53 protein-coding genes and 1 pseudogene (1 of these 54 running past the window's edge) are annotated in these 57671 nt (G+C 50.5%); 21 read left to right on the top strand and 33 right to left on the bottom strand.

What is annotated here, in order from left to right; translation table 11 throughout:
* Nucleotides 1-284 precede the first annotated feature (284 nt).
* The 6 genes from cheW to flhD form a co-directional block, all read right to left on the bottom strand.
* Nucleotides 285-788, bottom strand: coding sequence for a chemotaxis protein CheW (gene cheW, locus AC07NP_RS16630; RefSeq protein WP_203360892.1), 504 nt, complete (start codon nt 786-788; stop codon nt 285-287).
* A 22-nt stretch (nt 789-810) separates the two neighbouring features.
* The gene (gene cheA, locus AC07NP_RS16635; protein ID WP_494661129.1) at nt 811-2841 is read right to left on the bottom strand and encodes a chemotaxis protein CheA; all 2031 of its coding nucleotides are present in this window, start codon (nt 2839-2841) and stop codon (nt 811-813) included.
* Between the two features lie 4 nt (nt 2842-2845).
* Nucleotides 2846-3775 carry a flagellar motor protein MotB gene (gene motB / locus AC07NP_RS16640; protein ID WP_494661130.1) on the bottom strand — a complete coding sequence of 310 codons (930 nt, stop codon included), beginning with the start codon at nt 3773-3775 and terminating at the stop codon, nt 2846-2848.
* Nucleotides 3772-4662: a flagellar motor stator protein MotA gene (motA, locus tag AC07NP_RS16645; protein ID WP_203360889.1), complete on the bottom strand. Its 891-nt coding sequence runs from the start codon at nt 4660-4662 to the stop codon at nt 3772-3774. The genes motB and motA overlap by 4 nt, the downstream gene beginning before the upstream one ends.
* Nucleotides 4663-4786: 124 nt before the next feature.
* Nucleotides 4787-5371 (bottom strand): flagellar transcriptional regulator FlhC, encoded by a 585-nt coding sequence (flhC, locus tag AC07NP_RS16650; protein ID WP_203361259.1) that lies wholly within the window; start codon nt 5369-5371, stop codon nt 4787-4789.
* Complete coding sequence (flhD, locus tag AC07NP_RS16655) at nt 5368-5718, bottom strand: flagellar transcriptional regulator FlhD (RefSeq protein ID WP_494661131.1); 351 nt, start codon at nt 5716-5718, stop codon at nt 5368-5370. The genes flhC and flhD overlap by 4 nt, the downstream gene beginning before the upstream one ends.
* A 793-nt stretch (nt 5719-6511) precedes the next feature.
* Between flhD and uspC the strand changes: the two genes are divergently transcribed.
* Nucleotides 6512-6940: a universal stress protein UspC gene (gene uspC, locus AC07NP_RS16660; RefSeq protein ID WP_494661132.1), complete on the top strand. Its 429-nt coding sequence runs from the start codon at nt 6512-6514 to the stop codon at nt 6938-6940.
* A gap of 17 nt (nt 6941-6957) precedes the next feature.
* On the opposite strand, the gene otsA is transcribed toward uspC, so the two are convergent.
* The 6 genes and pseudogenes from otsA to AC07NP_RS16690 form a co-directional block, all read right to left on the bottom strand.
* Entirely contained in the window at nt 6958-8376 is a 1419-nt protein-coding gene (gene otsA / locus AC07NP_RS16665) for an alpha,alpha-trehalose-phosphate synthase (RefSeq protein WP_494661133.1), read from the bottom strand.
* Complete coding sequence (otsB, locus tag AC07NP_RS16670; RefSeq protein ID WP_494661134.1) at nt 8351-9154, bottom strand: trehalose-phosphatase; 804 nt, start codon at nt 9152-9154, stop codon at nt 8351-8353. The genes otsA and otsB overlap by 26 nt, the downstream gene beginning before the upstream one ends.
* 164 nt (nt 9155-9318) lie before the next feature.
* Nucleotides 9319-10305, bottom strand: coding sequence for an arabinose ABC transporter permease AraH (gene araH, locus AC07NP_RS16675; protein WP_494661135.1), 987 nt, complete (start codon nt 10303-10305; stop codon nt 9319-9321).
* Nucleotides 10306-10319: 14 nt separating this feature from the next.
* Nucleotides 10320-11834, bottom strand: a complete 1515-nt coding sequence (gene araG, locus AC07NP_RS16680; protein ID WP_494661136.1) for an L-arabinose ABC transporter ATP-binding protein AraG — start codon at nt 11832-11834, stop codon at nt 10320-10322.
* A gap of 81 nt (nt 11835-11915) precedes the next feature.
* Nucleotides 11916-12905, bottom strand: coding sequence for an arabinose ABC transporter substrate-binding protein AraF (gene araF / locus AC07NP_RS16685; protein ID WP_494661137.1), 990 nt, complete (start codon nt 12903-12905; stop codon nt 11916-11918).
* A 376-nt stretch (nt 12906-13281) separates the two neighbouring features.
* Nucleotides 13282-13368, bottom strand: a pseudogene (locus AC07NP_RS16690) (DJ-1 family protein); the annotation flags it as partial.
* Nucleotides 13369-13913: 545 nt separating this feature from the next.
* On the opposite strand from AC07NP_RS16690, the gene AC07NP_RS16695 reads away from it, so the two are divergent.
* Nucleotides 13914-14417, top strand: a complete 504-nt coding sequence (locus AC07NP_RS16695) for a non-heme ferritin-like protein (RefSeq protein ID WP_203360882.1) — start codon at nt 13914-13916, stop codon at nt 14415-14417.
* Nucleotides 14418-14590: 173 nt separating this feature from the next.
* Here AC07NP_RS16695 and AC07NP_RS16700 read toward each other — a convergent pair whose 3' ends face one another.
* From AC07NP_RS16700 to AC07NP_RS16710, 3 genes are all read right to left on the bottom strand, one after another.
* Complete coding sequence (locus AC07NP_RS16700; protein WP_203360881.1) at nt 14591-14842, bottom strand: DUF2766 family protein; 252 nt, start codon at nt 14840-14842, stop codon at nt 14591-14593.
* Nucleotides 14843-14956: 114 nt separating this feature from the next.
* Complete coding sequence (gene azuC, locus AC07NP_RS16705; protein WP_004136622.1) at nt 14957-15040, bottom strand: stress response protein AzuC; 84 nt, start codon at nt 15038-15040, stop codon at nt 14957-14959.
* A 397-nt stretch (nt 15041-15437) separates the two neighbouring features.
* Nucleotides 15438-16076, bottom strand: coding sequence for an RpiB/LacA/LacB family sugar-phosphate isomerase (locus tag AC07NP_RS16710; protein ID WP_203360880.1), 639 nt, complete (start codon nt 16074-16076; stop codon nt 15438-15440).
* A 270-nt stretch (nt 16077-16346) separates the two neighbouring features.
* Between AC07NP_RS16710 and yecR the strand changes: the two genes are divergently transcribed.
* Both yecR and ftnA read left to right on the top strand, forming a co-directional pair.
* Nucleotides 16347-16682, top strand: coding sequence for a YecR family lipoprotein (gene yecR, locus AC07NP_RS16715; protein ID WP_494661138.1), 336 nt, complete (start codon nt 16347-16349; stop codon nt 16680-16682).
* A gap of 202 nt (nt 16683-16884) precedes the next feature.
* Entirely contained in the window at nt 16885-17382 is a 498-nt protein-coding gene (ftnA, locus tag AC07NP_RS16720; RefSeq protein WP_494661139.1) for a non-heme ferritin, read from the top strand.
* Between the two features lie 46 nt (nt 17383-17428).
* Here ftnA and AC07NP_RS16725 read toward each other — a convergent pair whose 3' ends face one another.
* The gene (locus AC07NP_RS16725; RefSeq protein WP_276294814.1) at nt 17429-17668 is read right to left on the bottom strand and encodes a YecH family metal-binding protein; all 240 of its coding nucleotides are present in this window, start codon (nt 17666-17668) and stop codon (nt 17429-17431) included.
* Between the two features lie 228 nt (nt 17669-17896).
* Here AC07NP_RS16725 and tyrP point away from each other — a divergent pair, with 228 nt between their 5' ends.
* Nucleotides 17897-19108 carry a tyrosine transporter TyrP gene (tyrP, locus tag AC07NP_RS16730; protein WP_494661140.1) on the top strand — a complete coding sequence of 404 codons (1212 nt, stop codon included), beginning with the start codon at nt 17897-17899 and terminating at the stop codon, nt 19106-19108.
* A 56-nt stretch (nt 19109-19164) separates the two neighbouring features.
* On the opposite strand, the gene AC07NP_RS16735 is transcribed toward tyrP, so the two are convergent.
* Entirely contained in the window at nt 19165-19830 is a 666-nt protein-coding gene (locus AC07NP_RS16735; protein WP_494661141.1) for a YecA/YgfB family protein, read from the bottom strand.
* Between the two features lie 511 nt (nt 19831-20341).
* Between AC07NP_RS16735 and AC07NP_RS16740 the strand changes: the two genes are divergently transcribed.
* The 5 genes from AC07NP_RS16740 to AC07NP_RS16760 all read left to right on the top strand — a co-directional run bounded on the left by AC07NP_RS16740 (nt 20342) and on the right by AC07NP_RS16760 (nt 25331).
* The gene (locus tag AC07NP_RS16740) at nt 20342-21415 is read left to right on the top strand and encodes a branched-chain amino acid ABC transporter substrate-binding protein (RefSeq protein WP_494661187.1); all 1074 of its coding nucleotides are present in this window, start codon (nt 20342-20344) and stop codon (nt 21413-21415) included.
* A 110-nt stretch (nt 21416-21525) separates the two neighbouring features.
* Nucleotides 21526-22440: an ABC transporter permease subunit gene (locus tag AC07NP_RS16745; RefSeq protein WP_192612538.1), complete on the top strand. Its 915-nt coding sequence runs from the start codon at nt 21526-21528 to the stop codon at nt 22438-22440.
* Nucleotides 22441-22459: 19 nt separating this feature from the next.
* Nucleotides 22460-23746 (top strand): high-affinity branched-chain amino acid ABC transporter permease LivM, encoded by a 1287-nt coding sequence (livM, locus tag AC07NP_RS16750; protein ID WP_494661188.1) that lies wholly within the window; start codon nt 22460-22462, stop codon nt 23744-23746.
* The gene (locus AC07NP_RS16755; RefSeq protein ID WP_203360874.1) at nt 23743-24618 is read left to right on the top strand and encodes an ABC transporter ATP-binding protein; all 876 of its coding nucleotides are present in this window, start codon (nt 23743-23745) and stop codon (nt 24616-24618) included. The genes livM and AC07NP_RS16755 overlap by 4 nt, the downstream gene beginning before the upstream one ends.
* Nucleotides 24615-25331, top strand: coding sequence for an ABC transporter ATP-binding protein (locus AC07NP_RS16760; protein ID WP_203360873.1), 717 nt, complete (start codon nt 24615-24617; stop codon nt 25329-25331). Before AC07NP_RS16755 ends, AC07NP_RS16760 begins: the two co-directional genes overlap by 4 nt.
* Before the next feature lie 175 nt (nt 25332-25506).
* Here the strand turns inward: AC07NP_RS16760 and AC07NP_RS16765 are convergent, their stop codons facing one another.
* Genes AC07NP_RS16765 through AC07NP_RS16775 form a run of 3 tightly spaced genes read right to left on the bottom strand, consistent with a single transcriptional unit; the run spans nt 25507 to nt 28617 of the window.
* A complete protein-coding gene (locus AC07NP_RS16765; RefSeq protein WP_494661142.1) occupies nt 25507-26568 on the bottom strand; it encodes a mannonate dehydratase in 1062 nt (353 codons plus the stop codon).
* A 28-nt stretch (nt 26569-26596) separates the two neighbouring features.
* Nucleotides 26597-27895: an MFS transporter gene (locus tag AC07NP_RS16770; protein ID WP_276294808.1), complete on the bottom strand. Its 1299-nt coding sequence runs from the start codon at nt 27893-27895 to the stop codon at nt 26597-26599.
* Between the two features lie 35 nt (nt 27896-27930).
* Nucleotides 27931-28617 carry an RraA family protein gene (locus tag AC07NP_RS16775; protein WP_203360870.1) on the bottom strand — a complete coding sequence of 229 codons (687 nt, stop codon included), beginning with the start codon at nt 28615-28617 and terminating at the stop codon, nt 27931-27933.
* Nucleotides 28618-28860: 243 nt separating this feature from the next.
* Here AC07NP_RS16775 and AC07NP_RS16780 point away from each other — a divergent pair, with 243 nt between their 5' ends.
* From AC07NP_RS16780 to AC07NP_RS16800, 5 genes are all read left to right on the top strand, one after another.
* Nucleotides 28861-29568, top strand: coding sequence for a FadR/GntR family transcriptional regulator (locus tag AC07NP_RS16780; RefSeq protein WP_238929214.1), 708 nt, complete (start codon nt 28861-28863; stop codon nt 29566-29568).
* A 231-nt stretch (nt 29569-29799) separates the two neighbouring features.
* Nucleotides 29800-30138 carry a hypothetical protein gene (locus AC07NP_RS16785; protein WP_203360869.1) on the top strand — a complete coding sequence of 113 codons (339 nt, stop codon included), beginning with the start codon at nt 29800-29802 and terminating at the stop codon, nt 30136-30138.
* The gene (locus AC07NP_RS16790; RefSeq protein WP_494661189.1) at nt 30138-30581 is read left to right on the top strand and encodes a DUF2231 domain-containing protein; all 444 of its coding nucleotides are present in this window, start codon (nt 30138-30140) and stop codon (nt 30579-30581) included. The genes AC07NP_RS16785 and AC07NP_RS16790 overlap by 1 nt, the downstream gene beginning before the upstream one ends.
* A gap of 102 nt (nt 30582-30683) precedes the next feature.
* Nucleotides 30684-31409, top strand: a complete 726-nt coding sequence (locus tag AC07NP_RS16795; RefSeq protein ID WP_494661143.1) for a ferredoxin--NADP reductase — start codon at nt 30684-30686, stop codon at nt 31407-31409.
* Between the two features lie 51 nt (nt 31410-31460).
* Nucleotides 31461-32180, top strand: a complete 720-nt coding sequence (locus tag AC07NP_RS16800; protein WP_494661144.1) for an RNA polymerase sigma factor — start codon at nt 31461-31463, stop codon at nt 32178-32180.
* Between the two features lie 33 nt (nt 32181-32213).
* On the opposite strand, the gene AC07NP_RS16805 is transcribed toward AC07NP_RS16800, so the two are convergent.
* Both AC07NP_RS16805 and AC07NP_RS16810 read right to left on the bottom strand, forming a co-directional pair.
* Entirely contained in the window at nt 32214-32699 is a 486-nt protein-coding gene (locus tag AC07NP_RS16805; protein ID WP_494661145.1) for an SRPBCC family protein, read from the bottom strand.
* A 15-nt stretch (nt 32700-32714) separates the two neighbouring features.
* Nucleotides 32715-33386: a LolA family protein gene (locus AC07NP_RS16810; RefSeq protein ID WP_494661190.1), complete on the bottom strand. Its 672-nt coding sequence runs from the start codon at nt 33384-33386 to the stop codon at nt 32715-32717.
* A gap of 174 nt (nt 33387-33560) precedes the next feature.
* Between AC07NP_RS16810 and AC07NP_RS16815 the strand changes: the two genes are divergently transcribed.
* Entirely contained in the window at nt 33561-33956 is a 396-nt protein-coding gene (locus AC07NP_RS16815) for a hypothetical protein (RefSeq protein ID WP_494661146.1), read from the top strand.
* 195 nt (nt 33957-34151) lie between these two features.
* On the opposite strand, the gene AC07NP_RS16820 is transcribed toward AC07NP_RS16815, so the two are convergent.
* From AC07NP_RS16820 to AC07NP_RS16840, 5 genes are all read right to left on the bottom strand, one after another.
* Nucleotides 34152-35462, bottom strand: a complete 1311-nt coding sequence (locus tag AC07NP_RS16820) for an MFS transporter (RefSeq protein ID WP_494661147.1) — start codon at nt 35460-35462, stop codon at nt 34152-34154.
* A 60-nt stretch (nt 35463-35522) separates the two neighbouring features.
* A complete protein-coding gene (locus AC07NP_RS16825; RefSeq protein ID WP_494661148.1) occupies nt 35523-36515 on the bottom strand; it encodes a transketolase family protein in 993 nt (330 codons plus the stop codon).
* Nucleotide 36516: 1 nt separating this feature from the next.
* Entirely contained in the window at nt 36517-37404 is an 888-nt protein-coding gene (locus AC07NP_RS16830; protein ID WP_494661149.1) for a transketolase, read from the bottom strand.
* A 30-nt stretch (nt 37405-37434) separates the two neighbouring features.
* Nucleotides 37435-38511: a glycerol dehydrogenase gene (locus tag AC07NP_RS16835; RefSeq protein ID WP_494661150.1), complete on the bottom strand. Its 1077-nt coding sequence runs from the start codon at nt 38509-38511 to the stop codon at nt 37435-37437.
* Nucleotides 38512-38588: 77 nt separating this feature from the next.
* Entirely contained in the window at nt 38589-39416 is an 828-nt protein-coding gene (locus tag AC07NP_RS16840; protein WP_494661151.1) for a shikimate dehydrogenase family protein, read from the bottom strand.
* Between the two features lie 135 nt (nt 39417-39551).
* On the opposite strand from AC07NP_RS16840, the gene AC07NP_RS16845 reads away from it, so the two are divergent.
* The gene (locus AC07NP_RS16845) at nt 39552-40244 is read left to right on the top strand and encodes a GntR family transcriptional regulator (RefSeq protein WP_494661152.1); all 693 of its coding nucleotides are present in this window, start codon (nt 39552-39554) and stop codon (nt 40242-40244) included.
* Nucleotides 40245-40570: 326 nt separating this feature from the next.
* Here AC07NP_RS16845 and AC07NP_RS16850 read toward each other — a convergent pair whose 3' ends face one another.
* Nucleotides 40571-41482, bottom strand: coding sequence for a LysR family transcriptional regulator (locus AC07NP_RS16850; protein WP_203360857.1), 912 nt, complete (start codon nt 41480-41482; stop codon nt 40571-40573).
* A gap of 114 nt (nt 41483-41596) precedes the next feature.
* Here AC07NP_RS16850 and AC07NP_RS16855 point away from each other — a divergent pair, with 114 nt between their 5' ends.
* The 4 genes from AC07NP_RS16855 to AC07NP_RS16870 all read left to right on the top strand — a co-directional run bounded on the left by AC07NP_RS16855 (nt 41597) and on the right by AC07NP_RS16870 (nt 49988).
* Nucleotides 41597-42745 carry a M20 family metallopeptidase gene (locus AC07NP_RS16855; RefSeq protein WP_494661153.1) on the top strand — a complete coding sequence of 383 codons (1149 nt, stop codon included), beginning with the start codon at nt 41597-41599 and terminating at the stop codon, nt 42743-42745.
* On the top strand, nt 42726-44123 hold the full coding sequence (locus AC07NP_RS16860) for a YfcC family protein (RefSeq protein ID WP_494661154.1): 1398 nt from the start codon (nt 42726-42728) through the stop codon (nt 44121-44123). Before AC07NP_RS16855 ends, AC07NP_RS16860 begins: the two co-directional genes overlap by 20 nt.
* 907 nt (nt 44124-45030) lie before the next feature.
* Nucleotides 45031-47937 carry a C1 family peptidase gene (locus AC07NP_RS16865; protein WP_494661155.1) on the top strand — a complete coding sequence of 969 codons (2907 nt, stop codon included), beginning with the start codon at nt 45031-45033 and terminating at the stop codon, nt 47935-47937.
* 704 nt (nt 47938-48641) lie between these two features.
* Nucleotides 48642-49988 (top strand): phospholipase D-like domain-containing protein, encoded by a 1347-nt coding sequence (locus AC07NP_RS16870; protein ID WP_494661156.1) that lies wholly within the window; start codon nt 48642-48644, stop codon nt 49986-49988.
* A gap of 232 nt (nt 49989-50220) precedes the next feature.
* On the opposite strand, the gene AC07NP_RS16875 is transcribed toward AC07NP_RS16870, so the two are convergent.
* The 5 genes in view from AC07NP_RS16875 to AC07NP_RS16895 are tightly spaced (at most 57 nt apart) and all read right to left on the bottom strand, a layout consistent with a single transcriptional unit that may run on beyond the window.
* On the bottom strand, nt 50221-52092 hold the full coding sequence (locus AC07NP_RS16875) for a DUF262 domain-containing protein (RefSeq protein ID WP_494661157.1): 1872 nt from the start codon (nt 52090-52092) through the stop codon (nt 50221-50223).
* 57 nt (nt 52093-52149) lie between these two features.
* Entirely contained in the window at nt 52150-52659 is a 510-nt protein-coding gene (locus tag AC07NP_RS16880; protein ID WP_494661158.1) for a hypothetical protein, read from the bottom strand.
* Between the two features lie 51 nt (nt 52660-52710).
* A complete protein-coding gene (locus AC07NP_RS16885) occupies nt 52711-53466 on the bottom strand; it encodes a M48 family metallopeptidase (RefSeq protein WP_494661159.1) in 756 nt (251 codons plus the stop codon).
* Nucleotides 53463-56747, bottom strand: a complete 3285-nt coding sequence (locus AC07NP_RS16890; RefSeq protein ID WP_494661160.1) for a type I restriction endonuclease subunit R — start codon at nt 56745-56747, stop codon at nt 53463-53465. Before AC07NP_RS16890 ends, AC07NP_RS16885 begins: the two co-directional genes overlap by 4 nt.
* 21 nt (nt 56748-56768) lie before the next feature.
* On the bottom strand, nt 56769-57671 hold the 3' portion of the coding sequence (locus AC07NP_RS16895) for a restriction endonuclease subunit S (protein WP_494661161.1). It continues 345 nt past the right edge of the window; only the last 903 of its 1248 coding nucleotides appear in the window; its start codon lies beyond the right edge, outside the window — the gene reads right to left on this strand; the stop codon is at nt 56769-56771.

The following is a 57671-nucleotide window of genomic DNA, read 5'->3' on the forward strand; positions in this document are numbered from 1 at the left end:
ACAACGGTGGGTTGACACCCACCGAGATGGAAAGACAAAGAACCTCTGGCTGTGTCCAAATTAAGTAGACCACTTCAACCCCGACCCGAAAGGCAGGCGGAATAAGGCGAATGTATCGCGAAGCGACGATTTTCCTTGCCGGGAGCCAGGGTTGCAAGGGAGGCGGCGGCGAGCCTCCCTTGCACGTTCACAGGTAGGGTGATTGCAGAGAAGCAGTGGACATAAGGTGAACGTCACCCTTCACCAGAGTGACAGGTTCTCGATAATTTCTTAACTGAGCAGCATTACGCCACGTGAGACGCCGCGATATCCAACAGCGCCATCTCCTCGCTATTCAACAATTTCTCGATATTCACCAGAATCAGCATACGGTCGTCCAGCGCCCCCAGCCCCGTCAGATATTCCGTCGACAAGGTCACGGCAAACTCCGGCGCCGGGCGAATTTGATCCGCCGTCAGCGATAACACATCAGACACGCCATCAACCACGATACCGACGACGCGTTGTCCCAGATTCAGGACAATCACCACCGTATTGTCGTTATATTCGACGTCGCCCTGGCTAAATTTCACACGCAGATCAACAATCGGCACAATAACGCCGCGCAGATTGGTCACCCCTTTGATAAACGATGGCGTGTTAGCGATGCGTGTCACCTGATCGTAGCCGCGAATTTCCTGCACTTTCAGAATGTCGATGCCGTACTCTTCGTCTCCCAGCGTAAAAACCAGGAACTCCTGGCCTGACGGCTCGCCGGCCAGTTTGGTTACGTTACTCATACCGGTCATATCTCTTTCCTTCCTCACTCAATCAGGCGGCGGTGATCGCCATACGTTGTTCGCGGTTTAAACCCTGTAGCGCAGAAACATCCACAATCAGTGCAACGCTGCCGTCGCCCAGAATGGTGGCGGCGGAAATGCCCGGCACTTTGCGGTAGTTGCTCTCCAGGTTTTTAACCACCACCTGGTGCTGGCCAATAAGCTGGTCGACCAGCAGCGCATAACGTCGTCCGGCGCTTTGCAGGATCACCACAATGCCCTGGGTCGCTTCTGTTTTCGCGCCAACCACATCGAACAGTTTCCACAGTTCCACCAGCGGTAAATATTCCCCGCGCACTTCCAGCACGCGTTCGCCGCCCGCCAGTGGATGCAAGTCTTCTTCGCGCGGCTGGAGCGACTCCATCACCGCATTCAGGGGTAAAATGAAGACTTCATTTGCCACACGAACCGACATGCCGTCGAGGATGGCCAGCGTCAGCGGCAGCAAAATGCGAATCGTGGTGCCGGAACCCTGTTTTGACTGGATCTCAACGTGGCCGCCCATCTCCTGGATGTTACGTTTCACCACGTCCATGCCGACACCCCGGCCAGACACGTCCGTCACCTGTTCCGCCGTCGAGAAACCCGGGGCAAAAATCAACATGCCGACTTCGTCATCGGTCATGTTTTCGTGGATCGCCATCCCTTGCGACATCGCTTTTGCCAGGATGCGTTCACGGTTAAGCCCCGCCCCATCGTCGGTCACTTCAATGCAGATATTCCCGCCCTGATGTTCCGCAGAAAGGATCAGATTCCCGACCGCACTTTTGCCGGATTCTGCGCGTTTTTCCGGTAACTCAATACCGTGGTCGAGACTGTTGCGCACCAGGTGCGTCAGGGGATCGATAATCCGTTCAATCAGGCTCTTGTCCAGTTCCGTCGAGCTACCGATCAGCGTCAGCTCAACCTGCTTGCCCAGCTTGCCTGCCAGATCGCGCACCAGGCGTGGGAAACGGCTGAAAACATACTCCATCGGCATCATACGAATCGACATGACCGACTCTTGCAGGTCGCGGGCGTTACGTTGTAACTGACCCATGCTGGTGATGAGATCGCCGTGATTCACCGGGTCAAGCTCGTTGGAGCGTTGCGCCAGCATCGACTGGGTAATCACCAGTTCGCCCACCAGGTTGATCAGTTGATCCACCTTCTCAACCGCCACGCGAATGCTGGTCGATTCACTGGCGCGTGCCGGTTTTTCACGTTCCGCACGTGCGGGCTGCGGATCGCGGGTCGCGCTCTTCACCGCAGAAACGACCGCCGGAGTCTGTGCTGGCGACACCTCGGCCACCGGTGACGCCTCATGGCTGGCAGGCGTGACAGGCACCTGCTCAAACGCAATCTGATCGGCTTCAATCACAAAGCAGAGCACCGCGATAATGTCATCTTCCGCAATGCCGCCATCCAGCGTCGCACTGAGGCTATCGGCCTCTTTGACAACATCCGTTAAGGTGGCCAGATTGCTCAGCTCTGCTTCCAGTAAATCGACTTCATTGGCTTTCAGACGAGACAGCACAATGCGCAATTGCGTCTCTTCGCCACTCTGCGGCGTCGCGGTCTCTTCCTGAATCGCCATACTGTCGACAACACTCAGTTTGGCGGCATTCACCACGGCAGGCGCTGTTTCGCCTTTGGCTTCCAGCGCTAACTGACGTAACGCATTGCAGATGTATTCGAAGCTTGCGGTATCCGGCTGTTCAGAGCTTTTATAGGCGTCGAGCTGTTCCTGCATAATATCTTTCGTTTCCAAAAACAGGTTGATAATGTCGGTATTGAGCTGCATCTCACCGCGCCGGGCTTCATCCAGCAGGTTTTCCATTAAATGGGTGGTTTCCTGCAAAACGGTAAAACCAAACGTGCCTGCGCCCCCTTTTATCGAATGCGCGGCACGAAAAATCGCATTCAGTTGCTCTGAATCCGGCGCCTCAGGCACTAAATCGAGCAGGTGCTGTTCCATGTCAGCCAACAACTCGTCAGCTTCATCAAAAAATGTCTGATAAAAATCGCTAATATCCATGCTCACGCTATCACCTCGGATTGGCTGGTGGCGATGTGGGAACGCTTGCCGACGGCACGGCCGCTGGCTGTTGTAAGACACTTACCGGCTCATTCTGGCTTTCAGCGTTTTCATGCAAAATGGCCTGCTCTGCCTGTCTATTGAGCACCAACAGGCTGATACGGCGGTTGATGGCGTCACCGGGACCGCGATCGCTCAGGCGCATTGTGGCCGCCATGCCGACCACCCGTAACACTTTCCCGTCATCCAGGCCGCCGCTAACCAACTCCCGGCGCGACGCATTGGCGCGGTCAGCAGACAGTTCCCAGTTGCTGTAGCCTTTTTCACCGTTGGCATAAGGGAAGTCATCGGTGTGACCGGAGAGGCTGACGCGATTTGGAATGCCGTTAAGCACTGGCGCGATGGCGCGCAGAATATCGCGCATATACGGCTCAACGTCGGCGCTACCGGTTTTAAACATTGGGCGATTCTGGCTGTCGATAATCTGAATGCGCAGCCCTTCCTGAACCAGATCAATCTTCAAATGCGGGCGTAACGCGCGCAGTTTAGGGTCCGATTCAATCAGCTGATCGAGATCGCCGCGCAACTTACTCAGACGGCTTTGCTCCATGCGTTTTTTCAGCTCATCAATGTTCGGCTGCTTGTTAACTTCCCCCTGTTGCTGGGTGTAGTCATCACCGCCGCCAGGAATGGCACTTTGACTGTTCGAGATTCGGTTGCCGCCCGTCACTGCCGTTGCCAGCGGGGTGCGAAAATATTCCGCAATCTGGATCAACTCTTTCGGGCTGGAGATGGAAATCAGCCACATGACCAGAAAAAACGCCATCATTGCGGTCATAAAGTCGGCATAGGCGATTTTCCACGAGCCATGCGCCCCACCGCCGTGTCCTTTATGTTTTCGTCGTTTTACGACGATGATGGGATGGGCCTGATTTTTCATGCTTCCTCGGTCGTCGTCTGCTGCGGGTTCGGGTTTCTCACCGCGCGCACATGCTCTTCCAGTTCAATAAAGGAAGGACGTTCACTGGAATAGAGCGTTTTACGGCCAAATTCGACGGCGATCGGCGGCGCATAACCGTTCAGGTTTGAGAGCAGAGTGACCTTCACGCACTGCATCATTTTGCTGGTTTCCGCACTCTTCTGGCGCAGGACGCTGGCCAGCGGTGAAATAAACCCATAAGCCAATAAGATCCCGAGGAATGTTCCCACCATTGCATGCGCAATCAGTGCGCCGAGTTCAGCGGCCGGACGGTCAGCGGAAGCCAGTGCATGCACCACCCCCATCACCGCCGCCACGATGCCAAACGCCGGTAATGAATCGCCGACTAATGCCAGACTGTTGGCCGGGACTTCTGACTCACTTTCGTGAGTCTCAATTTCTTCATCCATCAACGCTTCAATTTCGAAGGTATTCATATTGCCGCTGATGATCAGACGCAAATAATCTACAATAAAATCAAGCATTACCGCGTCGGCGAGAATGCGCGGATAGCTGGCGAAAATTTCACTTTCACCTGGATTTTCAATGTCCCGCTCCAGCGAGAACATCCCCTGCTGCCGCGACTTGGCCATCAGGCGATAGAGCAGCGCCAGTAAATCCATATACATTGCTTTCGTGTATTTCGAACGTCGAAACAGTAACGGGATCGCTTTCATCGTCCCTTTGATGGCTTTGCCGTTATTACCGACAATAAACGCCCCTATACCCGCGCCACCGATGATGACCAGTTCAGCTGGTTGATAGAGTGCCCCAAGGTGTCCGCCGGTCATCACATAACCGCCGAAAACTGTACCGATAACCACCAGGTATCCTAATAAGATAAGCACGACATCATCCTTCCGCTGTTGACTATGGCAGGATGCGCAGTCGGGGCATTAACGCGTACGCGAGACAAAAAAAAGCAGCGGTAATCGCTTACCGCTGCTGGAGTGTTTGTCCACACCGTATCGGTTAAACAGCCTGTTCGATCTGTTCATCCAGCAGTTGTGGAATAATATCGGCAGCATTACGGGAAAGTTTACGTCTTTTTACGGCGCGGGAAGGAGGCTGGCATAAACTGCAGGCAAAGCTGCCCGGAGGCTGGTGTGCGTGGGTGATAAAATTACCGTCACAGCAATTGCAGCGCGACAATTCAAGCAAACCACTTTCAACAAAACGCACGAGTGTCCAGGCGCGGGTTAGCGCGAGCAGCGGCCCCTCTTCCGGTTGCGGGCACTGCTCCAGGTAAAGTCGATACGCTTTGATCACGGCATCCACGCCGCTGCATAACCCTGTTTTGAGCAAGAACTGCCAGGCGTTACAAAACATGGAAGCATGAATATTCTGCTCCCATGTCATAAACCAGTCGGTGGAAAACGGAAGCATCCCTTTTGGCGGAGGACTGCCGCGTAATTCTTTGTACAGCTTGATGAGACGACCACGACTTAACTGTGTTTCGCTTTCCAGCATTTGCAAACGGGCGCCAAGCGTGATCAATTCCATGGCTAACTGGATATCGCGCGCTTCCTGAACAATGCTTTTTTCGCTCATCATCAGGCCCTTTTCTTACGCGCCGCATCGTCAGCCTGATTCACGTCGTTGAGCAGACGCGTCGACAGCATGATGCCGGTATGAATTTGCTGAAGATCGTCGACACGCGAATCCTGCGTCAGACGGGTGATCGTCTGGCAGCTGTCAAAGCGGAAATGACATACTAATTGATTTGTTTCGGCCAGCTTGACCATTTGCGGAAGCGTTAAAGTCCCCAGCGTGTTCGCCATCTCTTCACTGATACCCAGGCGGAACATCGCGGATGCTTTGTCCTGTACGATCAGACGCTGTGCGAGAAGAAAGTATGACAAATTGATGTCATAGATATGTTTCAGCAACTCGGATGTGTGCATTGTTCCCATCCAGAATAACCCATTTTATTTTTATGCGGTAAAACCGCACCCCGTGATGTTGCCGGGAATTCCCGGTAAAAAAAATCAAAAAGGTCAAATGCATAGCAGTGTTCAGGTACAAACGCGCACTGGAAAGCACTCCCTCCAGGGAACACTCGCCATTTACACGTTTTAATCAATTCTTACAAATACCTAAGATTTTTCCTAATTCGACGCAACTCTACTCGCCACCATCGACACATACAACGGAGCAGGGCTGCGAATTTGAAAAATATGTGATCTACGTCACAATATTACTCAAATACTTAACATAAACCCATCAGATAAGCTTTTATTTTGTGTGTTTATTCACCAATTAAACACACTTTGTATTCCAGAGCTCCGACCAGACGTTCAATAAATAGACAAACGCCACTTGTTTCGTAAAGTGAATGTCACTTTATGAAAATATAAAATAATTGGGTATGCTGTTTTATGAGGGGCAATATTTAATTCTAATAAAACAATAACTTAACTATTAAGATGAGTTAATTAATACCCCATAGTTACCATAGGTTATATGTTAATTTTTGTTACATTGCAATTAACATTTCATTTTCATACCCACAAAATTTAATTTAAATTACACAATAATGTCTTGCTGGTGATTTTTGTGACGATTTCAATCATAAGATTATCTAATGAATAATTATGATAACCCTCACACAATTGCCCTCTCAAAGCGTTGCAGTATTGGTTTAAACAGAGTAAAGCTGAACTACCACCTCATATTCTTGCAATTAAGGAGCGAGTTATGAGCTACACCCATATTCTTGTCGCCGTTGCCGTTACGCCAGAAAGCCGCCAACTTTTAGCCAAAGCCGTTTCCATCGCGCGCCCTGTCAATGCCCGCATTAGTCTGATTACTCTCGCCTCCGATCCGGAGATCTATAACCAGTTCGCTGCGCCGATGCTGGAGGATTTACGCGAGGTGATGCAGGAGGAGACACAGGATTTTCTTAATACACTCAGTCGTGACGCGGGTTATCCCATTGAGCAAACCTTTATCACTTATGGGGAGCTTAACGAACATATTCTGGATGTGTGCCGAAAACATGCGGTGGATTTGGTCATTTACGGAAATCATAACCACAGTTTCTTTTCGCGAGCCTCCTGCTCTGCGAAAAGTGTGATCAGCACCAGTCAGGTAGATGTTTTGCTGGTTCCGCTGGCGAAAGAATAAGCGCCGATGAGCGAATGTCAGGCCAGTTTAGGAAAGGTCGCGACTTTGTTCCGCTGCTGACTCTCGGCGTTGCGCGGCGCAACTTCCTTCAGGTCGTGAATAAAGCGATCCTGCCAGTTATGGATATCATTTTTGATTATCACCGCCAGCATTTCCGCATGGCGCGAAATACGCTCGGCAAGGGGCATGGTTAATGCGCGATCCAACGCGGCGGCGACTTCATCCCGATCATACGGATTAACGATTAACGCGGATGTCAGTTCGTTGGCGGCACCGGCAAACTGTGAAAGCACCAGCACGCCGGGGTTGGCGGGGTCCTGCGCGGCAACATATTCCTTCGCCACCAGGTTCATGCCATCCCGTAGTGGCGTCACCAGCCCCACATCAGAGTAACGAAATACTTTCATCAGCAGCTTGCGATCAAAATGTTGGTTCAGATAGTAGAGCGGCGTCCAGCCCAGTTGACCGTATTTGCTGTTGATCCGCCCTGCTTCCGTCTCCAGTTGGTGGCGAATATCCTGGTAAGCCTGTACATCACCACGCGACGTCGGCGCAATTTGCGTATAGCGGATGTTACCGTGATGCTGAGGATAGTGCTCCAGCAGCGCTTCATAGGCCTGAAAACGCTCGGGCAACCCTTTGGAATAGTCCAGTCGCTCGACAGAAAAAATGTTCTGCACATTCTTCAGTTCCGCCTTCAACTGCGCCAGTTTTGGCGGCAGCGCACCTTTCGCCTGCTGAGCAATCTCTTCCGGCGCAATGCCAATCGGATACACGTCGGTACAAAATGCTTTGCCCCACGCCGTATGACGTCGACTGCGTGTGGTGACTCGGGTCTGACTCGCCAGACAGTCCAGGAAAGCCAGTCGGTCGTTTTCGGTCTGGAATCCGAGTAAATCGAAATCACACATCTGCTCCAGCAGCGAATCGTGGGGTGGCAAGGCGTTAAAAATTTCAGGGGTCGGGAACGGAATATGCAGAAAAAAGCCAATACGGTTATTCACGCCACGCTGGCGCAATTCACTGGCAAACGGCAGCAAGTGATAGTCGTGAACCCAGATCATGTCGTCTTCGTTTAACAGCGGCAGCAGTTTGTCCGCCAGCAACGCATTGACCCGCAGATATCCCTCCCAGGCATTGCGCTGAAATTGCACTAAGTCCAGCCGGTAATGAAATGCCGGCCACAGAACAGCGTTAGAAAACTGGCAGTAATACTCTTCGTAATCCTGCTCGCTCAGATTAAAAGACGCCCAGGTCATATTCCCGCGCGTCACTTTTTTCAACGGCTTATCTTCGTCCCCCGTCTCCCCACTCCAGCCGAACCACAGCCCTCCAGTGGCTTTTAGAGCGCCCAGTACACCAACCGCCAGCCCGCCAGCACTGCCTTTATTATCGGGGGGAGCAATTCGATTAGATACTACGACTAAACGACTCATAGCCATCTCTCCTGTCACTCGCTGATTTTTGTTTTTGTTGTGGATTATGGATCTGTTCCAGCCAACGCCAGACGTCAGCCACGCTGGCTAAACGCCAGTTGGCCTGCGTCTCACCGCAACCGACTTTGATCGACATGCCACCCGCCCGATTCACCGCCGCGAACCCCGTTTCATCGGTCAGATCGTCACCTATAAACAAAGGAGTACGGCCTGCAAAGGGGGCCTCATGCATAAATGCGGCAATGGCTTCACCTTTGTCACTCCCCCGGGGTTTAATCTCCAGCACACATTTACCCGGTTGCAACGCTAACTGCGGCCAGCGGGCGGTAACGCGCTTCGCCAGCATCAGTAACGCCGCTTCATGCTGCGGCGCCTGTCGGTAATGCAGCGCGAATGCCATGTTTTTGCTTTCCAGTTCAGCGCCAGGCAGGTTTTCCAGCGCCGCAGATAACTGGTTGTAGACGTCACGTTTTAACGCCTGTGGAAGCGTCACGATGTGGGTTTGACCATGGATATCACGGCGCTCGGCCCCGTGTACTCCGGCAAGCGGAAAACGAAAAGGGGTTGTCAGCGCGTCAAGTTCAACCATCGAACGCCCTGAAATCAATGCCAGTGCTCCCGCATTCTGCATGGCCAGGCGGTGTAGCATCTTGAGAACGGCGTCCGGTATTGCCACCTGATCGGGGTGCGGTCTGATCTCAGCAAGGGTTCCATCAAGGTCAAAAAACCAGGCATGGTTTGCAGATAATTCAGGGGATACGGTTAACAAGTCTGTCACCCTGTTCTCCTCCTTATCATGGTTTTTGGGAGGCGAAAAGCGCCCCCATTAGCATGTAAGTATAGACAGTGTGACAATGCTCGCCATTTTGAAAGACAATCGCCAGCCTTATTAGGGGCTGACGATCAGGGGGGACTATACTGAAAAGTTGGCTGATAAAAACGTTACACAGTACGTTTCGCTTTTTGTTTGTAACGGTCGAAGATCACCGCGGCCAGCAGGATCAAGCCACGAACTACGTACTGCGCGAAAGGAGAAATATTCAGAAGGTTCATGGCATTTTCCACGGTCCCCAGAATCAACACCCCGGCCACCACATATGAGATTTTCCCGATGCCGCCTTTGAGGGAAACGCCCCCAAGTACACAGGCAGAAATCACAATCAGCTCGTAACCAATCGAGGTCATCGGCTGGCCACTGGTCATACGCGATGCCAGAATGATGCCCGCCGCAGCAGAAACCAACCCCGAGAGCACAAAGATGATGATTTTGGTGCGAACGACCGGAACCCCGGCCAGGCGCGCCGCCTCTTCATTACCGCCAATCGCCAGCGTATTACGGCCAAAGGTGGTTTTGTTCAGCAGCAGACCAAAGATTATCAGACAAGCGACCGTTAACCAGATCGGCGCAGGCAGCCCGAACCAGTTAGCATAGCCGAGGGTAAAGAAACGCTCGTCTTCAATACCGACCGCTTTCCCGTCAGAAATGATATAGGCCAGGCCGCGCACAATCTGCATCGTCGCAAGCGTGGTAATCAGGGCGTTGATCTTTAAGCGGGCAATCACGAAACCGTTCACCAGACCACACAGCACGCCGAGCAGCAGTCCTGCCGCCACGCCGATCCACAGGCTTTCGGTCATGTTGATGACCACAGCGGTCGTTACCCCGGCGCAGGCAATAACGGAGGCGACAGAGAGGTCGAAATCGCCAGATGCCAGACAGAACAACATCCCGCAGGCCACCATGCCTGACATGGAGATAGCCAGCCCCAGCCCCTTCATATTAATAAAGGAGGCAAAGTTTGGCACAAAAATAGCGCAGGCCAGGAACAGTACCGCGAACACAACCAACATTCCGTACTGATCCCAAATGCGACCAGGGTTAAACGGCGACTTAGGCGCGCCAGATCCCGATGTAGTTACAGAAGACATCATACTCTCCTTACTCAGGCGACTGCCTGGCTGACTTTTGGCATAGCAAGGCTCAAAGCCTGCCGTTCATCCGCCTGTTCGTGAAGCAATTCACCGGCGATCTCACCTTCCCTCATCACCACAATACGGTCGGCGACGCCCAAAACCTCCGGCAAATCACTGGAGGCAAACAACACAGCAACGCCCCGCGCCGCCAGGGCGTAGATAACGTTATAGATTTCGTGTTTTGCGCCCACATCTATGCCGCGTGTTGGTTCATCAAGCAAAATGACTTTCATCTCTTCCGACAGCCAGCGACCCAGAATCGCCTTTTGCTGATTCCCGCCGGAGAGGTTCATGATCAGTTGCTCCGCTCCCGGTGTTTTAATGTTCAGTGAATGAATATGGTGGTCAGCGTTGGTCTCTTCCCAACTGTTGTTGATAAGACACCCGCCCCGGACATGCTTACGACGCGCGCTGATGTTGATATTGTCGCGTACAGAATGCACCGGGATGATCCCCTCGGCTTTACGGTCTTCCGGGCAGAGCATCATGCCTGCCGCAATGGCATTGGCTGGCTTGCGGATATCAATCGGTTTTTCATCGATATACACCTGACCTTCAGTGATACGCGTGCCGCCGAACAACCCTTTCATCAACTCACTGCGTCCGGCGCCGACCAGGCCAAACAGCCCGACAATCTCGCCGCTGCGCACCGATAAACTGATCGGAGTCCTTACGCCAGGCGCTTTCACCTCATGCAGACGCAAACGCTCTGCGCCATAGGGCCTTGATTCCCAACCGTAAATATCGCCGAGATCGCGCCCCACCATCGCCTGTACTAACGCGTCGTGGTTCACCTGCTGCATGTCGGCAAATGTTTTGACATAGCGACCATCTTTGAACACGGTAATGGCGTCGCTCAGCGCGAAAATTTCTTCCATACGGTGCGAAACGTAGAGGATGATGCGACCTTCTTTACGCAGTTCACGAATGACGCGGAATAAGTTCTCAATCTCTCTGGCTGAAAGTGAGCTGGTCGGTTCATCAAAGGCGATAATTTTGGCATTTCGCGCCAGCGCTTTGGCGATCTCCACCATCTGCCACTGCCCGATCGAGAGATATTTCAGCGGGGTATCAGGATCAATGTCCATCCCCAGATGTTTTAGCTGCAACCCGGCCTCATAATTAAGCAGCGATCGGTTTACAATTCCGCCTTTATGCGGCAACTGACCAAGATAAATATTCTCCGCGACGGTCATTTCCGGCACGAGATGTAATTCCTGGTAAATAATAGCGACACCGGCGTTCAATGCGGCAGTGGTGTCAGCAAAGGTGACCTCTTGCCCAAGAATCGCTAAAGAACCCGTGGTAGGCGCGTAATTACCGCTGAGAATTTTTAAGAGTGTTGATTTCCCGGCGCCATTTTCACCCATCAGCGCATGCACCTGACCGGCATAACAGTCAAAACTGATATCCGTTAGCGCTTTGACGCCAGGAAAGGTTTTTCCAATGCCGCGAAATGAGAGATACGGGGTAGATTGTTGCATAACGTCTCCGTGAATCTGGGTCGTTAGTCGTTAATCAAACCCTCTGCCGCCGCAGCGACAGAGGGTGTTTTCTACTGCCGATTACTTACCGCCTAACCCTTTTTTGGCCAGTTCTTCTTTGAAGTTGTCACGCGTAATCAACACTACATCAGTCACTTCAGTGAATTTTGGTGGTTCCGCGCCTTTGGTCACCCAGTTGTAGAGCATTTCGCTGGATTTATAGCCATGTACGTCCGGGCTTGGCAGCAACGAACCGAAGAAGCCGGTCGCTTGCGCCTTCGACAGTTCACTGACCGCGTCCACGCCGTTGATACCGATACCGATCACATCGGCAGCTTTAAAGCCCTGGCCTTCCGTCGCACGCACGCCGCCCAGTACGGTGTTGTCGTTCATCCCGACAATCAGCCAGTGTTTCACTTCCGGATGCTGAACCAGCATGGAGTTCGCAGCATCAAATGCACCAGGGATGTCATTGGATTTCGTCGGCACCTGGTAGATCTGTTTTTCCGGGAAGCCAGCGGTTTTCAGCGCGTCCATTGAGCCACCGGTACGGCGACGCGCGGTATCCAGCTCGTTCGCCGTGATCGCCATTACCGCAGTCTCTTTCACATCCCAACCGCGTTTCTGCATCTCTTTGTACAGCTCTTCACCCTGACGCTCGCCAATTTTAGTCGCCGCCATCATGACCAGAGGAACGGTATCCATCGGCTTGCCTTTGGCGTTAACAAACTGGTCGTCCACCGCGATGACTTTCATGTCGTAACCGCGCGCCTTGGCAGCGATTGCCGAGCCGAGTTTCGGATCCGGTGTACAAATAACAAACCCTTTCGCGCCGCTGGCGGCCAGGCTGTCGATGGCATTCAGGGTCTTTTCGCCATCGGGGACGGCAATTTTAATCACTTCAAAACCCAAATCTTTTCCGGCTTTATCAGCAAATTTCCACTCCGTCTGGAACCAGGGTTCTTCTGGCTGTTTCACCAGAAAACCGAGCTTCATGGTTTCTGCAATAGCGGATTGTGACATAACGGCAGCCAGGCCAATGGCCGCCAGCGCTTTAGTGAATTTGTGCATGGTTAACTCCAGCTTTAGCGTTCTTTTATGTAGGGTAAAAACGAACGGTTTTTTGTAATTCAGACGAAAAACAAGGCATTACCATTTATATCGACGATTAATGCCAGTGCTGGAATAAGTTTTAGCGGGAAATTGATTCTCCATAGGAGAGCGGCATCACATCACAGAATTACAGTAATTGCGTGCATAAATTTAGCGGGAAATGACATAAGAAAATGAGAATTTGTCAGACAAATAAAAAGAGGTGTAGCAGATTAGTCCATAACCCCAGCCAGCCAATCCTTGTTCCCGAATACGGGTGTATTCGGGAACGTTTTATTTACCCGCGATAGTAAATATGGTCCGCATGATCACGAACCGGAGCGTCGTCACCAGGTTAACGGGCGCTGAGCGTCAGTGCAAAATCAAATATATGGCCTAACCCTTTGCCGCTAATCAGATTGCCATCTTTAACAACTGGCGCAGAGCAGATCGGGCAAATCAAACAGCCAGTGATGACAGAGTGATTGGCTTGACGTTTTCACGTTTCTAAAAATGATCTGGCACACACTTCAGCCCTGGTGGGAGACCTGCCAGTACAGCTTTATCTAATAACTGCCGAAACAGCCATAATGGATAATTATCATTGAACATATGATACCCGTTGGAACTATCTCACTCCGTCATTTAAAACAATGCTTCAAACATCTATCGATACTTTAATCAACGTTAAATCATGACGTTGCACTGACGAGACATAATTTCTAAAATTCCTGGTTCACAACCGATATTTAAGAAAAATATGTAAAAAACTTTAAACATTTCATTATAAGGATTTTCTTATATCCATACAGGCGGTATGCTTATTTCGATCATCAACGGAAATGACTACGTGATCACATAAAGGACCGGCAGAACGGATTTATTCTGCTAACAGTATCACTTGTGCGTAGATGTTAAGTGTGGCAGCAGCCTGCTGCGCTGATGCTGGTTACGCACAGCCCCTTTTCTGGAAATAAGGATATTGACATGGCTGCAGTAGAAATGGCTCACAAGCTCAACGCCCAGATGAATCTTGAGTTTTACGCATCCAATCTTTACCTTCGCCTGAGCGAGTGGTGTGCGGATAACAGTTTGACGGGTACAGCGATGTTTCTTCGCACTCAGGCGCAAAGCAACATCACCCAAATGATGCGCATGTTTAATTTTATGAAGAGCGCAGGCGCTAACCCCATTGTTAAAGCGATTGATATTCCCGGCGATGAGTTAACGTCACTTGAAGAATTATTTCAGAAAACCTTAGACGATTATCAACAGCGCTCCAGCACCCTGTCGAGTTTAACCCGCGAAGCAAAAGCGTTGAATGACGACCTCACGCTTGATTTTCTCCACGATCTGAAAAAAGAACAGCAGCAGGATGGCGTGCTATTACAAGCGATCTTCGATGAAGTTTGCAGCGCCAAACGCGCAGGTCTGTGCATGGCGCAAACAGACAAGCACTTACTCAACGTCGTTAACCACCAGCACCACTAATGGCGGTATAGCGTCGGATAACGCCATAACCCCCCAGTCTGGCCTGCAAGAATATCTACCGCAGGCCGGGCAACCGTCGCATTGCCGACTCCCCCAATGATTCAGAAACGATTACGCCCCCTGATGCAGGAGGCGTAATAAGCATGCTTCAAAAAGCTAATACATTGATTAAATTAGTGAGCTTCGCCCTGCGGCGTGAATTTCAGCTCGATCAAGGCGATAGCTTTCTGAATAGCGCGCATCGTCACGGGATCGGCTGCGGCAGGATGGCTTGAAAAATCGATGTTTTTCAGTTGGGTAGCCATTTTCTCGCGAACTTCGACGGGGGCGATCACGTCAAGAACGTCCAGAATTTGTTTGAGAACCAGTTGGCAGGCAACAACGTCAGAGACCAGTTCCTGATCGGCGTTCAGTGTTTGGGACATAGTGAGCTCCTTATAGAAAGGTCGTCATAGTACCTATTCAGGAGCAGAAACGATAGCAGCGTAAACGCAGCAAAAATACAGGTATAAAAAAACCTGCCGTAGCAGGTTTTTTTATCAGAACATACCGCCTGGCGGTACATCTTTGAATGTTTTGCAATAATTTTCGAACATGCTTTTCAGAATTTTGCGCAGTTTCATAGCATTGCTCCGTTTGATTGTTGTTCAGGTTTATTGTCTACGAGCAATATAATATAACATCCGTCACAAAAATCAATATTTATGTGACGCAGATCACACATAAAAATGTGCAAATTCTTTCAATTATTATGTTTTTAGCATAAAAATCATAATGTTATCTCATTGCATGTTTTGGTAAATTTTTATAGATTTTTTTGATAAGAACCATCATCGACAGCAAAAGATGGGGTCTGGCAGGGTGCTTGCTACGCAGAAGTTAAAGCCAGCAATAGAGGAAGTACGGAATCGAACAAAAACACATTACTGTCGCCCGGTCGCTCAACGCTGGCCGGGCTGACATGCGGCATCTTTCAGGCCGGTAAGCGTTGCGCTGTCCGGCCCTATGCCATCAAGAACCTTACGCCAGGATTTCGCGTACAAACGCTTCGATCGCTTTGTCCTGGCCATTTTCGAAAAGACACTGCTGGAAACGCGGACCCGACACAGCGGTTTTCACCAACTCAGGATCGATAGCACGCAACGTATCCAGATAGTTCTCTTTTACAACGGCCGCTTTCACCTGGTTCAGAATGCCCGCGTTGCGAACCTGCGGCTCTTTACGCTCCGGCGGGTAGCCTTCGCCGTTACGACCCGTGAACGCTTTTTCAAAGATGAAGCGAACGTTCAGCTCGGCACCCCAGCCAAAACCTTTCGCGAATGGCAGAGAAAGCGCATTACCGTTGTTGATCTGGGCAAACAGAAACGCATCAGCCGGATCGATACAGTATCCGCAAATCACGCCCGGATGGATATTCAGGGACATCAGCGCCCCTTGACCCGTGCCGCAGCCGGTCACGACAAAATCAACCGCTTTAGCATTGAGCAGAATACTGGCCATAATGCCCAGATGAATATAGGTCAGATGATGGTCATTCTCATCGCTCATGCCCACGTTAAAGACGGGAAATCCCTTCTCATCCGCAACGGCCTTGAGTTCGTTATGAATGATGGCATTTTTGCTTGCCTGGCTGTTTTCCATCATCAGTGCAATTTTCATACTGTATCTCCTGAATGCGTCGCGATAAATCCCGACGTGAGTCTGTGAAATTGACGCCACATTACTATGTGATGAATGTATTTTCAAATTTAATGAAAGATGGTTTTAAAAAACAAAAACAGGCTCACGTTTTATCTGCCTGTGGAGCATTTTTTGTACATTGCGCCCGGTCGTTGCCATTAAACATGGGTGATCCTCAGGCTATTCAAGCCATTGGACCGAGGGTGTATCAGGTAGGATAGCGTATCACCGAATTTTCAGAGCGATATCATGAAGAGCCTTTTTCTTGCCCTCTCGCTGTTAATGTTGGCGGGATGCACCATCACCCGCCAAGCAAACGTCAGCGAAGCCAACGCAACCAGTGGGATTGTTCGCCTCACCTGGAATCAGGCGATGCTGCAAACGGCAAGTACTGACGACTATGTCGCCAAAGGTACCGCCACGCGTGAATGTCAGCAAATGGGCTACGCGAACGCCGTCGGATTTGGCCAGCCTGTCCCCACCTGCAGTGTTTATGCGGGTTCTCTGTGTCTGAATACGAAAATAACCTTATCGTACCAGTGCCAGGGTGTGGCGATCCCCTCGACGACACCTGGCTATTATTAAACGTTGAGGTCAGTTTATTTATTAATGACTGGCCTTTTATTATTTCAGCGTGTCTTTATTTTTAATTTAAGAGCGTTAATGCGTTTTATTCCCATTCGCATTTTTAATAATTGATTTTATTATTTTACCTTTTGCAAATAATTAAATAACAAATTATAGTGGCGCCACATCGACATATCATTAACATGTGTGGAGCAGAACAATGCTGAAAACAGAAATGATCGAAAAACTGAATGAACAGATGAACCTCGAGTTATATTCGTCTCTGCTCTATCAGCAAATGAGTGCGTGGTGCAGCTATAACAGCTTTGAAGGTGCCGCCGCGTTCCTGCGCCGTCACGCTCAGGAAGAGATGACGCATATGCAGCGTCTGTTCGATTATCTGACCGATACCGGCAGCCTGCCGCGTATTAATACCGTCGCGTCTCCTTTCGCTGAATATGCGTCACTGGATGAACTGTTCCGTGTTACGTACGAACACGAGCAATTGATCACCCTGAAAATTAACGAACTGGCTCACGCGGCGATGACCAACCAGGATTATCCGACCTTTAACTTCCTGCAGTGGTACGTGGCTGAACAGCATGAAGAAGAGAAGTTATTTAAATCGGTCATTGATAAATTAACGCTGGCAGGTAAAAGCGGTGAAGGTCTTTACTTCATCGACAAAGAACTGTCGACGCTGGATACACAGAATTAATTTCGCTTCGGTGAAGCGGGTTTTCTGCCCACTTCACCGGACTCTTTTAATGACGGCAGATCTTGCTTTCGTGCGTCGTAAAACCGTCATCCTTCGCAATAAATTTCCCCTTCGCCGCCAGAAAAGCCACCAGCTCTGCCGCCGTCATCTCTGCTGCTGAACAGGTATGAAAACGTGCCTGCGCACCAAACCGCTTAACGATCGCTGCCTCAAGACTGGCGTGGGTGTATTGCTCGCCTGATGCAATCATCATGTTAAGCACGTCGTGGCCGTGAATAGAATCCATACATCCTCCTCAATAAAGCGCCTAGCCTAAGATGAAGCCGCATTATCTGCTTTGCGCTAACGCAGGTTTACATCCTTCGGCCACCGGCATGATGCGGGGCCAACCACACTTATAAAAACCGTAAACAAAACTTAACACTCATTGTAACGACGATTTGACGAAAATCGCGTAATGCCTTACCCTGCGCCGCAGATACCACTATTGATTATCTCTGGGACAGAGGAAAGCGTGAAGAATAGAACTCTGGGAAGTGTTTTTATCGTGGCGGGAACCACAATCGGTGCAGGTATGCTGGCCATGCCGCTGGCGGCAGCGGGTGTGGGTTTCAGCGTCACGCTGGCGTTATTGATTGGGCTGTGGGCGCTGATGTGTTACACCGCGCTGTTACTTCTCGAAGTGTATCAACATGTTCCGGCAGATACGGGGCTGGGTACACTGGCAAAACGGTATCTGGGACGCTACGGTCAGTGGGTGACCGGGTTTAGCATGATGTTTTTAATGTATGCCCTGACCGCAGCCTACATTAGCGGTGCCGGTGAGTTGCTCGCCTCCAGTATCAACGACTGGACTGGCAGCGAAATGTCGCCCGCCGCTGGCGTACTGCTGTTCACCTTTGTTGCCGGTGGCGTGGTTTGCGTTGGAACGTCGCTTGTCGATCTGTTCAACCGTTTTCTGTTCAGCGCCAAAATTATCTTCCTGGTGGTGATGCTGGCGTTGCTGATGCCGCACATCCACAAAATCAATCTTCTTACCCTGCCGTTGCAGCAAGGGCTGGCGTGGTCCGCCATTCCGGTGATTTTCACCTCGTTTGGTTTTCACGGTAGCGTGCCCAGCATTGTCAGCTATATGGACGGCAATATTCGTAAATTACGCTGGGTGTTTATCACCGGCAGCGCAATCCCGCTGATCGCCTATATTTTCTGGCAGCTTGCGACCCTCGGCAGCATCGACTCCTCAACGTTTATGGGGCTGCTGGCCGATCACGCCGGATTAAACGGTCTGCTTCAGGCGTTACGGGAAGTGGTCGCCTCACCTCACGTTGAGCTGGCGGTGCACCTGTTCGCCGATCTGGCGCTGGCGACCTCGTTCCTCGGCGTGGCGCTGGGATTATTTGATTACCTGGCGGATCTGTTCCAGCGTCGCAATACCGCTGCCGGACGCCTGCAAACTGGCGCAATTACCTTTTTGCCGCCGCTGGCGTTTGCCCTCTTCTATCCGCGCGGATTTGTTATGGCTCTGGGGTATGCCGGTGTAGCGCTGGCGGTACTGGCGTTGCTGATCCCTTCGTTGCTGACATGGCAAAGCCGAAAGCATAATCCTCAGGCGGGATATCGCGTTAAAGGCGGTTCACTGGCGTTAGGTCTGGTGTTTCTTTGCGGGATTGTGGTGATCGGAGTTCAGTTCTCTATCGCAGCGGGACTGCTGCCCGAACCAGGTTGAATGCAGAAGATGGCGCTTAAACTGCGGTTTAAGCGCCATCCGAGCTTAACGTACTATTAATGCAGACAGCACTGCTTATACTTTTTGCCGCTGCCGCAAGGACAGGGATCGTTACGGCCGGGTTTGGCGTCCACTTTTACTGGTACCTGCAACGGAGTTTCTTGCGGATGCGCCATCCACCAGGCGTGAAGATCCAGCGCCGCCATCCGGATAGCCTCTACGCTTTCTTCAAATGCCTCTGGCGTCATCTTCTCTACCACGGCAAAGTTCTCTTCCGTACCGTGCAACGCAATTGCCTCCAGCGCTGGTTTCAGCGAGTCTGGCAACGCTGACCAGTCAGAAAGCGCCACACCGCGCATATAGCCAAAGCACCACTCTTCGACAATCGTCAGCTCATGGCCTTCAATTTCGCGCAGGCCAAATAAAGGTTCAAACTGCTCCGGAAACTCGTTCAGCCTGTCGGCGGTATCAGCCATATGCTGGAACGCAAGATTCATAAAGCGCGTCATCTCTTTTTCCGATGACCAGCGCGGCACATATTGCGGCCCGCCCCATACTGCCACCAGCCACTGCTCCGGCTCAATCTCACGTGGAGAACTGAGTACCGCCGTCAGCAGACCATCCAGCTCTGACACATCCAGAATCGCGTGTTCGGTGTTGTACTTTGTCAGTACATCATCCAGCCACTCCAGTTCGCTTTCGTTCAATGGTCCCGTGTTCATAACGCTCATCCTCAGTGAAATACGCTTGCCAGGGCTCATCTTACAGGGTGGACGGGGATTTTTCTAAACAAAACGGGGAGATCAGAAGCCCTGCCTTCCTGAGCCTTGCGCATCGTTCAAGTGATCCTCTCCGCATTTTTGCACCGACAAGGTGCGCAGCCTGACTTTTCTGCAGCTATGTTTAAGATTCTGGACGGTTTGGATACCACGCATCCCAGTCTGCCACGTGAAGGCAACCACCTCCTTAGATAACGATTGACACTGACCTGATGAAATTGCGACGCCGTATTTCACATCGCATTGCTACGTCTGTCAGAAAACAATGTCGATATTTATCAACCTGGCGGAGTTTTTGCTTAAAAAAAGACAGCCGTACGCGGCCCGCTTGATAACGCAATAAATGACGAAGTTTATGATTTTCCCCGCGCCTCCCGGCGCCTGGTATTGAACAGTACTGAGGAATATCCAAATGTCTATTAAAATGATTAAGTTACCTCTGCAGATTGCCGTTATGGGTTGTTTAAGTACCGCATTTTATGCACAGGCAGATATCGCGATTGGCGTGGCCGGGCCATTTACCGGTCCCAATGCCACGTATGGGGCGCAATACTGGAAAGGGGCATCGCAGGCGGCGGCGGATATCAATGCGGCAGGCGGTATTAAAGGTGAGAAAATCGTGCTGGTGCAGGGCGACGATGCCTGTGAACCAAAGCAGGCTGTCGCGGTGGCAAACCGGCTGGTCGATGAATCCAAAGTCTCTGCCGTGGTCGGTCATTTCTGTTCGTCTTCCACTATGCCATCTTCCGAAGTTTATGATGAAGCGGGAGTATTGACGATAACCCCGGGGTCAACTAACCCACTGATTACCGAACGCGGAATGAAAGGCATGCTCCGCATGTGTGGTCGTGACGATCAGCAAGGCGTCACGGCGGCAAACTACATGCTGGACGTGCTGAAAGCGAAAAAGATCGCCATCATTCACGACAAAGATACCTACGGTCAGGGCTTAGCCGACGCGACGAAAGCCGCGCTGCAAAAACGGGGCACCAAAGAAGTTCTGTATGAGGGACTGTCGCGCGGTGAAAAAGATTTCAATGCCCTGGTGACCAAAATCGGCGCGCTGAAGCCAGACGTTGTCTACTTTGGCGGTTGCCATCCGGAAGCGGGTCCGTTGGTGCGTCAAATGCGGGAGCAAGGTGTACAGGCGAAATTCTTCTCCGGCGACTGTGTGGTGACGGAGGAGATGGTGACGGCTGCCGGTGGCGCGCAGTATACCAATGGCGTGTTGATGACCTTTGGTAAAGACCCTCGCACCATTGCGGAAGGCAAAGCGGTCATTGAGAAATTCCGCGCCAGCGGTTTTGAACCTGAAGGCTACACCCTGTACGCCTATGCCTCAATTCAGGCCCTTGCTGCTGCCTACGGCGCCGCAGGAAAAGACAACGCCAAAGCGGGCGAATGGCTGAAATCACACTCCGTTGACACGGTGATGGGCCCCAAATCCTGGGATGAGAAAGGCGATCTAAAAGTGTCTGATTACGTGGTTTACCAGTGGGATGACAAAGGTAAGTACCACCAACTCTAATACCGTCAGGTCGGTTCTGACTTCTCGCTCCCCTCTCGGGTGAGGCATTGCAACCCTGAAGGCAACCGGATTGTGCTAGCCGGTTGCCTTACCACTGGCGGGAATTTCAAATGGATGCTTTCTTCTTACAACAGATGATCAACGGTCTGACGTTGGGAGCGGTGTATGGCCTGATTGCCATCGGTTACACCATGGTCTACGGCATCATCGGCATGATCAATTTCGCGCATGGCGAAGTTTACATGATCTCCGCGTACCTCTGTGCCATTGGCCTGGGACTGCTCTCCTACTTTGGCATTCACTCTTTCCCCCTGCTGATTTTTGGCACCCTGATCTTCACCATCGTGATAACGGGGGTCTACGGCTGGGTCATCGAACGTATTGCCTATCGACCCCTGCGAAATTCAACCCGTCTGGCGCCACTCATCTCTGCCATCGGTATGTCACTCATTCTGCAAAACTATGTGCAAATCAGTCAGGGACCCAACCAGCAAGGCATCCCAACGCTGATGAGCGGCGTGCTGCGTTTCAATGTCGGCGACGGAATGGTGCAAATCACCTGGACCAAAATCTTTATTCTGCTGGCGGCGTTTGTCGGTATGGCGGTTCTGACCTGGGTTATCCAGTACACGCGACTGGGGCGGATTTGTCGCGCGACGCAGCAGGACAGACGTATGGCCTCAATTCTGGGCATTAACACTGACCGGGTTATCTCGCTGGTGTTTGTGATGGGCGCATCAATGGCGGGGCTGGCGGGCGTTCTGGTGACCATGAACTACGGTACGTTTGACTTTTATGCTGGCTTTATCATCGGCATCAAGGCGTTTACGGCTGCGGTACTGGGCGGGATCGGTTCACTTCCTGGCGCCATGCTTGGCGGTCTGCTGCTCGGTATTGCAGAGGCGCAATTCGCCGGGCTTGTGAATTCCGATTATAAGGACGTGTTCTCCTTTGCCTTATTGGTGGTGATCCTGATCTTCCGCCCGCAGGGGCTGTTGGGACGTCCAATGGTCGTGAAGGTGTGAGGGCAAAACGATGACAGAGATGACAGAGGCCGTCGTGAAATCAGAACTTGATCTTAAAAAATGCCTGCTCGACACCGTATTAGCCGGACTGTGCGCGCTGATTGTATTTGGCCCCATCGTGGGGATTGTTTTAAAAGGCTACAGTTTCACGCTTGCCCCCACCCGCGTGGCGTGGTTGGTTGCCGTGGTCATGGCTGGACGTTTTCTCGTCAGCCTGGCGCTGCAAACCCAGATCGGGCAGAAGTTTGCCAGCCGGTTTGAAGGCGCTGACGACGGGGTGTACGTCCGCCCGGTGGGTTACGTCTCCCGTATGCGCTGGATAATTCCAGGGTTGATGCTGCTGGCTATCGCCTTCCCCTTTGTGGCGACCAAGTATCTGCTGACGGTGTCGATTCTGGGGCTGATCTACGTGCTGTTGGGACTGGGACTGAACATTGTGGTCGGGCTCGCCGGATTACTGGATTTGGGTTACGTGGCCTTTTACGCCATCGGCGCGTATGGGCTGGCGCTGGGATATCAGTATCTGGGGCTCGGTTTTTGGGTCATGTTGCCCATTGGCGCCGTTATGGCGGCACTGGCTGGCGCGCTACTGGGGTTTCCGGTCTTGCGAATGCACGGGGATTATCTGGCGATTGTCACGCTGGGATTTGGTGAAATTATCCGTCTGATCCTGAACAACTGGCTGAGTTTTACCGGTGGGCCAAATGGGGTGTCAGTGCCTGCCCCCACGCTTTTTGGTCTGGAGTTTGGCCGACGGGCGAAAGACGGCGGCGTGCCGTTTCATGAGTTTTTCGGTCTGACGTACAACCCTAACCTGAAGTTTATTTTTATCTACACGGTCCTGGTTCTGGTGGTGTTGCTGGTGCTGTTCATCAAACATCGCTTAACCAAAATGCCCATTGGCCGCGCCTGGGAAGCCCTTCGCGAAGATGAAGTTGCCTGTCGCTCTCTGGGTTTAAACCATGTCTTAGTCAAACTGTCCGCCTTTATGATGGGAGCCTCGACGGCCGGGATTGCCGGTGTCTTTTTCGCAACCTATCAAGGGTTTGTTAATCCCACCTCGTTCACCTTCTTCGAGTCTGCGCTCATTCTTGCCATCGTCGTACTCGGTGGGATGGGCTCCACGCTCGGGGTGGTGCTGGCGGCCTTTGTTCTGACCGTTGCCCCCGAGTTACTCCGGGATTTTGCCGAATATCGGGTTCTGCTGTTTGGCGTCTTAATGGTGTTAATGATGATCTGGCGCCCCCGAGGACTGGTCCGCACCAGCCGCGCCGGTTTCGCTATTCGCAAAGGGGTCGCGCCATGACTGACAGCATTTTACGCGTTGAAAATCTGATGATGCACTTTGGCGGGATAAAAGCGCTCAACGATGTCAATCTGGAGGTTGCCCGAGGTTCAATCACGGCATTGATTGGTCCAAACGGTGCCGGTAAGACCACGGTGTTCAACTGCCTGACCGGATTTTATCAGGCCTCTGGCGGCGCGATTGTGTTTAATACCCGCGCCAAAACCACCGATGTGATTCAGGTATTAGGGCAAAAAATCCACGCCACTGATTTTTTCAATCCTGGCCGTCTGGCTTCACGCATCTACTACAAAATGTTCGGCGGTACGCATCTGGTCAACCGTGCAGGACTGGCGCGAACCTTCCAGAACATCCGCCTGTTTCGCGAAATGTCGGTGATCGAAAATCTGATGGTGGCCCAGCATAGGCAGGCGAACCGTAACCTGATTGCCGGAATTTTTAACACACCGGCGTATCAAAAAGCCGAAAATCAGGCGCTCGACCGCGCCTTTTACTGGCTGGAGGTGGTGAACCTTGTGGATTGTGCAAACCGCCTGGCCGGCACCCTCTCCTATGGCCAGCAGCGCAGACTGGAGATTGCTCGCGCCATGTGTACGGGCCCGGAGATGATTTGTCTCGACGAACCAGCAGCCGGACTCAACCCGGTGGAAACCGAGGCGCTCAGCAGCATTGTGCGCGTCTTGCGTGAACGGCATGGCGTAACCGTGTTGTTGATCGAACATGATATGAGCATGGTCATGGAGATTTCCGACCACGTTATCGTGCTCGATCATGGCGATGTGATTGCCCGGGGAGCACCCGCGGAGATCCAGCACAACGTCAGCGTGATTGCCGCCTATCTGGGGACAGATGAAGAGGAGCTTGCCGGATGAGTCAGCCATTGCTGGAGTTTCGCCATGTGGACGTTTTTTATGGCCCGATTCAGGCGCTGAAAGCGATTTCGCTAACGGTAAATGAAGGAGAAACCGTCTCGTTGATTGGCGCCAACGGTGCCGGAAAATCGACCCTGCTGATGTCCATTTTTGGGCAACCACGTATCGCGCGCGGGCAGATTTTTTACCGTAACGACGATATCAGCCACAAATCCACCCATTTTATTGCCACGAACGGGATAGCCCAGGTCCCGGAAGGACGGCGAATCTTCCCGGACATGACGGTCGAAGAGAATATCCTGATGGGGAGCATCCCTATCGGCAACCGATACCATAAAGAGGACAAAGAAAAGATGTATCACCTGTTTCCCATCCTTGAGGAGCGGCGCAATCAGCGCGCTATGACCCTCTCGGGAGGAGAGCAGCAGATGCTGGCTATTGCCCGCGCACTGATGAGTCGCCCTAAATTACTGCTGTTGGATGAACCGAGTCTGGGGTTAGCACCGCTGGTGGTGAAACAAATTTTCCAGACGCTGCGCGAGTTAACACGGGCCGGGATGACGCTTTTTTTAGTCGAACAAAACGCAAACCACGCGCTTAAACTTTCGGATCGCGCGTATGTGATGGTCAATGGCGAAATTCGCCTTAGCGGCAGCGGTCAGGAACTGTTGGTCGACCCCGAAGTGCGAAAAGCGTATCTGGGCGGTGCATAGAGATTTCGACGCGGAATAACCATCGTCGCTGTAAAAAATAGCCGCTGTAAAAAGCGGCTATTTTTTTATTAAAAAGGGTCTGACCGTACGACGTCTAAAAATTCATGTTTCCACGATCTTGTGTTGAATGTCAGTCATCCCCTCTTATCGACATTTTTTCTTTACGCAAAGGTCATCATAAAACTTGCATTAAGGCTTTCATGTATCCCATTGCGTAAGCCATTCCTGAATGCCATGGCGCAGGACAGGTCATTTGTGGCGAATGATCCGGAATTAATACACCATCAAAGTTATTTTCTTTCAGTATCCGTAATACCTTCGCCATATCAATGTCACCTTCGTCGATAAAGGTTTCGTGATAGTGAGGAACTTTCCCTTTTACGTTACGGAAATGCATATACGCAATCGCGTCCTGGCGAGAATACTGTTCTACCGCCTCGTAGACATCCCCCTCTGACATTTCAGCAATGGTGCCCAGACAAAATTCAAGCGCATTAGAGGAGCTGGGAACCATATCCAGCAAGTCTTGATAGAGATGCGGTTGGTTAACCAGTCTCGGTTGTCCACGCACGAATTCAAGCGGCGGATCATCTGGATGCGCGGCCAGCCTTACTCCAGCTTCTTCTGCCACCGGCACAATCTCTTTCAGGAATGCTTCCAGTCGTTGCCAGAGTTGTTCTTTGGTGACCGGCGGTCTTATACCCTCAGCATCTTCATCCACCACCATATTCCATGCCATGCTGGCAGGTAACGGACTTTCGGTTTGTTCGTTTACGCCGTTTAAGCCAACTGTTTTTGCCCCGCCGCGCGCCTTATTTTCCTGAATTCTTCCGGCGACGCCCGCCAGACTAAAGTTATAACCAAAAACAGGGATACCCGCAGCACCGACATTACGGATGATTTGTTTCACGGTCTCGATTTGTTCTGCTTTCCGGGGACCGTCAAATAAGATGTCATCCCAGTGGCAAGGGTCGAAATTTTCAATAGCAAAAAAGGTTAAATCGTATTTCGCCATTCTGGCGCGAATATCTAACAATTCTTCTGTTGTCCAGACATCTGCCTGCGCCGTACCCCAACCGCCGGTATCACCAACCGGCTGATCGCTACGGGAAAAACGCGCATTCTGATGAAAATAATCGACCATATGAACGACAATATGCGTCGCACCACATTGTCTGGCAAAGGCAAAATGCTCGTCATCCAGCATGTGGCGGTACAGTCCAAAGCCTAATTTCATGTTCTGAATCTCCGGTGGAAAGAAATTATCATTCTTGTCTGATTACATCGGCAACATTTTCGCGCTGCATCGGAATGGGTTTAACAAAGACAGCCACGGCCAGTGCGCCAAGTACGGCAATACCGCCCGCGATAAAGAACGCCGCGTTATAAGCCCCTGTCCATTGAATAATGTAACCCGTCACAATAGGTCCTAATATTCCGGCAATATTCGCCGTTGCATGAACCATACCTCCCACTGCCCCCATATTCTGGCGTGCGACGGTGTCTTGCAAAATAGCCCAATACGTTGTTGCGGATAAATAGAGGAAGAAAATGCCGCATGCCATCAGGGATACTGCCCCTGCGGCACTGGATACATTTCCAACGCACATTACAAAAATCGCCGAAGCCCCCAGGCATGTAACGAGCACTATTTTACGGGAAAACAGAGGACGCCCGGTTTTACGCAGTACGTAATCACACAGGAACCCGCCAGCCGCCATCCCGACAGAACCCAGCAGCCACGGAATAACACTCACAATACTCATGTCCTTTAGGCTGAGATGTTGTGAGTTTGACAAATAGCTTGGGAACCATGAGAGAAAGAAAAAGAGAATGTAGTTCAGGCCAAAAAATGCAAATGCCGTTGCCAGTATCGTAGGCTGCTTGATATAAAAAGAGAGCGGCATGGATACTTTTTCAGTCTCTTGATTATTGTCGCTTTGCTCCTGCTGTCCTTCCTGAATTAAGGCTAATTCCTCACGGCTGATGGTTTTGTGCTCTTCCGGCTTGTCCTTTGCGATTTTTATCCAAAACAGCAACCAAACGATACCTAAACAGGCAATGGCAACAAACGCCATTCGCCAGCCGATAATCAGCACCAGCGAACCCATGATAGGTCCTGCCAGCGCGCCGCCAAGCGGGTTACCGGCAGTGGCGACGCCGATGGCGCTGGCGACTTCACGGCGAGGGAACCAGTTACTGACGATTTTATTTAAGGTCGATGCAAACGGCCCTTCCCCGGCACCAAACAATACCCTGATGATGAGCATTGAGGTAAATCCGACAGCGACGCCAATCAACCCGCAGAAGAATGACCAAAAGGCCATACTGACTGCAAAGACCATTTTGGGCCCGAAACGGTCAGAAGCATAACCGCCAACAAAGTTAAAAAGCGCATAGCCGATAGAGAAACTACTAAAAATAATGCCTAATTCACCTGGCGTTAATTGCAAGTCGTTAGCAAACATAGGGGCTGCGATAGCAAAGGCAGAGCGATCCATGTAATTGATCGCCCCACCTAGCGAGAGTAGGAAAACAATACTCCAGCGTTTACTTTTGAGCATACTGATGTCCTCATATCATCAAGACTGAAGGGGATTTACATCACACCAAAGCGATTCCATGCTTCAACAGCACCCATGCCACCACGAATGGCATCGCGAACTTTGTTTTCCGTCACGCCTTTTTCTAACGCCAGACCAATAACCTCTTGTTCGACCCGCTTCGGGATCACCAGAACGCCCTCTTCATCTGCCACAATAAGATCGCCTGGCGTTATCATCACGCCATCAATCGTTACCGGAACCCCATAATCGAGAACTTTTCCGCGAACCTTCTGATCCTGAGAATAAGAACCCATGGAAAACACAGGGAAATTGAGCTCAAGGATCTCGTGCTTATCCCGTGAATAGCCATTAAGAACCGCCCCTGCCGCGTTAAGGTGAGCAGCACGAGTCGACATTAATCCCCCCCATAAGGCATACGTAGGGGACGAACCGCTGGCAATATACACCTCGTTTTCTTGCAGGCTGTCCAGCGCCTCAAACATCACACCAAACGCTTTATCGCCGAGAGGTCCGTTGGAATGCGAACCGGTAAACGTCGGGTAATCCGCTTCCAGCACTGGCATTGCTCGCCCGGCGATGCGCATCTGTTTTTCCAGTGGTTGCAGTCGTGGATTGAGGAATTGATTCTGTAAGCCAATGGCGTCCATAACATCACCCAGCAGAGCGGTACTGAGATTGTTCTTTATCTTTTCAAAAAATTGCCTTTCTTCTGAGTGCATAATTCATTCCTGTGTGGTTAAATTAAAACAACCTTACTATCTACCTGTAGGACAGGTTAGCCAGGATTAAATGATCAGAAAACACCCAAATCGCCATGATGTGACAGACTCAGCAAAAATTTACGCTGGCATGTTGTTGGTAATAATGAAGATGAGTCGATAACATATGCAGAATTTCAGCCCGAACATCCTGTCCTGGATGGATACGGAACGACCGCTTACGAAGAGAGGGAGAGTTGTCGCATGAACATGAGTAAACCCATCATTGAGAAAAGCACGCTCTCCGAACAGGTTCGTAACTACATCCTCAATGTCATTACCACGCAAAAACTTGAACCCGGCGCCAGAGTGCCCAGTGAAAAACAGTTGACCGAAACGCTGGGGGTCAGTCGGGGTGTGGTGCGGGAGGCATTCCAGGCGTTGTCGATTCTTGGCATTCTGGACATCAGCAGCGGTAAATATCCGCGCGTGCAATCACTGAACTCTGCGGCGCTGGAAACGATTTTCAACTATTCGGTCGTGACGCAACAAATTTCAGCACGCCAGATACTTTCACTGCGCAGTACCCTTGAAGTTCACTGTGTCGTGCTGGCGGCGCAAAATGGTACTGAAGACGATTTTTCTCGCTTACGCGTGGAGATGGATAAGATAAGTGAAGTCTTCGGCGATCATCAGTCATTTATTTATCATGATGCACGCTTTCACATGATTTTAGCCGAGGCATCCGGCAACCCTCTCTACGCCCTGCTCTTGCAGGCACTTCGGGTCCCTCTCGAAAAATCGATCTCCGCAGGTCTGCATGCTCACGATACCCATGACCGTCGTCAGCAAATTATCGATGCACATCAGGCCATTCTGGAAAAAGTGTGCCAAAGAGATGCTGAAGGCGCGGCCCAGGCAATGCAAAAACATTTCTCATCAGCAATTAACGCATTGATTATTGAAGAGTAATCCTGACTATCACGTTATGGCGTTCTGACAGCGCAGTTCAGCCCGCCATACACGTGCTCACCACATCCTGTTTTCGGGAACGTCACCGCATCTCACACCATCTAATGGTAAGAAGTGAAGCAAATCTGTCTGCCTGACAGATGAAAAAACGATCCGTCAATACCGGAGAGATTGCCTTACGCCCCGGGCAATGACGAGCAGCACTATCCTCAGCGTCTCTGGAGAAAACACATGCTCAATTACGCCATCCTCGTTTTTGCCATCGGCGCCCTCGGCGGGCTGGTGCTGGCCGCACATGTACTGCGCAACAAATTCGCCCCCTGGTTTCTGTCGCTTTTACATGCCGGGTTAGGCGCGACAGGGTTGATTTTGCTGATCCTGATGCTTGCTCAGGGCAATGCGCCACAGCAGGTATTGATCGCCTTCATCTTGCTGCTGGCGGCTGCGTTGGGCGGGTTCTTTCTGGCTTCGTTCCATTTGCGCAAAAAGTTACCCCCGAAAGCCATTGTGGCCGTTCATGCCAGCGTTGCCGTCGTCGGCTTTCTCACGCTGGTTAGCGTGTTCCTGTGATGTCCCGTCATCCGCTGCACCCGGCGCTGGTCCATTTTCCCATCGCCTGCTGGTCACTGGCCGTTGCCGCCGATGTTGTCGGGCTGTGGTTTGGTGAGACGGCCTGGCGTTGGTCTGGCGGACTGCTCGCCGTTGGCTGTTTTATGGCGTTAATCGCCATGATTGCGGGCATGTTCGAGCTGTCTCATGTGCCAGAAGGTGCGCCGATGCGGATGGTCTGGTGGCACATGGGCCTGATGTGCGTTGCTTTCGCGCTGTTTTGTACCCGTCTGGTGACGGGCCTTGAGAATATGCGCCTGCAGGCGCCGGACACGCTATCTTTACTGTTAGATGCCGCAGGATTTATTTGCCTGATGGCAGGAGGCTGGCTTGGCGGAACGCTCGTCTATCATCATGGCGTAGGGCGTTCCCGTGACCAGAATCCTCCCCCATCCGTAAAATAATAATGAGGTCATTATCCCTAAGTTCGACGCTGACGTGCTACGAGACGGTGTTTTATTCAAGGTAAGAAAACACCGGCCTCAGTTTAATACCGGAGTTTCATCATGGCCGAGTATAACGTTCATCTGACTGCATGCCGCCAGATTGCCAAAGGCACGATGGCTTTCCACTTCGAAAAACCCGTCGGGTTCAGCCACAAACCGGGGCAAGCCATCAATCTCATTTTGCCGGGACATGAAACTGACACCCGGTCATCGGATACCCGCCACACCTTTTCCATTGTCACTGCGCCCGAGGAGGACGAACTGGTGGTCGCGACTCGCATCGGCGAGAGCGTTTTTAAACGTGCGTTGTGTGCCTTGCCCATTGGGACTGAAGTTCAGATCAATGGCCCTTTTGGATCATTCACCTTACCCAAAAATACAGAACGCACGGCTGTTCTCATCGCCGGGGGGATCGGGATCACCCCCTTCATGAGCATGTTGCGCCACGCAGCCCAACAGCAGACGTCGCAGCAATTGATCCTGCTGTATAGCAATCATCACCCCGAAGATGCGGCCTTTCTGGAGGAATTACAGCAGCTGGAGCAGCAGAATCAGCGATTTCAGTTAATGGCGACCATGACGGATATGGCGCATTCGACCCAATCCTGGGATGGCGCAACGCAGATCATCGACAGTGACTGGATAAAACGAGTTGTGGCAGGGCTGGATAACCCGGCCTTCTACGTTTCCGGCCCGCCCGCCCTGGTTGAGGCAATGTGTCAAACGCTCACGATGACTGGTATCGATGAGGACAGCGTGCGCAGTGAAACGTTTTACGGTTACTAACACGGTATCCACTGTCGCTGTGAAAAACAGGTTCCGCACACAGGAGACGCTATGCAGAATACACAACCTCTGTCCTCTGGACTGCCCTCGGCCCATCTCCCCGATGCGGATCTCGTCTCACAAGCCGCGTTGGGGGATGCGTCGGCATTTACGGAAATCATGCGCCGCCATAACCGACTCCTGTTTCGGACCGCGCGCAGCATTTTGAAGAACGATGCGGAGGCCGAAGATGCGCTTCAGGAGGCCTATCTGAGCGCCTGGCGCGCACTGAAGGGTTTTCGTTCTGAGGCCACGCTTTCAACCTGGCTGGTGCGTATTGTGGTGAATGAATCATTGGGACGTCTGAGGCGAAAAACCGCTTCCGTTATTCCCCTGGATGCTGCCATGAATGCCATTGACTCTGACATCCAGGCATCGTTAAGCGATAATCCTGAACATCACCCGGACTATGCCGTGATGCAAACCCAAATGCGCCAACTTCTGGAAGCCCGTATCGACTTGCTGCCCGAGGCTTTTCGTACGGTCTTCATGCTCCGGGCGGTCGAGGAACTGAGCGTGGAACAGATTTCTCACGCGCTGGATATCCCCGAAGCGACGGTACGAACCCGTTTCTTTCGCGCCCGCAGTCTGCTCCGTGAGGGGCTGGCCAGCCAAATGGATATCGCACTGAACGACACCTTCGCGTTTGATGGCGCACGGTGCGATCGGATCGTTGCGGGTGTGCTGGACAGAGCAAAAGCCGAAGGGCTCTCAAACCCAAAAACAGAGTAACGTGATGTCAAATACGGGTAATACGAACGTGTATTACCCGTTGTTGACGCCATACATTTCGACATTTGTACCTAATTTACGGGCCAGGCCCTTTGCGCCATTACGCATCACGGTATGGTGATTCCAGCGAAAAACAGGTGCCGCCAGAGGCGCGAGATAATTCATCCACCGGGTATTGGTTCGTATATTCCAGTCATACCTGACTATCGTTTCCATCCCATTATCTGAAATTGACCACACTCCGCGCCCTTCAACTTCACCACTGGCTTCCCCTTCCAGCAGATAAAAAGGGGTGATGTTCAGGACATGGATGTCGAAGGTTATTCGATAAGGTAAAGCCCCCTTCCAGGTGTAACGATGCAACGCCCCGATCCCCTGGATATCCCCTTTTTCGATTTCAGTGATCTGCTCCAGGCTTGCCCACCACTCAGGCCAGTGGTCAGGATGAGAGAGCACTTCCCATACCTCCTGTACAGAGGCTTCAACCCGCCAGGTGGTGGTAAACTGGTATTCAGCCATAAACCTAAACTCCCATTACGGTGTGAAAAAATCAGCGGGGAACTGAATGTTGATCACCATGGCATCCATCAGGACGGTTTCCAGCAGGCTTCCCTGCCGGTCGTAGCTGATGACTTTGGCCGGGAGTCCATGAGATTTATCTAACCAAATCTCATACCGATTAACGCCGTCGACACTCACACCTTTTGGTCCCGTCACGGACAGATGTAATGTGGCGCGTCCCGCCAGCGTCTCTTCACCGACAGTCACGGTTGTCCCATCGTTCTGTAACCGGCGAATATTGCTCAGCAAGACGCCGATGTCGGATTGATCCACCCGATGACCGTGATCGTCTTGTATCAATGAATCTGTCGGGGAAAGGTTCAACACCGGAAATGTCCCCAACCCAAAGGGCCATAACTTCACTTTACGGCTGACCGGGCTATAGATCAGAAGCGCGCCGGGGTGTGGCCGGGTGAAATCCATCCTCACAAATCCCGGTTTGCGATAGCTATAGCGAATGATTTTGCTTTCATCCTGAGGTGACGAGGAGCGCAACAGCACCTGATAAGAGTGAATATGCTGAAACTGTTGCTGGGAGAGGCCGATCGGATTAGTCGTCTTTTCGCTTTGCGAAAAAGCCGATGCCACAGCGACATTTTCCGCCGCAGGCGTCATACCGCTAAAGAGGAGTAATGTCGCACACATTACCGCCAAAGAGATGAAGTCGCTAATGATCGTCTCCGGCCTTAAGAGGGTCAGCAAACAGGAACCATCACCTGCTGTCATTTGTCAGTATAGTGCTTATTTGGAACGCCCAAACGGGTGTCACGCCTGCAAAAAGCTATACTTTATTAACCACACTTTAAATGAGGATTAATCATGAAACTGCTACGGGCGTCTTCATCCATCGCCCTTGCGCTACTTCTGATGGCCTCCTCGTATGCCGCAGCCAGCGCCCTGCAGCACCAGGTCGACAGGGAGCGAGAATTACGCATCGCGGTGATTACCGGTAATAATCTAAACAGTTTCGGTGGAGACATCGGTTTTACGCTTAACGCACAAAACAGGAAGATCCGCCCCTTTGGTTCTCACCACGTCGTCATCGTTGATCCCGTCATCATTGATAGCTTTGGCATGCGCGGCGGAAATCCTGCCCGCGATGGCTTCATCGGCAACCCGGCACGTGATGGATTTATGAATAATCCTGCCCGAAACGGATTCAGGAATAATCCCGCCCGCGGAGGGTTCATGACAACTATGCCTATTCGCAGATAACCGCAACGTCGTGGTTTATTGTGTTTGTGAACACAGGAGCGGCGCAGGGAATATCAGCGTCTGATGACTATCTGGAAATGACTTTTTATCGGATTGCACAATATCATTATTTGAGTACTTTATGAGTGTCTCACTTGCCGGGGCATCGACAGTGCCCCGGCTCATGTTATCCACCAAAATCATACCTGCGACGGTTTATTCGATCTCTTCCATCGGGCGACCGGTGTTGTTTTTCCACATCAGAACCACGATGCAGGAAATAAGGCAGACGGCAATCAGATAGACGTTAAAGATCCACCCGATGCCACTTGAATACAACCATGTGCTGAGATAAGACGCGGTGCCACCAAAGATTGCGATACCCAGAGAGATGCAGATGCCAAACATCCGGGTCCGATACTGGGTCGGGATCTGTTCGGAAATCGCCGCCGGTTTGCTTCCGGTAATAAAGGCAATCAGCAGTAAACCACACGTCTGAGCGACAGCAAGCGTCCATGGCTCCGCCGACATGAGTTGCCAGAGCGGAAGCACCGTGGCTGCAATACCCACCAGCGAAATCAGGGTACACGTTTTACGTCCCCAGCGGTCAGACAACCAACCCGCAACGGGAAGGAACATGAGGTAAATGACCTGAGCAATACAGCTGACAACGAAGGCTTTATTCGCAGGCATCCCCTGAATACTGATGGCGTAAATAGCTGCCGATGAGACCCAGGTGTAGTAGGTTAAGGTCGCGCCAGCCTCGTACAGGAAAAGACGAAAACCGACTTTAAAGATTTTCGCTTTGCTCCATGGCGTAATCGTTGCCTGCTTTGATGCCGCACCGACATGTTCGCTTTCCATCATGTTACGACGGACCCACAATGCGAACAGTGCTAAAACACTGCCTGTCGCAAAGGGAATACGCCAACCCCATTCCTTCATCGCCTCATCCGGTAACCAGGATGTCAACAATGCGAGGTAGAGCGTCGCGATCAGCGCACCGCTACCGACGGCAAAAAAAACGCTGCTTGACCACAAACCACGGCGCGCGGGGGGAGCGATCTCAGCAATGTAGGCATAAGAGGTGGTCGTTTCGCCGCCATGCGCAAACCCCTGAACAAGTCGGGCTGCCAGTAGCGCCGCAGACGACCAGGCCCCCCACTGTTCATAAGAAGGAATTAATGCAATCGCAAGGCTCGCGCCCGCCATCAACATCATGGTGGTCAGGAGAACCCGGCGCCGGCCCAGTTTGTCAGCCAGATTGCCGAACACGATCCCCCCCAGAGGTCGGAACAAGAACCCCGCCGCAAACACCGCCAGGGTGCTGAGCAATGCCGACGTAGGGTTCGATTTATCGAACATCGCGGCGGCAATGTAGATGGATGCAACGGTGTAAACGGTCCAGTCGAACCATTCCAGCAGGTTGCCGACACCTGTTGCGAATAGCGACTTTTTCCGCAGGCTAAGGTGTGGTTTGGAAGCGATGTCTGACAGGCTCGATAATGTCTCAGTATTATTATTCATAGCGTTTTCCAGGATTATACGTGCGTTGGATAAATGCATGCTGAAGACCAGGACCTGGGATTACGCGGTCAGGAATTCCCGGGCAACATCCCGAATACCGGGGCCGTCGAGTTGGTAATGCGCGTACAGATGCGTGGGTGGCGCAATCAGACTGTATTCGTCATAGATACCATGGCGTCTGAGTTTCTTACCGACCCCCTCATCGCAGAGCACTTCTGCAACAGCGGCTCCTAAGCCGCCGAGAACGTTGTGCTCTTCAACGGTCATCAGCTTCTTGCTCCTGGCCGCGGCTTCCAGAATCGCGTCACGATCCAGAGGCTTAATACTCGCCATGTCGATAACCCCAACGGAATGCCCCATCGCGTTGAGTTCCCGTGCGGCTTCCAGTGCGCCATGAACAGTGATGCCGCAGGCAAATATCGTTAATTCTTCACCGATACTGTGGATAATTGCCTTACCGAACTGGAACGTAGTATCGCTGCTGTACACCACCGGATCCCGACCACGGCCAATGCGAAAGTAGATAGGCCGATCGTAATCCGCTGAGGCTCTGATAGCTGCTTCCAGTTGGGCGCCATCCGCAGGCGAGACAATCGACAGGTCGGCGATGGATCGCATCGTGCCAATATCCTCGGTCGCATGATGGGAAGTGCCGTAAAATCCAAGCGAGATACCGGTATGGTGGCCCACAAGACGCACCGGAAGCGCTGAATAGGCAATATCCATACGGATTTGCTCGCAACACAACAACCCGAGGAACGACGCAAACGTCGCCACCCAGGGAACCAGGCCGCAGCTTGCCATTCCCGCCGCCGCCGTCACCATGTTCTGCTCACTGATGCCGAAAGGGTAATACCGGTCAGGATACTCGCTCGCAAAACGGTTCAGGCCGTTCGAATACTGTAGGTCAGCAGAGCCTGCCACGACAGGATGGCCGTTTCTGACTAACTCCATTAATCCATTGGAAAGATGATCGAGTCCCGGATTGATCATGTTCAAACCACGGTACTGCCAGGAGTTCGGATTGAGAGGTGCGGTATTCGTCGTGGTCATTTCAGATCTCCTTAGATTCAATTTCAGCAATAGCGCGGGCAGCATCATCAGGGGCGAGATAGCCCAAATGCCATCCCGGTTCAGTTTCCATGTACGAAACGCCTTTCCCCTTCACCGTCCTGGCAATGATGCACACCGGTTGTTGACGTTTGCGGTCACATTTCACTTTACGCAGTACCGTGGTGAGGGCAGCGAGATCGTGACCATCAACCACATGCACTTCCCAGCCAAAGGCGCGCCACTTCTCATCCAGAGGTTCAACACCCAGAACATCATCCACTTTGCCGTCGAGCTGATAGCCGTTCCGGTCAATGATGGCGATCAGGCGATTGGCTTTGTGATGCGCTGCGCCCAGCGCCGCCTCCCACACCTGACCTTCCTGCATTTCGCCGTCGCCGAGCAGTGCGAAAACATCGAACTCCTCGTCCATATTGCGCTGTGCCAGACATATGCCCAGAGCGCCAGACAGCGCGTGACCAATAGAGCCGGAGGAGAAATCAATGCCTGGAACTTTACGCATGTCCGGGTGATCGCCCAATGGGCTGCCCAGCCGCGTATAGTCGTCAAGCCATTCGGTCGGGATGATGCCGAGATCCGCTAGAATGGGAAACTGCCCTACTGCCGCATGCCCCTTACCCATTAAAAATCGGTCACGTCCTCGCCATTTAGGTTCATCCGGACGGATCGTCATGACGTCGTAATAGAGCGCAGAGAAAATTTCGGCCGCTGAGAAAACAGAGGTGTAATGCCCCGTTTTTGCAATCTCAATCAGTCGAATTGTTTCGAGTCGAACAAAACGCGCCCGGTTGCGAAGAAAGGCCAGCTTTTCCGGGGTCGGTATATAATCAGTGGCTTGCCACTCTTCAAACCGGGATTGGGGTAGCGACATACAATATCCTCTTCGTGCGTTTGGCCAGGATTAGGTGTTTTCGAGGCATTGCATTGCCTCGGTCAGGTTGGTGCGATTTAGCGCGGGGCTAAAATTTCGGGCATGGGGTGCGCCGAGTGTCGGTGCCACGATCTGCTCAAGCAGTTCGGGAGTGACCGCGTTCACGCCAAGGTCAGCCAGACGAACGGGCAGTCCGAGTTGGGCATAAAAGGCGCGTAAATCGGCGATGAAAGCCTCGCTCCGATTTTCCGCCGTGAGTTGCACCATCAGTCCATAGGCAACCTGCAATCCGTGTGGTTGGCTGTTGGCATTGGCTATCGCAGAAAGACCACGGGTCATCGCGTGCGCCAAAGACAAACCGCCGCTCTCAAAGCCCAGACCGCTCATCAGAATGACGGCTTCGATAACACGTTCAAAGGCGGCGTCAGGCGTACCACTTCCCGCGACAGACAGTGCGGCGGCGGCATCTTCGCGCAGGATGTCGTAGCAACAACGCGCCAGCGCCAGCGCTGACAGTGCCGGACGCGCACCAAACATATTGATGCCATCCGCCTTCTGGCACTGTTCTGCTTCAAACCGTTTAGTCAGCGCATCAGCGATCCCGGCAATCAGGAACGAACGTGGCGCTTGCGCAAGCAACTGAGTATCCACCAGCACATACGCCGCACTACGAGGCAGATGCCCCACCTCGCTGAGTCGATGGTTTTCGTCGTAGATGACATAGTTTTTTGAACAGGGTGCATCATTCGACGCAACCGTCGGGATGGTGACCAGTGGCAATCCGAATGTGTGCGCCATGGCTTTTCCAGCATCAATGCACTTGCCACCGCCCATCCCTATCAGGCCATCTATCCGGTGAACGCTGGCTTCTGCGCGAAGCGCCACCAGTGCTGCATGGGTAACTTCGCCATCAAATCGAAGCCACTGCACCTCAACGTTGGCGCGGCGACAACTGGCCACCAGCCGTTCTCCGGCTATTTTCCAGACGGCACTGTCGGTAATCACCGCCAGCCGATTACCTACCCGCGCCAGATGTTCACCACTGCTATCCAGCAAACCGGGGCCCTGGATGTAACGACCAGGAGCACCAAAGATCAACGCATTCATACCCACTCTCCTTCACTGTTATTTGATGCATGATATATCTTGATTTTTGACGTGCTGAGGGCAATCAATAGAGACGATCAGCGCAGCGTGTCACCCCTACCTTTACCGATTGGCGGTTTTCCAAACAGGAAATCAGCAATCAGTGACAACTGCCCGACAATCATGTGAGAACCTTTGTGAATCACACATCCACGGCTCTGTGCCGCCTGAAGAAGTGGCGTGACATCAGGGTTCATGACGACCTCACCAACAAGGGTACCCGGCACCAGAGTTTCAGGATCGACAGGCAATGGGTCATCACTTTTCAGCCCAAGAGACGTCGCATTCACCACCAGGTCGTACCCCTGGCCATTTGCGTCGGCAACCCGGATCTCCCGCTGTGGAAACAGAGCACGAAGCTGATTAACGCGGGAATGTGCTCTCGCTTCGGTACGGTTGTGAATACCGAGCGTTGACACGCCCGCAGCGAGTAACGCCTGAGCAATACCGGTTGCCGCCCCACCCGCGCCGAGAAGCAACGCGTTGCGTCCTGCAAGGTTATGCCCCTGATTCCGCAAGCCGAGCACAAAACCCTCACCATCGAAAAACTGACCGGAGAAGGTTCCATCCGCATTCCGCCGCGCAACGTTGCACACCTGAAGCTGTTCCGCTGCGCCACTGAGATCGTGACAAAGTTGCGCTACCGCCTCTTTGTGAGGGATCGTCACAATGACGCCCGCGAGGTTCTCAACCTGCCGTAGCCCTTCCCACACTCGCGCTAACTCTGATGGCTGTACTTGCCAGGGGACGAGAACAGCGTCATGCCCCAATTGCTGAAGGAGCGGATTAAAGAACGTCGGAGTCCGCAAATGCCGGGCGGGATAAGCGAGATGTACTACCACGCGGGTGGTTCCACTGATATTCATCGTTGTATCCTTTTCAGTAACATTAATACATAATACATGATATATCTTAGTCATCACCAAACTGTAAAATCAATGTTGCAATACTGTGACGAACCTGACACGTTATGAGCGTCAGTCCCTGGAAGGAGGTGTTTCGTGTATCAACCGATTGAAAAAATAAATCTGAGTGAGCGCGTCTATGGACGCATTCGGTTGGCATTAATGGATGGGCAGTACCAGCCAGGAGAACGACTGAGAATTTCTCAACTGGCCAGCGAATTTGCCGTTTCTATCACCCCCGTTCGGGAGGCTATTTTCCGGCTCGTCAGTGAACAGGCGCTGGAGATGAAGGCAGCAACCGCCATCTATGTCCCAGAAATGACAGTGGAACAACTTAAAGAAATTCAACTGATACGCCATCTTCTGGAAGGCGAAGCCGCCGCCCTTGCGGCTGAGCGCATTACGTCGGCAGAACTGGACGCGCTGGAAGAGTTGCAACAGCGTTTTCTCGAGGTATTTGTCAGCGATGCTAAAAAAGCCTCGATGCTTAACTGGGAATTTCATTTCAGGCTCATTAGCGCAGCCAGGATGCCCGTAATGCTTAAAACGCTCGAAAATATGTGGGTCAGTATGGGACCGATTTTGCGGACGTTTCATATTGAGGTGCCGCAGCGCGATTTAGATCTGGAAACACACAAGCATCATGAAATCATCCAGGCACTCCGCGCGCGTGATCCGAACAAGGCGAAGGCCGCACTGCAAGCGGACATCAGCTGGGGCTCCATTTTGATTGAGTGGCTGGAAAACCGTGAACGTTGCAGAGAGGCTGAAGCGGGCATGCTTTCATAAAGTCCTGCGGTACTGAACAAAAGCACGTACATCCGCTGTGATTGACCAGAGCAAACATGACGCTGCAACGAATCATTGAAGAGAACAACCTGAACATGTCAGTGGACGACCTGAGAGGCTTTTAAAGGACGCTCGCGCAATGAGATGAAGCGCTCACCAAAACTTATTACATTTAGGTAATCATTTAAAAGTGCCAGGGAAGGCTTTATAGAGGGGTGCAGGAATTACCCCGCCCGCGAAGGATTGATGGCAAATGCCCCATTCGCAGATAACCGCAACGTCGCGGTTTATTGTGTTGGTGAGCGTTATCCCCACCAATATGACCGTTAGGGTAACCCGGCAAAATAACTATTTAATAAACGCCACAGATAATTCGCTGCTGGCGTCATACGATGGTCATTAGAGCGCAACAAATGACACAGACTTTCACGAGCAATACGATGATCAATAGGGACAGCCACCAATTGCTCGCGAAATTGAATACTTTTCAATGTTTGCGGCGTCATAAATGCGACGCCTTGTCCGGTCTGGCATAAGGCGATCGCGCTGGTAAACAGATTACAACGGTATGCGGGCGTAAAAATAAGGCCTTCATTTTTAAAAATGGCGTTCAAATAACGCTGTATACCAAAATCTTCGCTCATGACAATTAAGCGGTGGCGCGTTAATTCTTCGGCGGTGACAGCAGGTAAAGCGGCGACAGGATGATCGGGCGGTACAATGGCGCAAATCGGCCCACGCCGAAAACTGTTACACTTCAAACCCGGTGGCGCGGACGGTCCAAAACTCACCGACATATCCACCTCCCCTTTAGCCAGTAGCGTGAGGGTGGTTTGCATATCGCCAGACTGAATGTTGACGAAAACAGCAGGATACGCCAGGGAAAATTCACTGATGACATGCCTGACCACCTCTTCCACCATGCCCTGACCTACGCGCAAGTTCACCGATCCACCGCGCATATGGCGCAAATCCTGCAACTGACGCTCGAGTTGTTTGCGCCGTTGCACCGTCAGCGCATAGTCTTCTGCCAGCAGTTTCCCGACATCCGTTAATACCACGTTGCGGCCACGTCGTTCGAGTAACGGCAGTTGTAACGTTCTTTCCAGTTCGGATAACTGACGACTCACTACCGACGGATTAATGCCCAACGCATCGGCCGCACGTCGAATACCGCCATGTACGCCAACTTCATACAAATACCCGATGGATTTTTCTGGATAGGTGGAGAACGTCATATTTTTGGCTTATTCGTTGCTCACAGGGCAACAATAATAATCATCACTCCTCATTTTTTACAATGCCAATTCTGCGCATACTGCCTGTGACAACCAAGACAGACGGAAAAAAACATGAAAAGAATAAAAACGTACCTGCAACAACACGCATCTGACATCCTGAATGATATTAAACGGTTAGTACTGGCAGAATCGCCATCACATGATAAAACGGCGGTTGATGCATGTGGCCGGGTGCTGGAGGACATTTTCCAGCAACGTTTAGGCGTGCAGGCGGAAATCGATGAACAAGTACACTACGGCAACCACCGCAAATTCACTCTCGGTAGCAATGGGCCGCAAACGACGCTGATAGGTCACTTCGATACGGTATGGGACAAGGGTGTTCTGTCTCTTCGGGAGGAAGACGGTAAATTATACGGGCCGGGTATTCTGGATATGAAATCCGGGCTGGTGCAGGCCATCTGGGCAGTGCGCGCGTTGCAACAGCTCAACTTGCTCGGACACCAACGTATCGTTTTCCTGTGTAACAGTGACGAAGAGCTGGGCAGCCCGAGTTCGCGTGAATGGATTGAAACACATGCGCGCGGTTCCGCGCAGGTGTTAGTCGTTGAACCAGCCGTCGCGGGCAGCGGCGCGCTTAAAGTCGCGCGAAAAGGCACGGGCCACTATGAAATAACTATCCACGGGCTGGCGGCACATGCCGGTAATAATCCAGAAGAAGGCGCCAGCGCAATACAAGAGATGGCGCAGCACATTCTCTACCTGAATAGCCTCAATGCGCCTGAGCGTGGCACTACCGTCAACGTAGGGATCGCCAACGGCGGCAGCCGCTTCAATGTGGTGGCCGATCGCGCGTATCTCGGTATAGATACCCGAGTCACTTCGCAGGAAGAAGCTGCGAGTATTCATGAAGCAATTTCTCAATTGCGCCCCTACGATCCGCGTATCACGCTGCAGGTCAGCGGTGGGCAGGGTCGTCCACCGATGCGCCATACGCCCGCATCACTCACGTTATTGACACGGGCGCAGCATGTGGCGGAAGCACTAGGCTTCACCGTGGCTGGCGAAAGCGTTGGCGGTGGCAGCGACGGCAATTTTACTGCCGCGCTCGGTTTACCCACGCTGGATGGCCTTGGTGCGACCGGTTCCGGAATTCATGCTAAGCATGAACATATCAACATCGCCGATGTGCCACTACGCGCGGCATTAGTGGCGGGGATCATTGCTGAAGGGGGAAATCATGACGCAATCCCACGTTGATTCTTACTCACCTCCGGTCTCCTTGCAGGATAAAGGGCAAAGTCCCTATCTGTTGCTGTTTATTATCCTGGTTCTCGCCGCCGTCGCGACCTGGATTATTCCCGCTGGCGTTTATGATTATGAAACGCGCGACGGTATCAAGTTTGCGGTGAAAGGCAGCCTGCATGCCGTTGCACAAAGTGGCGTCTATCCGCTGGAAATCTTCACAGCGATTGCCAAAGGCATGGTAAAACAAGCGTCGATTATTTTTCTGATTCTGTTTACGGGTGGCGTGCTAGCCGTTATCGAAAAAACCGGCGCCATCGCTACCGCGCTTAATTCTTTATCGCACAGCACGAAACTCAGCGACAAATGGCTCGTGTTGATTTTTGCCGCCATCTTTGGTCTTCTCGGTACCACTGGCGTCGTGGTGAATGCCGTGGTCGCGTTTGTGCCTATTGGGTTGTTGATCGCGCGTTCGATGGGATTACCGCCAATACTGGGGGCATCGTTGGTCTATCTGACCTGCGCGGCGGGCTTTAATGTGGCGATCCTCAATCCTGCGACGACAGGGCTCACACAACATCTGGCGCAGTTACCGCTCTTTTCCGGCATGCTGCTGCGTGGCATCACCTGCCTGTTATTTATCATTACCGCTGCCGCCTATTTGATCTGGTCAATTCGCCGTAGCCGACAGCAGGGTTCTGTGCGCCCCACTATGGATACTTCAGGCAATGAAGTGTTGAACGTTACGGGGCGCCATAAATGGATCTTAGCCATCACCGTGCTGGCACTGATTCTGTTTATAGCCGGTACGATACAATTCCATTGGGGCACCAATGAGATGTCGGCTATGTTTATTCTGCTGACGATAATCGTAGGACTCATTGGCCGCCTGTCCGGATCGGAAATTGCAAATACCTTTCTCTCGGGCTGTTCGAAGCTGGTAAAAGGCGCATTTATCGTCGGTATGGCCGCAGCCATCTCGCTGGTGTTGCAGCAAGGCAACGTGCTGGACCCGATTGTCGGGAGCTTATCCAATTTGCTGGAGCCGGTACCGATACATGCGGCGACCCTCGGGATGTTTATCAGCGCAGCGTTGATTCATTTTGGGATATCGTCGGGTTCCGGTGAATCAGCACTGCTGATCCCTATCTTCTCTCCGCTTGGCGATAACCTTGGTCTGACGCGTCAAGTCATGGTCCAGGCAGTCTTGCTCGGTGAAGGTATCGTCAACTGCATGAACCCAACCTCCGGTGTTCTGATGGCCGTATTAGCCACTGCCGGTGTGCCTTATGGCAAATGGTTGCGTTTTGTGGCACCGGTGATCGCCATCTGGTTTGTCATTTGCGTCATCATGCTGCTGATCGGCGTGGCGATTAACTGGGGACCGTTTTAAACCGACAGCTGAGAGTCAGAAGCAGACAGCAAATACCCGGTAGCATCGTCTACCGGGGTATTGTCAGAATCATAGGCTAATCTGAAATGTCTGGATTATCCGTGGCGATTCGCTGTTGAGCGCCCAAATATAAAAGTAATAGTCTTTTTATTTCGACATGCTATTAGCAATGCAAATCACGCATTATGTGTTTACCATCACAGATATACTCACACCTGCATCTGTTTTATATTTTTAAATAATCAACAAGCACCAACATCCAAACTCGCTGCCAGGTTCCTCCATAATAAATATGGTTGATATTAAAATAATAAACCATACACCACACTTACCTTCCAGACGTTTTTTATCTATCAAAATGATTAACAACATTTGACTTTGCTGACAGGTAAAAAACATGACGGATAAATCAGATAACACCGATCAACACAATTTGCGCTTCGGTATCCCCCCTGTTAAATGGCTACTCACTAATATTCAACACCAGGACGCACGATTGGGACTGGTGATTTCGGTCTTTCTCCAATAGACGTTTCAACAACGCTTGAAAACCGTCACTGGAATATTCAGGGGGCCGCGCGCGGAGGTGAACGTACAGCCCAGGCGGTTGGAATCAATCAGGTACGTTATTTTCATAAAGAAGATGCGGAGCTCGCCAAACAATTAGCCACAGAGTACAACGCAACTGCGAAATGGCCAGGCTTCATTAAGCTGAGTGTCGCCTTTGTCGATGGATATACCTCCAGAGTTTCACCGGGTGTTCTTGAAGTCTGGACCAGCGTCAATTGACGTCAGCATTTAACGTCATTTGGCTGAAAGTGATGCGCTGCACTACAGTCGATATCAACATCACGGTTCCACGACGTTGATATCGACGCAAAGTACTCACTTTATTGAGGGGAAAGTCATGGTTAAATTGCTGTTGCAAGACTCATTAGGGCCGGAAGTTGTTCAACTCCGTAAGTGTCTGGCTGCGACATTGGGGTCGGATGCACAAATGTTCGACCTGCAGGCGAAGAATGACCAGTTTGATGAGACGCTAGTAGCAGCAGTACGCCACTGGCAGTCGAATATCGGTATCCTTGCCGATGGTATTGTTGGCCCCTACAGCCAGAGCCTGCTGGGTCTGATAACGCTCCCCTCCCTAGGGCTGCGGGCAGATGATGTGCAAAACTTGTTCCCGGCCACCAAGCCATCCAACGTGTTGCGGTATCTGCCGTATGTGACAGCAGCACTCACCAGTGAAGGACTTACGACGGCCCCGTTAATTCTGGCAGCACTGGGAACCATACGTGCGGAAACCGAAGGCTTCGTCCCCATTTCCGAATACCCCTCTCAGTTCAACACCACGCCAGGGTTACCGGCATTCAGCGCCTACGACGCAGGGACAAAACCAGGTAAGAGTCTTGGCAATACCAAACCGGGGGATGGCGCCAGGTTTCGCGGACGCGGTTTCGTGCAGCTCACCGGGCGCGGGAACTACGAAGAATACGCTCCACGCATCGGCGTGGACATCGCGACCTCCCCTGACCTCGCCAATGCGCCCGAAGTGGCGGCCGTATTGTTGGCCATGTTCCTCGCCGATCGCCAAAAGGAGTTAACGACCGCACTGACAGCCTCGCCACCGGACTACAGGAAGGCTCGCAGGCTGGTGAATGGCGGCTCGCATGGATTGGATCGTTTCAAAAGCGTTTTCACACTTGCCGCTGCCATGCCAGCCGTCATGCTAAACGCTGGCGAAACCAGGAAGGCGATGACAAGTAGCGAGCCTCCGAAAGCGGGCAAGCGCAAGAGCGCCACGGCGGCGATCCCCGTCTCCGCACTCGACTCAGGACCCGTACTCAATGCGTCAAAAGATCCGGTCGATCTACGCGATCGTACCTACACACCACCACCGGTGAGCTTACCGGATCTGTTTCCGAGCGATGCGGACATCGCAACGCGACTGACCGTCTACACGAAGGCAAAGCTGATCCTCGATCAGGGTCAGGAGGGAGCCTGTACGGGCTTTGGTCTGGCCTGTGTCGTGAATTATCTACGCTGGCGCAAAGCCGGTTTCCCAACGGCGCTCGATTCAGTGAGCCCCCGCATGCTTTACAACTTTGCCCGACGATACGACGAATATGCGGGTGAGGATTACGACGGCTCTAGCTGCCGTGGCGCGCTCAAAGGGTGGTTTCACCACGGTGTGTGTCTGGAGCCTGACTGGCCCTATCTGGCGCAGGAGAATGAGCCACCACAGTACGGCTATGCGGAGCGTGCAGCTAATACGACACTGGGTGTCTACTATCGCATAGACATCAAAAACATCACCGACATGCAGGCCGCCATCCATGAGGTCGGTGCGATATACGTTTCCGCATTCACGCACGAAGGCTGGCAGACTGTGCCGCAAGTGAAAAAACCCATCACGGGTCATGCCTCGCTTTCCGTCATCGACTTCAATGGCAAGCCCTCAAAAACCGATGGTCATGCCTTTGCACTGGTGGGTTTCAACCGCGAAGGCTTTATCGTGCAAAACTCCTGGGGAGAAAACTGGGGTTGCGGTGGTTTTGCGGTGTTGAGTTATGCCGACTGGCTGACCAATGCGATGGATGCCTGGGTTGCCGCGCTGGGCGTACCCGGCGTGGTGCCAGGGCAACTCGCCACTGGCAAGCGGTCTTCTGCCACGCTTGCAGGAACGGCCAATAAAACGCTGTGGTGGGATGAAACGACCGCTTACGAGCACAGCATCGTAATAGGCAACAATGGACGTGTGACTCGCTACCTCACACAAGACGAGATGACGCGCACGCTGATGTACCAGGGTTGCGTGTTGCCCGATCGCTGGTTCCGAACCCATAACACGGAAACTAAGCGTCTGGTTATCTATGCACATGGTGGGCTCAACGACGAAGCCGGTTCCATTGAGCGGGCGCGGGCGATGGGACGCTACTTCGTTGGCAACGACTGCTACCCGTTATTCCTCGTGTGGAAAACAGGGATTCTGGAATCTATTGGCGACATTTTCTCTGACCACTTCCGTCGTGAACCGTCGCGAGCGGGAGGCGTTCGCGAGGCGTTGACCGATGCCTCCGACATGCTACTTGAGCAGACCATAGGCAGGCCGGTCGCCAAACCCGTCTGGAGCGAAATGAAAGAGAACGCAGAATTTAGCTGCTTCTCAGGCCGCGCAGGCGACCTGCTGGTGACAGCACTGCAAACGCTTGCTGCGACCTGGGGCAACACCCTGGAACTCCACATCATCGGTCACTCGGCGGGCAGCATCATCCTCGGCCATTTCGTCGATCTGTTGTCGGCACGTGGTCTGGGCGAGCAACTTAAGTCTGTGCATCTCTATGCGCCAGCATGCACAGTGCAATTTGCCAACCGCCACTATGCACCGCATGCTTCGCTGATGAAACGTATGTATTTGCACCTTCTCTCCGATCGCAATGAGCGCGATGACAATGTGGCGGCAATTTATCGCAAGTCGCTACTCTACTTCGTTTCAAATGCCCTGGAAGGCGACCAGCGCACACCGCTGCTGGGAATGGGCAATATACGCGACAAAAACTACAAAGGCTGGGACGGTTCGTCGAGCACGGGCGAAGCACTGCGCAACTGGCACCGTGCAGTCTTTGAGGCTGGACTGGAAAGGAGCGGACGCACAAATGTCATTGAGGCTGACAAGGTGCCCACCGGTCCGAAAGTAATGATTGATGCTTCGCACGGCAGTTTCGACAACAATATCGAAGTGCTCAACCTGACACTGCAACGAATCGTTGAAAAGAGCAGCCTGAACATGCCCGTAGACGACCTGAGAGGCTTTTAACTGGCGCTCGCACCGAAACTTATTACATTAAGTTAATCATCCATATACAGGAATAATGGTGCCAGGGAAGGCTGCTGTGAAAAGGTGAATTTCAGGCACAAAAAAACCACCCGTAGGTGGTTTCACGACACTGCTTATTGCTTTGATTATACTTGTCTTTCCCATGGTGCCCGGAGCGAGACTTGAACTCGCACAGCGCGTACGCCGAGGGATTTTAAATCCTACGCTGGATCAATGAGTTACATAGCAGTGCATTGCGAAACTTTGCTAAAATTGATTACTAATTTTGCTGTAATCGGCAGAAAATAGATAATCATGGATAGCGTTGAGCACAGAAAAAGCTAAGGTGATTAAATGCCCGCCGATTTTATTGGCATAGTTGAAAATGAAGGTGAAACGATTCTCGTTATTCAATCTGATAATCAGTTGCTTGAACTGGTTGACAACTGTTGTATGGGGCTGGGCTCCGACAATGACTCCGGTAGTACCCGTTTTCTTCGAAATGAGTGCTCAAACCGATGTATATAATGAAATATATTTAAAATTGTGTATGATTAAAAGATAACCTTGGGATATCGGGACACTCTTAATATTTTCCTTGTGGCAATATCGAACAGCGAATCAAAGAAACTGGAATATCTGTTCAAATCCCTGGATTGTATTATTCACTTTGACTAGCGAAACTTTTAATAGAGAAATTCTTTATGATAGATGAACATGGAAAACTTAATTTTACATTCAATATATTAAAGAAATTCAGACCTAGCTATATATTTGAAGATGAAGATGTTAGTTTTACCAATACTAAGTGTCCTCATTGCAATAGTGTTATTATTTTTTCAGAGGCACACTTACAGCCTGTAGAACTAGATAATGGGTCATCTGTTCCTTTCAGCGACGAAGAAGGTGTAATGATTGGAAAATGTAATAATTGTACTGAAACATTCGGGATAAATGTTATCAACCCTGACTTTTCAGGATGTAAGAGTGGTGCTAGTAAGGTTGACTATTACTTTAATAAAGATGGTAAAGATATTAACGATACACACAAAGCACATTTATATGTAAACATTTTATTCATTGAGGATAAAGTAGAGCGTGATGCAGATTTAGAACACTATTCACTCCCTTACATCTGCGATGATTACCCTCTCTATATTTGCTCGAATTGCGGTAAAAACATTGAGAAAGAGTCATTTAAAAAATTAAAGGATGAATTTCCTCGACTCCTTGGCGAACATTCTCGCTATGTTGAGTGGACGCTAAAAAATTCATATGGTAAAGGCCCAGAATATGTGATAGTGAAGCTAAAATTCAATTGTTCCTGCGGGCAAGAATGTGAAAGTTTTTTCTTTAAAAAATACATTGAGACTATAAACATTAAGATCAGCGATTTCTCAATCTGCAATGTAATTGGCTCACGTTTGATAGAGAAAAGAATCATTCCTGGTGTTTATTCGAAAACAAACATCATATCTTGGCTATATAAATTAATCCCGCGATGGACAATTTTATTTGACAAAATTTACATTATCACTCCCTTTATTGGGCATCAGCATTTGAGGCCAGCCGAACTTACCGAAATATGGATTGAATTAATAAACAGACTCGATCATAAAAAATCAAAAATCTGGACTAAAAATGGTGAGTTAACTAAATTTAAGAATGCTTATTCGGAGGTGAATAATATTGCATACGATAAACTTAATGAGTTTGAACTTGGATCCAGTTTATTATCCGAACTTCACCAAAATAAAGATTTCCATGCAAAAATTTATTGCGGCATTAGTCAAGGAAGATGTGAGGTTTTTAGTGGATCAGCTAATTTGGTTAGAGGGCCATCAGTAGAAGTTATGCATTTTGATATATTTAATAATTTTAGTTCTGTTTATGAAGCATTTTTAGAACCAATAGGAATCAAAGAAGAGTTCAGTTTAATTAGAGACACTTACTCTTTGTTGTTTGATTCAAGCAAAGATTTTAAAGCTGATATGGATGGATTTGAAATACGCTCAGAGCACTACAGTAAAGTAATTTTACCTGATAGATAATATCACTAACTTGGCAATCTCGTGATTTTAGCATACTTATGTTTTTCTTTGGAGGTTAGGGGCATACTAGCTCCATATGATGGACCAGGGCGACAATGGTATCCATGACGCCATTAAGTCCAAGAATTACGAGGTTAAATTTTATCAATACCCCGAAAGGTTCTGGAGTGATTCAATGGCTCCTGGTGATTGGTCTGGTTCAGGAGCCGTATTACGAGAGATGAAGTTATTATTATACAATAAACTCGTTTCCAGGTTCAGTGCTCAGATTATTTGCTATATAAGAATCTATTCTCTGATCATTAAATCGCCAGCAGTCAATGGCAAGATCCATCAGCAGGCGTTGCCTTGCGGTGATATTTTCTGCGGACCAGAATTTATATTCATAACCATATTTCTGCTTAAAGCGATTTAATGCGGTGTTCTCACCAATTGAGTACTGAGAGTGGAGTAATCGAGTCATGATGATTTCAGAGTTTAAATATTCTGTTTGTTTTTTCAAAAACCAGTCTTCACTCAAATCATTGCAGTTATTGACGGACTGGTTAATTGTACCCTCTAATAATGTTACATTACCAAGCTTGTAGAGATAACTTGTTCGATTTGCATCGGAGAACTCCCCATCTTCAGGGACGTTCCGTACCGTCTGAGGAAGAATATGCTCAATTTGCATCTGCTGAATAGCCTGCTGGCTCTTTTCCGGAAAACCGCAAAGATGGCGGATATGATTCTCTAATCTACCCAATACATAACGTTGGCGATACTGAGGGGTAAAATTATAGTCATTAATAATTGAGAATCGTTCTTTAAATTCATCTAAACGCTCCACAACAAAAGGTATAAGTGTTGTTGAAACAACATTTGCAATCTCTGCTTTCGTTTTCACATCCCGAAGCTTTACAGCCCATTGAGTAAAGCGTTGCTCATATGTCTTCGATTGAATAGCCATTGTGTTTGTAAAGAATAAAAAGCTCTCAAGTTGAGCACCTAAGAAATCCATTACATCATCAGAACAACTAATGTCCAATGCCATTAGTAAAACCAAATGCTGACGTGAGCGATATTTATTAATATATCCAATGTTACTTACATTTGGAAAACGGGCATTTTCACGCCAGTAGGCTGCTTCATTTGTTGCATTGACCAAGTTAGCGTATCGTTCTGATAATTTTTCCAATTCTTTTACGAGAGCCATAGGGTGTGTCTTATACTGTAACGACAACTCCCCCTCAGCTGAAATGATCCATTTATAAATATCATCTTCACGCAAAATCCCGTGATGATATCGTGCCATCAGAAAGTAACGCAAAAAACGAAGCGGGTTATCACTTTCGCCGCAAGATTCAAGGTTATTAGTGATTGATTTCCATGTTGTCTTTATTGCCGAAAACTGTTCTTCCTTTATCTGACTGAAAATCAAATTTTTAACAAGATCCATGGCATTAAGGCTGGCACCACGCTGATTGATCGTTTCGAAGATCTTTAATGCGCTACTTAAGTTCTCTGATTCAATGACAACCAGCTCAACTTTTGTTAAAAAAAAGCGAGCGAAGGAGATTAACTCATTCAAGCTATCTTGCAATTGGTATTTAAGATAATCACGAATGTGATCATACGCGTCAGCCATTTTTTTTACTGAAGCTGTTTCCGCAAAGGTATTGGTCTGCCCTTCAATTAACCGCGAAATAAACCCGCGACTTTCTTCATATTGAAGATCTAGTCTAATTAGATTTTCCTCACTATTAATATCATAACTAGAGAGCCATTCCTCAATAGTTTTCAGATATTCCAGCCCTTTTTTGTCAAGTGTATCCAATCGATCTTTTAATAGATCCCGTAAGGCACACATAGTGATGACAATAGTGGTCAATCGCTGCTGTCCGTCAATAACATCATGCTTTTCCCCATTCTTTACGATAATAACCGAACCGAGAAAATAACCATTTAGATCTTTCTGCTCCGGTTGGTATTCATTGTCTAAATCCATGATAAACTGCTCAACCTGATCATCAACCTTCCATACATACTCACGTTGATAATCGGGAACTAAAAAGTAATAATCGCTTAATTTTGATATATTTTTTACATCAGCTTCTATTTTCATTTTATATCCTTACATAGCTGGATGAACACCACAGATCATACTGATCCCAGCTCCAATTCACAAACGAACAGGAGAGTAGACCCCTTCTACATTACAGCTATCTCCGTCATCAAAAATCAACTCTCCTGCACTATAACCATTCATGGACAAAATAGCCTTTTCATTGAGAGCCAAACTAAGGCACATTGATGTTTTTATCATATTATCTGTACCATAAACCTCATACCAGTTATCTTCTTTTTTAGAAACCTCTACCTCATACTTTCCTGAGTCAATATTAACCATGCTAAATACATTATCTACATCACATGAATCCTTGCTATCTGTAAAAATTATTTTTTTATCATAGCCATCAACCCTGAGATATGCGTCTTCAGAATAAGCATAAACATAACAATATTTAGTATTAACAAAAGCATCCTTCCCAGTAATTTGATATAAATTACTATCCTTTCTTGTGACATTTATTTCCCACGTATTGGCATGAACATAACCTGGAGCCAAAAACAGGGTTAATAATAACAGTCCAATCTTGGCTTTAAAGTTTCTAACAATTTTGAAAAACATAAAACCCCTTCTTATATAGTTCTGTAATATTTTAATCTAGCTGGGCTCTTACTACATATCAGTCAACAACATCCCAGCCATCCCATCCAGTCGTTTCTTGACCTTTTCCCAACCCGGCATAACCTGCCCCATCAGACGGTAAAACTCCTCGCTGTGGTTATGCTCAGCAACATGGCATAACTCATGCAACAAGACATAGTCGATACATTCTGAGGATGCCTTAACCAGCCATGGATTCAGGGTCAGACAGCCTTTTGCAGAACAGTTACCCCATTGCGTTTGCATCGCCCGCAGACGTATCGGCGGACGTTCACTAACCCAAAGGGTCTGCGGTATCAATAAATCAAGCCTGCGTTGAAAGACATCTCTGGCGCGTTCCCGATACCATTCGGCCAGCAACGCTTTAACTTTTTCTGCCGATTTGTGCCTGACCGTCACTTCCAGACGCCCACGCAACATTTTCACCCGTTGCGGCACAGTAGCGTCTTCTGTCACTTTCAACTGATATTGCTTGCCAAGATAGTAATGGCTTTCTCCGCTGACATACTGACGCGGGACAATGTGTGTCTGTTGCTCCCTGAAATCACGCAGTTGCTGATAGATCCAGCGCCCTCGTTTTTTCAGCGCAGACAGCACTTCGTGCTCCGGTGTTTCTGGCGGTACAGAGGCCACAACCCGGCAGTCGGGATGCACCTTGATGAGCACCCTGCCCTTTACGACCTGACGCGGAACACACTGTACGACGATGACCTCATCACCATAAACAATGCGTAACGCTTTCATTGCTGGCGATTCTTTTTCACTCATGATTTCATCAAACCAACGCGCAGGATCTGGATGATGGTTTCCACAATACGGTTTACCTGATTCATTCCGGCACCAATTTCCCGGCAGGCCGTAAACAGCAGTGGTAACAGACTTGTCTTAACGGCCTTCTCAATGTCCTGAGGGTTCAGGGAGTTTTCTGCCACCGCTTTGACGATAATGCTGTCCACTTCAAAGGCCAGCTTCGTCCACTTATCCTGCACTTGAACGTCGTTTACCGCAAAAACCTCCGGTAGCTCTTTTTTAAAAACACCGTAATACGCCTGAGCATGCTTGTTCACTGCCAGTGCATCCGGGATATCGCTGAGCTTACGGGCTTCAACCTGTTCTTCAAATTCACGGAACAAAAGGTACTGTTTTAGTGGATGGTCGAACAGTTTTTCTGCTTCTTCGATAGCCATACGCAGGAGTTTTGAAAAGGCCTCCTGAGCATACGGGTCATCACGCAGCTCCTGCTCAATCATCTTCGTCACGCGGGTTTTAATGATGTCGGTTTCATTGCGGGTTTTATTGTTGTCCCACTCTTCGGGCTTTTCGCTCTTGCCCATTTTACCGACTTCATACACGCCATCCGGTTCACGAACCTCAACGCCGGTGACATGCTTATCCAGCAGTTTTTTAACCTGTTCAGCGTAGTCGTCATAATTGACCTGCTCTCCGCTGACCTGCATCGCCCACTGGCGCAGGCTGGACATCTGTTTTACGGTTTCTTTATAGAGATTTCGGTCTTGTTCCGTAAAGCTCTTGTCGGTGAAGAAGGTGGCGGACTGCAGTGCCACTTTCAGGCATCCGGCGAAGGCCGTTAACGCTTCGAAGAAATCATCACGGGTTTTCTGATGGATATCGACCATCTCTCCGTCACGTTCTTCCATTTTAGGCACCAGTACCGCACGCAACTGCTCAGTATCATTTTTGTTTTTAACACCGGCAAATATGGCCCACAGCTGGTTATACAGATGCGGAAGTCGCTTGTATTCAGAACTCATGGCACTATACAACCCATCAATATCCTTGATGTCGTATCCTCCCTGAGTTCGGGAGGCGAGATCCTGATATTTACCGATAGTCGTGTCCAGTTCAGCCAGAATGCCGCGATAATCAATCAGCAGGCCAAACTTTTTCAGTGGATGCAGTCGGTTTACCCGGGCAATCGCCTGGATAAGGTTATGGGATTTAAGCGGCTTGTCGATATACAGCACGGTATTCTTCGGTTCATCAAACCCGGTGAGCAGTTTATCGACGACAATCAGCAATTTGAGCTTATCATCGGTATCGAAACGACTGATGATATTGCGGGTATACACGGACTCATCCTGCGTGCCGACGTTATCTTTCCACCATTTCGTCACTTCCGGCAGTTTACTTTCATCCACCTCGGTGTTCCCTTCCCGGGTATCCGGAGGACTGATAACTACAGCTGATTCAAATAATCCCGCCTCATCCAGATACTTTTTATATTTGATGGCGGAAATCTTGCTGTCACAGGCAAGTTGTCCCTTCAGCCCCTCATTAATGTATTTCGAGAAGTGCGTGGCGATATCGAGTGCGATCAGTCGGATGCGGTCATCTGCGCTATAGACCTCGCCCTTACGGGCATATTTACGTTTAAGATCGGCTTTTTGCGCCTCGCTCAACCCATCAGTAATGCGGTCAAACCAGGCATCAATCGCCCGATCATTCACTTCCAGATCCGGGATACGTTCTTCATAGAGCAGTGGTGTAACCGCTTCGTCTTCTACTGCCCGTTGCATGGTATAGGCATGGACAATAGGTCCGAATTTATTGGTGGTCTTATCTTCTTTCAGCAATGGTGTACCGGTAAATGCCACAAAGGCGGCGTTCGACAGGGCAAGTTTCATTCGTACGTGGTTTTCACCGCCCTGACTGCGGTGTCCTTCATCAATCAGAACGATGATATCGGGGCTGGTATTGACGCATTCAGGAAGTTTTGTCGCTGAATTAAATTTCTGGATCAGGGTGAAAATGATGCGTTCTTTACCGGAGCCAATCTGTTTCGCCAGCATCTGCCCGGATGTCGCCATTGCATTGGCTTTGTCTTTTTTCCCGGCCAACTCGCCGCCGGATGCAAAGGTACTGCTGAGCTGTTCTTCAAGATCGATACGGTCCGTCACCACCACAATACGACATTGCTTCAGGTTGTCATGGAGAATCAGCGCTTTGCTAAGGAACACCATGGTGTACGATTTGCCGGAGCCGGTGGTATGCCAGATAACACCACCTTCCCTGCCCCCATCGGGTCTTCGGGTACTGATGCGCTCCAGCAGTCTTTTAATGCCGAACACCTGCTGATAGCGGGCGACAATTTTCCCGGTCTTTTTATCAAACAGAGTAAAGAAGCGGGTCATCTCCAGCAGGCGTTCCGGAGAGAGCAGGCTGATAAGCAGCTTATCCTGTCCACTGACAGCCAGTTCCCCCCCAGCGATTAACTGCTGATACCAGCTAAGGTCGGCAGGCGGTCGATGATTAAACAACGCATGAATTTGTTCAGTCGATAACTGATGATTGCGCAGAGCGTACATCTGCGCATCGGTAATATCTTCTTCGCGCCATGCCGCCCAGAATTTCATTGGCGTATGGCAGGTACCGTAGCGCCCGTCATGCCCGTTAATCGACAGTAATACCTGGCTGTAGGCAAACAGCTGCGGGATTTCATCGTTGAGCTGATTACGGATACTCTGAGATATTCCTTCGTCAATGGTTGGCCCTTTCTTACCGTGACCGGCCGGGCTTTTCGCTTCAATGACTGCCAGCGGGATACCATTCACAAAACAAACAATATCCGGTCTGCGGGTTTCAACACCGCCTGACCGCAATACTGTAAATTCTTCAGTAAAGTGGAACTGGTTATTTTCCGGATGTTCCCAGTCAATCAGCGCTATGGTGGGGTTCACCTTTTTGCCATCGACAAACTCCGTGACGGCGATACCGTAGAGCAGATGGTTATACATCCGCTCGTTAGCTTTCAGCAGCCCTTCATTCAGTGCCGGAGAACAAACCTGCGATATCAGGGTATCCAGCGCCTTTTCCGATAATGAGCAAGTTTTACCGCCCGCGATAAAGGAACGCTTCGACAACACCTCACGAAGAACCGGACGCAGCACTACCTCATCCTGTTTATAGCCCCGGTAAGCCATAATCTGTTTCGGGGGTAAAAACGTCCAGCCGAGGCTGGTCAGTAACGTCAGCGCCGGGATTTTGGCGCTGTATTCTTCCTGGAATTTTGGCGTGTACGGCTGGTTCATGATCGTTCCTTGTTCTTCGCGTTATGCACTAACGGATTCTTTTTCTTCCACTTTTACTGGCACGGAGACACGACGTTTGCCAGTCAGTAACTGCTGCATCAGGGCTTTTTTCTCATCTTTCAGGCAGGCGAGTTTTTTCTCCAGCGTAGAGATTTCGGCGTCGGCAGCGGACAGGACTAGGGCGATTTTTTGTTGTTCTTTAATAAATGGGCAAGAAAAGCTGATAGCTTCAAAATCTTTCTTGGAAAGTTCTAAAAATGTTGAACCAGATGATTTTTTGATCATCTCTTTGATGTTCATTTGCAGCAAGTAATAAATAAATTCGACATTAAACTCTTCATTCGGAATGATGTTTTTAAATCCTTGATTGGTGCAAATTTCCGATGTCGAAATAGCTAAAGCCCCAATGGTTGCTCTTGTACATACCATTAGGCTTCCTTTTGGCAAAAGAACAGCAGAGCAATTTTGTAATCCGGCAGAGGTAATTCTTCTACTGGTATTGTTAACGAACCTACCCGTTAACGCAGTAACATCTGTTGGGGTAAGCCATTGAATATCTCCATCCCAATAGGCATCCATGTTTGTATCAGGTGTTCCACCAGATACAACTTTGCCCATTTGTATTAATTTAGTGATTTTCCACTCCCCACTAAACCTCACCCCATTCTCATCCAGCAAGCGTTTCTTCCCAGTAAGTAATTGCTGCATCAGGGCTTTTTTCTGCTGCTGACTGTTGGCGAGAAGCTTTTCCGTCACCGAAATCGTCGTATCCCAGGTTAACAGGATTTGGGCGATTTTCTTTTGTTCAGTAAATGGGGGGACATTAATTGGATATAATTTTATTGATTCTGTATCTAAACGTCCCGTTCCATGACCTGCAGTACTCACAAGTTGCTTTATTTTATGCTTCTCTGAAACCAGTAA

The organism is Citrobacter sp. GW821-FHT07H02 (assembly GCF_059418505.1).

Bases quoted from the DNA above. Each gene is read 5' to 3' on its own strand.
- cheW (WP_203360892.1), bottom strand. From the start codon at position 788: ATGACCGGTATGAGTAACGTAACCAAACTGGCCGGCGAGCCGTCAGGC.
- motB (WP_494661130.1), bottom strand. From the start codon at position 3,775: ATGAAAAATCAGGCCCATCCCATCATCGTCGTAAAACGACGAAAACAT.
- flhD (WP_494661131.1), bottom strand. From the start codon at position 5,718: ATGCACACATCCGAGTTGCTGAAACATATCTATGACATCAATTTGTCA.
- uspC (WP_494661132.1), top strand. From the start codon at position 6,512: ATGAGCTACACCCATATTCTTGTCGCCGTTGCCGTTACGCCAGAAAGC.
- otsA (WP_494661133.1), bottom strand. From the start codon at position 8,376: ATGAGTCGTTTAGTCGTAGTATCTAATCGAATTGCTCCCCCCGATAAT.
- araH (WP_494661135.1), bottom strand. From the start codon at position 10,305: ATGTCTTCTGTAACTACATCGGGATCTGGCGCGCCTAAGTCGCCGTTT.
- araG (WP_494661136.1), bottom strand. From the start codon at position 11,834: ATGCAACAATCTACCCCGTATCTCTCATTTCGCGGCATTGGAAAAACC.
- araF (WP_494661137.1), bottom strand. From the start codon at position 12,905: ATGCACAAATTCACTAAAGCGCTGGCGGCCATTGGCCTGGCTGCCGTT.
- AC07NP_RS16695 (WP_203360882.1), top strand. From the start codon at position 13,914: ATGGCTGCAGTAGAAATGGCTCACAAGCTCAACGCCCAGATGAATCTT.
- AC07NP_RS16700 (WP_203360881.1), bottom strand. From the start codon at position 14,842: ATGTCCCAAACACTGAACGCCGATCAGGAACTGGTCTCTGACGTTGTT.
- azuC (WP_004136622.1), bottom strand. From the start codon at position 15,040: ATGAAACTGCGCAAAATTCTGAAAAGCATGTTCGAAAATTATTGCAAA.
- AC07NP_RS16710 (WP_203360880.1), bottom strand. From the start codon at position 16,076: ATGAAAATTGCACTGATGATGGAAAACAGCCAGGCAAGCAAAAATGCC.
- yecR (WP_494661138.1), top strand. From the start codon at position 16,347: ATGAAGAGCCTTTTTCTTGCCCTCTCGCTGTTAATGTTGGCGGGATGC.
- ftnA (WP_494661139.1), top strand. From the start codon at position 16,885: ATGCTGAAAACAGAAATGATCGAAAAACTGAATGAACAGATGAACCTC.
- AC07NP_RS16725 (WP_276294814.1), bottom strand. From the start codon at position 17,668: ATGGATTCTATTCACGGCCACGACGTGCTTAACATGATGATTGCATCA.
- AC07NP_RS16735 (WP_494661141.1), bottom strand. From the start codon at position 19,830: ATGAACACGGGACCATTGAACGAAAGCGAACTGGAGTGGCTGGATGAT.
- AC07NP_RS16740 (WP_494661187.1), top strand. From the start codon at position 20,342: ATGGGTTGTTTAAGTACCGCATTTTATGCACAGGCAGATATCGCGATT.
- AC07NP_RS16745 (WP_192612538.1), top strand. From the start codon at position 21,526: ATGGATGCTTTCTTCTTACAACAGATGATCAACGGTCTGACGTTGGGA.
- livM (WP_494661188.1), top strand. From the start codon at position 22,460: ATGACAGAGGCCGTCGTGAAATCAGAACTTGATCTTAAAAAATGCCTG.
- AC07NP_RS16755 (WP_203360874.1), top strand. From the start codon at position 23,743: ATGACTGACAGCATTTTACGCGTTGAAAATCTGATGATGCACTTTGGC.
- AC07NP_RS16760 (WP_203360873.1), top strand. From the start codon at position 24,615: ATGAGTCAGCCATTGCTGGAGTTTCGCCATGTGGACGTTTTTTATGGC.
- AC07NP_RS16765 (WP_494661142.1), bottom strand. From the start codon at position 26,568: ATGAAATTAGGCTTTGGACTGTACCGCCACATGCTGGATGACGAGCAT.
- AC07NP_RS16770 (WP_276294808.1), bottom strand. From the start codon at position 27,895: ATGCTCAAAAGTAAACGCTGGAGTATTGTTTTCCTACTCTCGCTAGGT.
- AC07NP_RS16775 (WP_203360870.1), bottom strand. From the start codon at position 28,617: ATGCACTCAGAAGAAAGGCAATTTTTTGAAAAGATAAAGAACAATCTC.
- AC07NP_RS16780 (WP_238929214.1), top strand. From the start codon at position 28,861: ATGAACATGAGTAAACCCATCATTGAGAAAAGCACGCTCTCCGAACAG.
- AC07NP_RS16785 (WP_203360869.1), top strand. From the start codon at position 29,800: ATGCTCAATTACGCCATCCTCGTTTTTGCCATCGGCGCCCTCGGCGGG.
- AC07NP_RS16790 (WP_494661189.1), top strand. From the start codon at position 30,138: ATGTCCCGTCATCCGCTGCACCCGGCGCTGGTCCATTTTCCCATCGCC.
- AC07NP_RS16795 (WP_494661143.1), top strand. From the start codon at position 30,684: ATGGCCGAGTATAACGTTCATCTGACTGCATGCCGCCAGATTGCCAAA.
- AC07NP_RS16800 (WP_494661144.1), top strand. From the start codon at position 31,461: ATGCAGAATACACAACCTCTGTCCTCTGGACTGCCCTCGGCCCATCTC.
- AC07NP_RS16805 (WP_494661145.1), bottom strand. From the start codon at position 32,699: ATGGCTGAATACCAGTTTACCACCACCTGGCGGGTTGAAGCCTCTGTA.
- AC07NP_RS16810 (WP_494661190.1), bottom strand. From the start codon at position 33,386: ATGTGTGCGACATTACTCCTCTTTAGCGGTATGACGCCTGCGGCGGAA.
- AC07NP_RS16815 (WP_494661146.1), top strand. From the start codon at position 33,561: ATGAAACTGCTACGGGCGTCTTCATCCATCGCCCTTGCGCTACTTCTG.
- AC07NP_RS16820 (WP_494661147.1), bottom strand. From the start codon at position 35,462: ATGAATAATAATACTGAGACATTATCGAGCCTGTCAGACATCGCTTCC.
- AC07NP_RS16825 (WP_494661148.1), bottom strand. From the start codon at position 36,515: ATGACCACGACGAATACCGCACCTCTCAATCCGAACTCCTGGCAGTAC.
- AC07NP_RS16830 (WP_494661149.1), bottom strand. From the start codon at position 37,404: ATGTCGCTACCCCAATCCCGGTTTGAAGAGTGGCAAGCCACTGATTAT.
- AC07NP_RS16835 (WP_494661150.1), bottom strand. From the start codon at position 38,511: ATGAATGCGTTGATCTTTGGTGCTCCTGGTCGTTACATCCAGGGCCCC.
- AC07NP_RS16840 (WP_494661151.1), bottom strand. From the start codon at position 39,416: ATGAATATCAGTGGAACCACCCGCGTGGTAGTACATCTCGCTTATCCC.
- AC07NP_RS16850 (WP_203360857.1), bottom strand. From the start codon at position 41,482: ATGACGTTCTCCACCTATCCAGAAAAATCCATCGGGTATTTGTATGAA.
- AC07NP_RS16855 (WP_494661153.1), top strand. From the start codon at position 41,597: ATGAAAAGAATAAAAACGTACCTGCAACAACACGCATCTGACATCCTG.
- AC07NP_RS16860 (WP_494661154.1), top strand. From the start codon at position 42,726: ATGACGCAATCCCACGTTGATTCTTACTCACCTCCGGTCTCCTTGCAG.
- AC07NP_RS16865 (WP_494661155.1), top strand. From the start codon at position 45,031: ATGGTTAAATTGCTGTTGCAAGACTCATTAGGGCCGGAAGTTGTTCAA.
- AC07NP_RS16870 (WP_494661156.1), top strand. From the start codon at position 48,642: ATGATAGATGAACATGGAAAACTTAATTTTACATTCAATATATTAAAG.
- AC07NP_RS16875 (WP_494661157.1), bottom strand. From the start codon at position 52,092: ATGAAAATAGAAGCTGATGTAAAAAATATATCAAAATTAAGCGATTAT.
- AC07NP_RS16880 (WP_494661158.1), bottom strand. From the start codon at position 52,659: ATGTTTTTCAAAATTGTTAGAAACTTTAAAGCCAAGATTGGACTGTTA.
- AC07NP_RS16885 (WP_494661159.1), bottom strand. From the start codon at position 53,466: ATGAGTGAAAAAGAATCGCCAGCAATGAAAGCGTTACGCATTGTTTAT.
- AC07NP_RS16890 (WP_494661160.1), bottom strand. From the start codon at position 56,747: ATGAACCAGCCGTACACGCCAAAATTCCAGGAAGAATACAGCGCCAAA.